Origin of the sequence: Streptomyces sp. 142MFCol3.1, assembly GCF_000424945.1 — a bacterium.
In the GTDB taxonomy this organism is placed as follows: domain Bacteria; phylum Actinomycetota; class Actinomycetes; order Streptomycetales; family Streptomycetaceae; genus Streptomyces; species Streptomyces siamensis.
In genome coordinates, this window is sequence record NZ_AUKV01000043.1 from 1 (window position 1) to 56,460 (window position 56,460).

Sequence of the window (56,460 nt, forward strand, 5' to 3'; positions counted from 1 at the left end):
GAGGGCATGTCCCACCACGCGGGAGGTACCGGGGGTGCGGGAACCGCGACCGGGCACTCCGGTCACCACGCCGGCTGACGCCCCGGGCCCGGGAGGGACGGGGCGGGGACGCCGCCGGCCCGGTCCCGGGCACGAGCCGGAACGGCCCGCGGCGCGGCGGCGTCCGGAAGGACGTGGATGGCCGGTGGCGGAAAGAACGCGGAAGCCGGTGGCGGAAAGAACGCGGAAGCCGGTGGCGGAAAGAACGCGGAAGCCGGTGGCAGGAGGGACGCGGAAAGCCGGTGGCAGGAGGAACGCGGAAAGCCGGTGGCGGGAGATCCGCCACCGGCCTTCTTCGCGCTTCATGTCGGGTCGGTCACCGCTGCGAGCGGCTCACCTGCAACGCTGACCCCGGTTGATGCAGTTGACCATTTTGTTCATCACGTTCTCGTCGAAGACGTTGATGAAGTCGTCGTGGTCGGTGGCGGGCTTGTGCAGCTGTTCCGGGAAGCCGTCCACCGCATAGGCGTTCTTGACCTGCCCGTTCTGCAGGGTCGGCGCCGGCACGTTGTACACCAGGCGCATCGTCAGCTGCGGGATCGCCTTGAAGCCGCCCGCGCAGTTGCCCTGGGCGTCGGCGAAGGCCACGTGCGTCCGGTGGTTCGCGCTGTCGATGTTCTGGCCGTCCCAGCAGCTCTGGAAGGCGAAGGTGCGCACCACGCTGCTGCCCTGGGGGCAGATCGGGTACTGCGTCGTCAGCTGCACCTTGTTCTCGAAGCCGGTGCAGCTCCAGTGGGCGTTGGCGTTCGCGAGTCCGTTGGTCGTCGTCTTCGCGTCGCCGGTGATGATGCGCAGGAACTTCGGCATCGCGACGACCTTGCTCTTCGGGTTGCCGACGAACTTGATCTGCGCCTGCTTGGCCTGCTGGATCTGGCCGACGTTGCCTTCCTTGCCACCGCCGTCGTTGTTCTGGTCGAAGTCCTGCGTGCCGTTCTGGATACGCACGACCGGCCAGTAGTACGACGACTTGTCGCCCTGGTTCGAGCAGCTGGTCTTGGCCGCGGCGAACGTGTCGTTGTTGGCGAAGGCGTCGTTCGACTGGTTGCCGACGTAGTCGTGCAGGTGGTGCGCGCCGTTGGTCACGCCGGGCGCCACGATCACGTTGTCGGTGTTGAACTTCTTGTTCGCGTTCACACCGCAGGTGCTCGAGAAGGTGCCGGAGGAGCCGCCCGCCCGGGTCCGCGCCTTCTGGGGCACGTTCGGCCGGACCTTCGTGATGTCGACGAAGTCGGCGGCGACGGGACCGTTGCCGGCCTGGCCGCCGTTGCCCTGCTGCTGCCCGCCACCCTGCTGCCCGCCACCCTGCTGCCCGCCACCCTGCTGCTGGCCGCCGGCCGGAGCGCTCGGTGAGGCGGTGGCCTGTCCGCCGCCCTGCTGCTGTCCGCCGTTGCCGGCCTGCGTCTGGTCGGCGGTGGTCGCGTTGCAGCCGGCGAGAGTGTTCAGCGAGTCCGGGGCGGTGCCGCCCACGCGCGAGATCTCCAGCTTGATCCGGTCGATGATCGCCGAACGCCGGTCCTTGAGCGGCTGGAGGATGGAGTTCTGCACGAACTGGGCGTCCCTGGCCTGCGCGTCCCGCGTGGTGGTGAGGCGCTGGTAGGCGTCGGTGATCTGCTGGTCGAGCGTGGCGAGCTCGCCGTCGACCTCAGTGCGGGCCTGGTTGGGCACGTCGGGGAGCTTCTGCCCGACATCGGGACAGCTGATCGTGGCCACCTGAGCGGCGGCGGCCTTGGTGGTGTTGGGGGAGGAATTCTCCTCGTGCGCCGAAGCGTAGTAATTCGCCCAGATCAGCCCGCCTCCGCCGAGCGCTAGAGCCGCCGATGCGGCTACGGCGCGGACGGCCAGCGGCGAACGGCGTTTTCGTGTGTTGCGTCCCATGGAACTCCTCTGACTTCCTTGCGGGGCATCGAGGCGCCCGACAGGAGTGAAGCGGCTCCATTCCATACGCATGAGGTGTGTGAGGCGTTCAGAAGCCTCAGGGAAAACTTGGAGGTTCCCGTGGCCAATTCGGCCACAATGGGCCCAGAAGCCCGCGTTTCCGTGAGAGTTGATGATGCCATTCAGGTTTGAACGGCGAATTTTTGAATCCGATTCAGTTCCGTCGATCGCATTCAGTGGGCTCCCCGGTCCAAATACGCGAGCACCGCGAGGACCCGGCGATTGTCGTCGTCGGAGACCTCCAGGCCCAGCTTCGCGAAGATGTTGGAGGTGTGCTTGGCGACAGCCCGCTCCGTGACCACGAGCTGGCCGGCGATCGCCCCGTTCGACCGTCCCTGCGCCATCAGTTCGAGCACCTCCGTCTCCCGCGGAGTGAGCCGTCCGAGCGGCTGGCCGGCGGCGGACCGCTGCGACAGCAACTGCTGGATGACCTGCGGATCCATCGCCGTACCCCCCGCCGCGACCCGGCGCACCGCGTCGACGAACTGCTCCGCGTCGAACACCCGGTCCTTCAGCAGATAGCCGATGCCGCCGGCGCCGTCGGCGAGCAACTCCCTCGCGTACAGCCGCTCCACGTGCTGCGACAGGACGAGGACCGGCAGTCCCGGCCGGTTGCGCCGGGCCTCCAGTGCGCACTGCAGGCCCTCGTCCGTGTGCGAGGGCGGCAGCCGTACGTCGACCACCGCCACGTCCGGCTCCGACTCGGCCAGCGCGCGCCTCAGTTCGGGCCCGCTCTCGACGGCCGCGGCGATCTCGAAGTCGTAGGCCTGGAGCATCCGCACCAGTCCGTCGCGCAGCAGGAACAGGTCTTCGGCTAGGACAACGCGCAAGGGATCTCCATGGTGACCATGGTGGGGCCGCCCGCGGGACTGCTGACGGCGAGGACGCCGTCGAATGTACCGAGCCGCCGCTCGATCCCCGGCAGGCCCGAACCCGCGCCGATCCGGGCGCCGCCCGTGCCGTTGTCGGTGACCGCGATGCGCAGCATGCCGTCCGTGTGGTGGAGGTCCACCCAGACACGGTCGGCGCCGGAGTGCTTGACCGCGTTGGTCAGCACCTCGCTGACCGCGAAGTACGCGGCGGACTCGACGGGCGCGTCCGCCCGCCCCGCCAGCTCCGCGTCCACCTCGCTCGCCAGCGGCAGGCGCAGCGCCAACGCCCTTATCGCGTCGGCGAGTCCGCGTTCCGCGAGCACCGGAGGATGGATGCCGCGCACCAGGTCCCGCAGCTCGGTGAGCGCGTCGGCGGACGACCTCCGCGCCTGGGCGAGCAGTTTCCTGGCCCGCGCCGGATCCTTGTCGATCAGTGCCTCGATCGTGCCCAGGTCCATGCCCATGGCGACCAGGCGTGCCTGCGCCCCGTCGTGCAGGTCCCGTTCGATGCGTCGCAGTTCGGCCGCCGACGAGTCGACGGCGTCGCGCCGTGTCTCCGTCAGTACCCTGACCCGCTCGGCGAGTTCGCCCTGTCCCAAGGCCAGTACGGACCGGGTGAGCCGGAAGTGCAGACGCAGCAGCGACGGGGAGAGGTGGTGGCCGGCGGTCAGGAGTCCGGCGGCGAGCGCGCCGGCCGCCAGGGCGGTGCTCTGTCCCGAGACCGGCACGAAGCCGTACCACCAGCCGACGTGGGTGCCGTCCGTGAAGACCCGCCACAGCCCGAGCGCGAGCGCGAACCCCTCCAGCGGGTACAGGAGCAGTGCCCCGGGCAGCAGGGCCGTGACGAACCCGACGGTCATGTCGAACAGCAGCCATCCCAGGTCCCGCCAGGTCGCCGGGTCCCCGAGCATCCCGAAGCAGCGCGTCCACGGGCCCGCGTCGGCCGGCACCGGCCGGTACACGGCCGGGATCCGTATCCCGTACCACTGTGCCGCGACCACCCGGCGGGCGTTCGCGAAGGACCGGACGCCGGTCAGCACCCAGGGCGTCGTCACGACGCCGACGCCTAGCGGTACGAGGACGAGTGACACGACGGCCAGGACGAAGAGGGCCACGGATCCGGTGAACCCCAGGGCGGCGACGGCGAGTCCCCGTGCGCTGGCCACGGCCGCCTCCCGCGCTCGCGCCCGGAGGCCGGTGCTGTGCTTCTCCATGGCCTCAGTCTCACCGACCGGACGCACCGGGTCACTGGGCCGGGCACCCCCACCGGGGGTGGTGCCGGCACCACCCCCGGGTGCGGACGGGGCGATCCGGACCCGGGTGCGGATGTGGGCGACCGGGACCCCGGCGGGTACGAGAGCGACCGGGACCCCGGTGTCGACGAGGCAGGCCGGAGGGTCCGGTGGGACGGGGGACACCGTGCCGCGCACCCTGCCCGGGGCAGGCGGAGGCCGGGCAGGCAGCCCCCGCTCAGCCCGCCAGGGCTTTCGCCTCCTGTTCGGGGGCGAGCCCCACCGCGGGCCGGTCGGGCCGCTGCGGGGCGATCCCTCCGAGCTCCTGGAGCCAGCTCCAGGTGTCGGCGACGGTGTCCAGGACGCCACGGCACCGCAGCCCCGCGCCCACCGCGCGGGAGACGTCCGCGCTGTGCAGGGCGTCGTGCAGATCGCTGCCCGCCGGCACCCACACCGGCAGCTGCGTCCACGGCTCGATCCCGGCGTCGAGCACGGCCTCGCAGGCGGTCCACCGCAGCTCCGCCGACGCCCCGGTGACGGACACGCACGCGTCGAGGAGCTCTTCCATCGTGCTGTGACCCGGCGGAGAGACGACGTTGTAGGCGCCGCCCGGCGCCGCCTGCACCGCCGAGAGTGTCCACTCGGCGAGGTCGCGGACGTCGACGTACTGGATCGGTAGGTCGCGCGGTCCGGGTGCGAGGACGGGCCCGCCCCGCGCGATCCGGCTCAGCCACCACGGCAGCCGCCCGATGTTCTCGTACGGACCGAGGATCAGCCCGGCCCGCACGAGCAGGGAGCGCTCCTCGCCGAAGGCGTCGAGCACGGCGAGCTCCGCGCCTCGCTTGTCCCGCGCGTAGTCGGTCTGTTCCGCGGCCGCGGACGCCCCTGCCACCAAGTCGGCGTCCTCCGTGTAGCCGGCGGACGGAGCCCACGCGTACACCGAGCAGCTGGACACGTACGCGTACCGCCGCACCCGTCCGGCCAGCAGCAGTGCCGTGTCCCGCACGGCCCGCGGCGCCGCCGACCAGGTGTCGACGACGACGTCCCACTCACCGTCGGCGAGCGCCGCGAGCCCGCCGGGCGCGGTGCGGTCGCCGAGCAACGAGCGCACCCCGGGCGGGGGTTCGTGCCGCCCCCGGTGGAAGACGGTCACCTCCCACCCCCGGGCGAGTGCCGCCTCGACGACGGCGCGCCCCACGAACTCCGTACCTCCGAGCATCAGCAGTCTCATGGGGACGACTCTGCACGGCCGTGCGCCCGCACGGAACAGGATTCTGCCGACAGAAGATCCGTCACCGCGGCCGGCCGCTCGGCGGCACGACCCGCATCAACGCCCGCTCGGGGGCGCGTACTTGTAACCCACGCGGCGCACGGTCTGGATCGTCTGCCGGTGCTGCGCGCCGAGCTTGCGGCGCAGCCGGGCGACGTGGACGTCGACGGTCCGTCCGTCGCCCACGTGACCGTAGCCCCACACCGTGGTGACCAGCTGATCGCGGGTGTGCACCCGGTGCGGGTGGGCGACGAGGTGCGCGAGCAGCTCGAACTCCAGGTAGGTGAGGTCGAGCGGCCGTCCGTCGACCTCGGCGGTGCGCTGCACGGTGTCGACGCGGACGAGCGGGTCGTCGCTGCCGGCGTCGGCCGTCTCCGACGGCTCGGGCCGGTCCGGCACGGCGAGGGGCAGCGCGGGGTGCTGGTCCGCCGGGACGAGGACCAGGTAGCCGATCATCGGCGGCTGTCCCGGCAGGACGGGCACGGTGTGCTGGGGAGCGGGCAGCCAGGTGGCGCCCGGCGGCAGGAACTCGGTGACGTCCGCCACCTCGTCCCGGTCGACGGCACGCAGCCGGTGCCGCCCGGGGCCGGCCGGAAGGGTGGACGGCCCGCCGCCCGCCCGGACGGAGTCGAGGGCGGGGGAGGACGCGACGGAGGAGAAGGAACGAGTGGTCGCCATGAGAGGTCAGCTCTTTCACGCGAGAAGTTCGTCGGGGAGGTCGACGACCGCGAGTTCGTGGTCGGGGCCGTCGAGGACGTACGTCGTGCGCGCTGGCCGAAGGCCGGGGTGTACGGCTTTAGAGGGCCGGCGCGTTCATCGCGCGGCAACACACCCGGTCGAAGTCGTGATGCTGACGGGACGGCCAGAAGGGCTCCAGGTCATGGCGACCCGTCGCGAGGTGCTTCTGGAAACCGGCCATGACCCCATTGAAGCAGAACCCGGCGCCGGGCAGGGCCTCCTCTTACGGGTCGGACGCCGGCTCGGCGTGATCCGGACGTCGCCCATGTCACCCCACCAGGCGTTTGTGCCAGCTCAGGGGCGTCACGGTGATCGCCCTGTCCGGGCTGCCGTCCCACTGGGCGGACAGCCCGGCGGCGGTGAGCGCGGCGACGACCTCGCGTCCGACGGCCTGCGTGGTGTCGGCCGAACCGTCGAACCCTCCGTACAGCAGGGTCAGTCCGTGCCCGGCGGCGGCACTCTGTGTGCACTGCGAGTGGAAGTAGACGAAGCCGCGGGCTCCTTCGCGGCTCTCGCGGCCGATCTCGGCGGTGCCGCAGGAGCGGCAGCAGGCCGCACGCCGGCGCGATCACATCGTGCGGGAGGGGCGCCCACCGCGACGGTGGGCGCCCCTCTCACGGAGCCGTGGCGCGGATCAGACCTGGCCGGCCTTCTCCAGCGCGGAGCAGCAGGTGTCGACGAGCAGACGCGTCACCACGTACGGGTCGACGTTGGCGTTCGGACGGCGGTCCTCGATGTAGCCCTTGCCGTCCTTCTCGACCTGCCAGGGGATGCGGACCGAGGCGCCGCGGTTCGAGACGCCGTACGAGTACTCGTTCCACGGGGCGGTCTCGTGCAGACCGGTCAGGCGGTCGTCGATGCCGGCGCCGTAGTTCTTGACGTGGTCCATCGGCTTGGAGCCCTCGCCGAGCGACTCGCACGCGGTGATGATCGCGTCGTAGCCCTCGCGCATCGCCTTCGTGGAGAAGTTGGTGTGCGCGCCCGCGCCGTTCCAGTCGCCCTTGACCGGCTTCGGGTCGAGGGTCGCGGAGACGCCGAAGTCCTCGGCGGTGCGGTAGAGCAGCCAGCGGGCGACCCACAGCTGGTCCGAGACCTCCAGCGGTGCCAGCGGGCCGACCTGGAACTCCCACTGGCCGGGCATGACCTCGGCGTTGATGCCGGAGATGCCGAGGCCCGCCTTGAGGCAGTTGTCCAGGTGCGCCTCGACGACGTCGCGGCCGAAGATCTCGTCCGCGCCGACACCGCAGTAGTAGCCGCCCTGCGCGGCCGGGAAGCCGCCCTCGGGGAAGCCGAGCGGACGCGAACCCTTGAAGAAGGTGTACTCCTGCTCGATGCCGAAGATCGGCTCCTGCGCGGCGAACCGCTCCGCGACCTCGGCCAGCGCGGCACGGGTGTTGGACTCGTGGGGCGTCATGTCGATGTTGAGGACCTCGCACATGACGAGGATGTCGTCGCCGCCGCGGATCGGGTCCGGGAAGCTGGCCACGGGCTTGAGTACGCGGTCCGAGGCGTGCCCCTCGGCCTGGTTCGTGGAGGAGCCGTCGAAGCCCCAGATCGGCAGGTCCGTACCCTTGGCGTCGTCGCCCAGTATCTTCGTCTTGGAACGGAGCTTGGCCGTCGGCTCGGTGCCGTCGATCCAGATGTACTCAGCCTTGAAGGTCACGGGCCACATCCTTCGGGGTGTGTCTCTAGGCGCACTTGCGGGTGCTGCGGCGCTGCGGCACTGGGGCGCCGCCAGGGATGCGGGCAGCCTGTCAACTGGCGATTTCCCGATCATTGCCCGCATGTGAACCCCGTGTTACCTGAGCTGTGTGTGCCCGGTGTCACTCCGCCCGCCGGTGCGGGTGCCCTTGCGGCAGTGTGTTCGCGTCCGCGACCGCCGGCCCGTCCTGTCGCGCACGCGCCGCGCACGACCGCTCGTATGCGATGGGCGCACAGACGCCCGGGGATGTGCGGACACGTGTCGGCCCTGCCGCCCCCGTCCCGGAGCGGCAGGGCCTTGGACACGTTCTCCGCGTCACCCCACCTTCTCGATGACGGCCCTGCGGATCAGGAACTTCCCGGGCTCCCGCACCTGCTCGAAGGCGGCGTTGTTCAGCAGCGCACAGCTGCCGGACACCGAGGTGACCTCGACGGTGGTGGACTTGTTGTTGTCCAGGTTGGTGACCTTCAGCTTCGTCCCCGCCGGGAACTGGTTGCTGGAGGCGGCCGGGGCGCCGCCCTCACCGGAGAGCGTGACGGTCGAGCCGTTGCAGACCTGCTGGCCGCCGCCGGCACCGCCGCCCGCGTTGTTCGCACCTCCACCCGCGTTGTTCGCGCCACCGCCGTTGTTCGCGGGTGCGGACTGCGCCGGTGCGGACTGCGCGGGCTGCGTTCCGGCCTGGGAGCCCTGAGCCGACTCCCCGACCGTGCAACCGGACGCCTTCTGCTGAACCTTGATCTGCTCGATGACGGCCTCGCGGTTGGCGATCCGCGCCTGCGACTGCGCGTCGGGTGCGGCCCGCTGGCCCTCGATGAACTTCTGGTTGTTGCCGAGCGCGGTGGCCAGGCCCTGGCAGACCGTGGAGTTCTGCGCGTTCTGCACCGGCGCCGCGTTGGACGTGGCGGCCAGGGCGAAGGCCCCGCCGCCGGCCACGGTCGCGGCACCGACGAGCAGCGCGATCTTCTTCTTCGTGCTGAGAGTTCTCCTACGCGACATGCGCGCCTCCTGGGTGAGGTGGAGCGTTACGCCGCTATGTACGAGATGCCGAACAGGGTTACTCAACAGTTACCGCGGTCACTCAAGTAACGTAGGTCACAGCCGAGTTGGTGCGTCCGGTTGGAGGGCTACCGGGACAGGGCATCCCGTACGGACTCCTCCGTGCGGCCCACCACGGCCGTACCGTCGTCCGCGGTGATGATCGGCCGCTGGATGAGCTTCGGGTGCTGCGACAGCGCCGTGATCCACCGGCCCCGCGCCTCCGCGTCCCGCGGCCAGTCCTTGAGGCCCAGCTCCTTGGCGTCGGCCTCCTGGGTGCGGGTGATGTCCCACGGCTCCAGCCCCAGCCGGTCGAGCACCTCGCGGATCTCGTCCTCGGTGGGCACGTCCTCCAGGTAGCGGCGGACGGTGTAGTCCGCACCCTCGGCGTCGAGCAGGGTGAGCGCGCTGCGGCACTTCGAACAGGCCGGATTGATCCAGATCTCCATGCCGCACACGGTACGCCAGACATCGGTTTCCACACGCGTCACGAGGTCCCCAAGAGCCTTGTGGCCAGCGGCTTTTGTCAGTGCCCGGCAGTAGAATAGAAGCAGTGTTCGAGGGTGTCGCCGGGACGTCCGGACGGCTCCCTGACCGCGACAGGAGGATGCCTGTGCCCGCTGCCGCACTGAAGCCGCTGCCCACCCAGTCCACGTCCAGGAGGGCGGTCCTGCTGGACCTGCCGTACGAGCCCGTGGAGAAGCGCCCGCTGCCGCCGGGCCGCCCCCGCCAGTGGTACGTCACGCACAACCGCCGGCTCAAGGCGATGCGTCTGGCCATCGCCCTGCTCGACTCCGGCGTCCACGTGCCGGACCAGGCCCGCAACGAGACGATACGAAGCACCGCGGAACTCATCGGCGTCCACGCGCCGTCCGACACGACGTGCCACATGGTGCGCGCGCTGATGAAGTACTCCCGCTGAGGCCCGCCGCCGGGTGCCGCCGCTCCGCGCGGCGGCACCCGGCCCCGGACGCACCCCGACGACAACTCCTTCTCCAGGGGCGCCGCGCGGGCCTTCGCGGCGATGGCGAGCCCCGTCGAGGCGCGCACCACCGCGGCCGGGGAGGCGGGGAACACGAACACCGTGTGCCGCATGCCGTGCATCCGCACCGGCGTCCGGTCCTCGTACAGCGCCCGGTCGACCTCCGCCACCGTCTTCCCGGCATCCTCCAGCCGCGTACCGACCGCCAGGTACACCGTCGCCGGATCGGTGCCGCGCAGCGCGACCGGGGAGTCGGCGGCCTCCTCGGGCCGCGCCGCCCGCGCGGTGACCGCCGGCCTCTGCCGCAGGGCGAGCCGGGCCCGCCGTTCCGCCGCACCGATGTGCCGCCGCCGTCCGCTCACACCGCCTCCAGCCGGTCCCCTGAACCCCGTGATCCCCTCTTCTCGGGCACGCGGCCGTCACCGGGGGCGAGTCACCCGTTTCGCCGTATCCCGCATGCGTGCCCGCCGCCGTCGGCATTGACTGAGGCCACCGCGTGACGCGGGATCCGCAGGACGAGGAGCACATCGGGAGACGCGATGCACGGGCACGGCGTACGAGGGCTGATCCTGGCGGCGACCGCGACGACGGCCCTGGCCGCGTTCCTCGCCGGCTGCTCGGAGGGCGGCAGCCCGTCCGGGGCCGTGTCCAAGGCCGCGTCCGCCGCGTCCGAGGCCGGGGACGCCCTGGCCTCCGCGACCGCCGAAGCCGGCCAGAAGTTCGACGACGTCAAGAACGGCGTCGACGCCAAGGGCGACGTGAAGCTCGACGGCAAGGTCACCTCCGACGCCGATGGACGGCCCACCGTCAAGCTGACCGCCACCAACTCGGCTTCCGCGACGAAGTCCTACGTCATCCAGGTCGACTTCCGGGACAAGGACGGCAACCTCCTCGGCGTGTCCGTCGTCACCGTGAACGACGTGGCGAAGGGCGCCTCCAAGGACGCCACCGCCCGCGCCAACCGCTCGCTCTCGGGTGACGTCACGGCCGGTGTCGCGCGCGCAGTGCGGTACTGACCGCCGTGGCCCGGAACGGTACCCCCGGCCCCGCCGACCGGGCGGCAGGGGGCAAGGCCGCTCGCAAGCGCGTCCCCCGTTCCTCGCACGCCGGCTGGATACCCGCCGCCGACCGTCCGGACCCCGTCGCCGTCCTCGAACGGCAGGGCCGCGACCGGCTCCAGGAGCTGTTGCCGATCCGGTACGGGCGGATGACGGTGTCCCCGTTCGCCTTCCTGCGCGGCTCCGCCGCCGTGATGGCCGCCGACCTCGCCGCACACCCGCACACCGGCCTCATGGTGCAGTTGTGCGGCGACGCCCATCTGCTCAACTTCGGCGTGTACGCCTCCCCGGAACGCGCCCTGGTCTTCGACCTCAACGACTTCGACGAGACCTTCCCCGGCCCCTTCGAGTGGGACGTCAAACGGCTCGCGGCCAGCGTCGCGGTCGCCGCCCGCGAGAACGGGCACAAGGAGGCGCAGGCCCACGCCGCGGCCATGACCGCCGCGGCCGAGTACCGCCGGGCCGTACGACGCCTGGCCGAACAGGGCGAACTCGCCGTCTGGTACGCCCGTGTCGACGCCGCGGAGCTGCTCGCGCTGGCCCCGACGGCCCGGCGGCGCAAGCGCGTCGAGTCGAGCCTCACCCGGGCCCGCCGCCGCACCAGCCTGCACGCCCTGGGCAAGCTCACCGAGATCGCCGACGGACGGCCGCGCATCGTCCAGGACCCGCCCCTGCTGGAGACGGTCGGTGCCCCCGACATGGCCGCGCTGCGCAAGATCTTCAGCGACTACCGCTCCACGCTCTCCGAGGAGCGCCGTCTGCTCCTCGACCGCTACCGCTTCGCGGACGCCGCCCGCAAGGTCGTGGGTGTCGGCAGCGTCGGCACCAGGTGTTTCATCGTGCTGCTCACCGGCCGTGACATGACCGACCCGCTGTTCCTCCAGATCAAGGAGGCCGGCCGGTCCGTCCTGGAGGATCACCTGCCCAGCGGTCCGTATGTGCACCCGGGACACCGGGTCGTCGCGGGGCAGCGACTGCTCCAGGCCGCCGGCGACATCTTCCTCGGCTGGATGAGCGGGCCGCAGGACCGGGCCTACTACTGGCGGCAGTTGCGCGACATGAAGATGTCGGCGGACGTCGCGGGCATGAGCCCGGCCGTCCTGCGGATCTACGCCGGGCTGTGCGGCACCACCCTGGCCCGCGCGCACGCGCGCTCCGGCGACCGTATCGCGATCGCCTCGTACCTCGGCGCCTCCGACATTTTCGACCGGGCCGTCGCCGACTTCGCGCTGCGCTACGCAGACCGGACCGCCGAGGACCACGCGGCCCTCGGCGCGGCCGTGGCGGCCGGGGTGGTCAGGGCGGCCCCGGGCGTCTGACGCGGGTGAGCGGCCCACCCCGCGGCGGGTCCGCCTTCCCGGTCAGCGGGCCGGGTCGGTGAGGAGGAGGTCGACGAACCGTGCCCGGTCCTCGGCATGGTCGTGGAACCACAGGCCGAGCCTGTGCTCCGCGTCGGGCACGTCGAAGCGGGTGAACCGGGCCTTCGCCGACAGGGCGTCCGTCACGGCCTCGGTCACGGCGGGCGGGATCACGGCGTCCGTGCCCGGCACCGCGAGCACCGCACGGCCCGCGTAGGCCCGCAGGACGGCGAGTGCGGGCGCCGTACGCCAGTTGTCCGGGGTGCGGATGATCGTGCTGAACGGGCTGTCGCCCTCGCCGAACGGGACCGGCCACGCCTCGGCGCTGTACACGGCCGGCGCGCACAGCCCGACGGCGGCGACGCGCTCTTCGTAGTGCCCCGCGAGATCGGCCACGGTCTGCCCGCTCATGCTGAAGCCGACGAGGATCAGCTCTCCGTCCGCGGGGACGCTCGCGTCGATGACGGAGACGGCCTGCTCGAAGCGCCGCCGAAGGCTCAACTCGTGGAGCTCGCCCGTGCTTTCGCCGTGCCCGGAGAAGTCGAGCGCGAGTGCGCGGCAGCCGCGCGCCACGAAGTCGCCGAGCAGCGGGAGCAGTCGTTCCTTGCTGCCGTTGCCCGCGCCGTGCAGCAGGACGGCGGTGGCGGCACCGCCCCCGCTCCGGTCGCCTCCGCCGCTGACACAGCTGAGTCGTTCACCGTCGTGGTGGTGCGTGAAGGAGGAGAACATCCCCCCATTTACGCATGCCGCGCCGGGCCGCCCCGGCAGTGGGCGCCGGGCCGCCCGGGGGGAGGCGGGAGCGGGCTCAGGAGGAAGCGGGCGCGGCGGTGCCGGTCCCGGCCTGCGCGGCGGTGTCGCTCTGCGCGTGCGCCGCCGTGTCGCTCCTCGCCCGTGCGGCGGCGATCGCCTCGCGCAGCGCGTCCTCCTGTTCCTGGCTCAGCGACGTCTGCACCAACTGGCCGCCGAACTCGGCGATCTGGGGGACCACCTTGTCGGCGGCGGCCTGCTTGACGAGCACGAACAGCGCGGCGGCGCCCGGCCGCAGGTTCTGGCTGAGGTCCTTCATGAAGTTGTCGTTGATGCCGGTGTCCGTGACCGCACCGCCGGCGGCACCGGCCGCCGCGCCCACCGCCGCGCCGAGCAGCGGCGCCAGGAAGAGCAGTCCGATCACGCCGCCCCACAGCGCACCTCCGGCGGCGCCCACGGCCGTGTGGCTGACGGCCTGATGGAGCTTGATCTTTCCGTCGTCGCGCCGCTCCACCACCACCGCGTCCTCCAGTTCGACGAGGTGCTGCTTGGACAGCTCGAAGAGCTTCTCCCGCACCTGGTTGGCGGTGGCCAGGTCGTTGTACGCGATGACGAACAGATTGCTCATCCGAAGGAACCCCTTATGTCGAGTTCATTCGACTTTATAGCGGTACGGGGTGGGGTGCAGTCGGGAGAAATCCGGATGCGCACGCCGGGGCCCGGTCCCTACGCTGGACACGCGTCGCGGAGCTGCCCGGCACCGCTTGCCGCCGGACAGGCATCAGTCGGCGGACACGGGGCTACTCTCTACGCACCGACGTGCGGCCGCCCACCCCCAGCGCCTCGTCGGCACACCCCACTGGCACGTCAAGACCCGCCATCCACGCATCCCAAGGAGTCCCGCCATGGGCACCTTGATCGTCTCGGCGACCCTGGTCCTGGTCGTCATGGGCTTCTCCGACCACGTCCTCTGGCTCGCGGCGGTGGCCCTGCTCTTCCTGTACGTCCGCTACGGCCGCACGGGGGAGAGCACGTCCGCCGCGTCCTCGAACGGGGCCCCTGCCAGGGGTTCCGCGGGCCGCACGGACACGAGTTACCGCGCCTACCGCGACCGCCGTGACCGTCAGGCCAGGTGGGAGCGCCGCTACCGTCGCGAGCGTCCTCTGGAGGCACGCCGCCAGGAGCGCCAGAAGTAGGCCCGCCCGGGCAGTCCACCGATCCCGCCCCGCGCGGATCCGTACCTTCACAGACCTGGGGCGCCCCAGACGGGAAACCAGCGCCCCAGGTCCTGCTCGATCCGCAGGTCGTCGGCGAGCACCGCCTTGACCTGCAGCTCCAGCGCGTTGTCGCGCCGTCGGCCCGTACCGGCCAGCGGCGCGAACGGGTAGAAGGTCCCGCGCTTGTAGAGGTAGACGAGTCCGAGCCGTCGCTGCCCGCTGTCCTCGAAGGCGGCGACCGAGCACAGCAGCTGCGGGCCGAAGCCGGTGCCCTCCAGGGCGCTGTTGACCGCGTGCAGATCGCTCACCAGCGCGGGCAGGTCGTCGGGCTGCCGCCGGGAGACCAGCCACGAGTACCCGTACTCGTCGCGGACGAGCTCGACGGGCGGTCCGGTGCGCCCGGCATCGGCGTCGAGCAGCGCCTGCACCTCGCGGTACGCCTCGGCGAAGGCCGCGCCCTCGACGCTCGCGAAGCACACCGCACCCGTTCCCGTCGGGGTGAACCCGGCGGCGGCCTGAAGGGTCACGGCCGCCGACGGCAGCCCGAAGAGCTGGTCGAGATCGGGCGCCACGGGCTTGGTGCGACCCAGCAGGATGTCCAGGAACCCCATGCAGATGGCCTTTCCGGGAGTCTCAGGCGGTCGTACCGGGCGCCGCGGGCTCGCCCAGCTCGGCGGAGATGCGGGCCAGTTGCTCCAGGCGCTGTTCCAGACTCGGGTGCGTGGAGAACAGCTTGGCGAAACCGGGCTCGGCGCCGAGCGCGGGCGTGAAGTAGAAAGCGTTGAAGGCCTGCGCGGTACGCAGGTCCTTCGTGGGGATCCGGCCGATGTCCCCGGTGACCTTGGTCAGCGCGGACGCCAGTGCCGAGGGCCGTCCGGTGAGCAGGGCCGCGGCGCGGTCGGCGGCCAGCTCGCGGTAGCGCGACAGGGCCCTGATGAGCAGGAAACTGATCGCGTACACGGCCGCGGAGACGGCCATCACCATCGCGAAGATCGCGACCGTGTTCTGGTCCCTGCGCCCCCGCCCGAACAGTTCGGAGTAGAAGGCGAACCGCACGATCAGCCCGGCGATCACGCCGAGGAACGACGCCACGGTGATCACCGCCACGTCCTTGTGCGCCACATGCGACAACTCGTGCGCCAGGACGCCTTCGAGCTCGTCGGGTTCGAGCCTGCGCAGCAGTCCGCCGGTCACGCACAGTACGGCGTGGTCGGCGTTGCGTCCGGTGGCGAAGGCGTTGGGCATGTCCAGGTCGGACACCGCGACCAGCGGTTTCGGCATGTCGGCCACCGCGCACAGCCGGTCGACGACGCCGTGCAGCTGGGGGTACTGCTCCGGCTCCACGATCCGCCCGTGCATCGCGTACAGCGCGATCCGGTCCGAGAACCAGTACTGGGCGCCCAGCAGCCCGGCCGCGAAGACGACAACCAGCACCCAGGACTTCAGCAACACGATCAGCGCGGCGACGAACGCCACGTACAGCAATCCGAGCAGGAACAACGTGACCGTCATCCGGACGGTCAGCCGCCGATCACTCCGGAACCGGCTCTGCATCGCGCATCACCCCGCAGTCAGGCACTCGTCCCGCTTCCCATTGTGCGCCCGCACCCGCCCATGAACATGGCCCGAACGACCCCATGGAGTGCAAAGGAATCCGGACCCCGGAGGGCGTCAGGCGGACGACGGCGAAGCGCCGGGCCAGAGCCCTGATGGGCGGCGGGACGGCGCGCCCGAGCCGGCCCCCGAAGCCCGGGGCCGGAAAGGCCGAAGGCCGGCCTCTCCCGTGCTGGGAGAGCCGGCCTTCGGCCCACAGACGGCCCAGGGGAACGGAAACCCGCTCTGACCTGGGGCGATATCACACGTCGAAGTAGAGCTCGAACTCGTGCGGGTGCGGGCGCAGCTGCAGCGGGGCGATCTCGTTCGAGCGCTTGAAGTCGATCCACGTCTCGATCAGGTCGGACGTGAAGACGTCGCCCTGGAGGAGGAACTCGTGGTCGGCCTCGAGGGAGTCGAGGACGGCCGGGAGCGAGGTCGGGACCTGGGCGACGTTCGCGTGCTCCTCGGGAGCCAGCTCGTACAGGTCCTTGTCGATCGGCTCGGCAGGCTCGATCTTGTTCTTGATGCCGTCGAGGCCCGCGAGGAGAAGGGCCGAGAACGCGAGGTACGGGTTGCCGGAGGAGTCGGGCGCGCGGAACTCGACGCGCTTGGCCTTCGGGTTGGAACCCGTGATCGGGATACGCATGGCAGCCGAGCGGTTGCGCTGCGAGTACACCAGGTTGATCGGGGCCTCGAAGCCCGGCACCAGACGGTGGTACGAGTTCACCGTCGGGTTGGTGAAGGCGAGGAGGGAGGGGGCGTGCTTCAGGATGCCGCCGATGTAGAAGCGGGCGGTGTCCGAGAGGCCCGCGTAGCCCGCCTCGTCGTAGAACAGCGGGTCGCCGTTGCTCCACAGCGACTGGTGGACGTGCATGCCCGAGCCGTTGTCGCCGAAGATCGGCTTCGGCATGAAGGTCGCGGTCTTGCCGTTGCGCCAGGCGACGTTCTTCACGATGTACTTGAAGAGCATCAGGTCGTCGGCGGCGGCGAGCAGCGTGTTGAACTTGTAGTTGATCTCGGCCTGGCCGGCGGTGCCCACCTCGTGGTGCTGGCGCTCGACCTGGAGACCCTGCTTGTCCAGCTCCAGGGAGATCTCCGCACGCAGGTCGGCGAAGTGGTCGACCGGCGGGGTCGGGAAGTAGCCGCCCTTGTAGCGGACCTTGTAACCGCGGTTGTCCTCCAGCGCACCGGTGTTCCAGGCGCCGGCCTCGGAGTCGATGTGGTAGAAGGACTCGTTCGCGGTGGTCGCGAAGCGCACGCTGTCGAAGACGTAGAACTCGGCCTCGGGACCGAAGTACGCGGTGTCGGCGATACCGGTCGACGCGAGGTAGGCCTCGGCCTTCTTCGCCACGTTGCGCGGGTCACGGGAGTACTGCTCGCCCGTGATCGGGTCGTGGATGAAGAAGTTGATGTTGACCGTCTTGTCGCGGCGGAAGGGGTCGACGCGCGCGGTGGACAGGTCGGCGCGGAGCGCCATGTCGGACTCGTGGATGGCCTGGAAGCCGCGGATCGAGGAGCCGTCGAACGCAAGCTCCTCGGCCGGGTCGAAGGCCTCCGCCGGCACCGTGAAGTGCTGCATCACGCCCGGCAGGTCGCAGAAGCGGACGTCGACGAACTTGACGTCCTCGTCCGCGATGAACTTCTTGGCCTCGTCGGCGTTCTGGAACATCCAGCTCCTCCTACTCCCGCCCACTGTGGACCGGGGTGGTAGTTCGTTCGTGCGGCCAGTGCGGTGGCACACGCTGGGGCCGACCATAGGGACGGGGGATTTCTCCAGCGTGACCCATTTGTTTCGCCCAAGTTAACCGACGCGGGCCGGTCCGGCCCCTCCTGTCCGGATGCCAGAACGGGCGCAGTACCTTTGACGGGTGGACAACAGGCAAGCAATCGGATCGTGGCTCTCCGGCCCCCGCGCGGCCGCGGAGGAAGCCGGGGCCGACTTCGGATACCGGGGACAGCAGCTCGGTCTCCCGGAGCACGGGCCGGGCTCCATCGCCCGCCCGGGCCGCCGCCTCGGCGCCCTGGCAGTGGACTGGGGGCTGTGCCTCTTGATCGCATACGGACTGCTCACCGACGGCTATGACCAGGCTACCGGCAACTGGGCCTTGCTCGTCTTCTTCGCACTCAGCGTGCTCACCGTCGGTACGGTCGGCTTCACCCCGGGCAAGCGCCTGTTCGGCCTGCGGGTCGTACCCGAGGGCGGCGGCCGGCTGAACCCGCTGCGCGCGCTGCTGCGCAGCGCGCTCGTCTGCGTGGCCGTTCCGGCCCTGATCTGGGATCGCGACGGCCGGGGTCTGCACGACCGCCTCGCGCGCACGATCGAGGTCCGCGTCTGACGACGGCCCCCGCCGCAGCACCGCTCCGGCGACGGGCGGCCCGTACCCCGTAAGGCGAAGGGGCGGGGGCGGCCCCTCGCTCACGACGAAGGGCGAGAAGGGCCCGGCGCGCGCGGCGAGGGCCCTGAGGACTTCCGTCTCGTAGGGCGGGCTCCGCTCACCGAAGGGCCCGGCACGAGTCACCGCGTACGACGAAAGGGGCGCCCGGAGTGATCCGGGCGCCCCTTTCTCGTAGGAGGGGTGTCAGCGGGCCTTCGGTCCGCCGCGCGGCATCCGCATGCCCTTGGGCATCGGCCCCTTGGGCAGCGGCATGTTGCTCATCAGGTCGCCCATGGCGCGCAGCCGGTCGTTGGTCGCGGTGACCTGCGGGCCGGAGAGCACGCGGGGCAGCTTCAGCATCGTCGTGCGGAGCTTCTTGAGCTGCACCTGGCCCTCGCCGTCACCGACGAGGAGGTCGTGCACCGGGACGTCCGCGACGATCCGCGCCATCTTCCTCTTCTCGGCGGCCAGCAGGCTCTTGACCCGGTTCGGGTTGCCCTCGGCGACCAGCACGATGCCGGCCTTGCCGACCGCGCGGTGCACCACGTCCTGGCTGCGGTTCATCGCCACCGCCGGGGTGGTGGTCCAGCCCCGGCCGATGTTGTCCAGCACGGCCGCCGCGGCTCCCGGCTGTCCCTCCATCTGCCCGAAGGCGGCCCGCTCGGCCCTGCGTCCGAAGACGATCGCCGTCGCGAGGAAGGCCAGCAGGAGGCCGAGAATGCCGAGATAGACCGGGTGGCCGATCAAGAAGCCGATCGCGAGGAAGACACCGAGGGTGACGATTCCGACAGCCGCGAGCACAAGACCGATCTTCTTGTCGGCCTTGCGGGTCATTTTGTAGGTCAGGGCGATCTGCTTGAGTCGCCCGGGGTTCGCAGCGTCCGCTGCGGGTTCCTTCCTCGCCATGCCACGAAGTCTACGTGGCCCGGCGAGCGCCGACGACGGCAGTACCGGGGCCGCGGTTCCGGGGCCCCGGCGGCCCCTAGCGGCGGGTGGCCACGGACTCCAGCACGAGCTGTGCCTCGACCCGGTCCTTGGCGCGGCGGCGGTCCTCCAGGACGGAGGTCCAGGCGTTGCGGCGGGCCGTTCGCTGGCCGCCGCTCATGAGGATCGACTCGACGGCACGGAGTGCATCTGTGAACGACGGAATGGCGGTGGCGCGTACCGGCGCGGCCTGCATGATGGGGGTCCCCCCTCGGGATCGGCTGCTTTCGTGAAAAGCAAGTACGTGGCGTAAGACCAGGGTCACTGATTGGTGTTACCAGGGCGTGACCGACCGGTCAAACACCAATGAAGCCTTGATGTGAAGGGCGCGCATCCTGACGCGGCCCAAATGGTGGCCCCATCTGCGGGGACGGTCGGGAGGGCTGTGAACGGTCCGCGGCGAGGGGGACGTTGCTTGTGCGCGGATTCACACGGAAGCGGTGGCACTCAGTGCCACCGCTCGTGTTTTCGATCACGCCGTCCGGCGTGTCAGACCGCCTGTGAGGCGACGTAGGCGCCGCGCTTCTCGACGGCCATCTGGTACAGCCGGCCGGCCCGGTAGGAGGAGCGGACCAGCGGGCCCGACATGACGCCGGAGAAGCCGATCTCCTCGGCCTCCTCCTTCAGCTCCACGAACTCCTGCGGCTTGACCCAGCGCTCCACGGGGTGGTGGCGCACGGACGGGCGCAGGTACTGCGTGATCGTGATGAGCTCGCAACCTGCCTCGTGCAGCTGCTGGAGCGCCTCGCTGACCTCCTCGCGGGTCTCGCCCATGCCGAGGATCAGGTTCGACTTCGTGACCAGACCGTGGTCACGGGCCTCGGTGATGACCTTGAGCGAGCGCTCGTAGCGGAAGCCGGGGCGGATGCGCTTGAAGATCCGGGGGACCGTCTCGACGTTGTGCGCGAAGACCTCGGGGCGCGAGGAGAAGACCTCGGCGAGCTGCTCGGGCTCGGCGTTGAAGTCGGGGGCGAGCAGCTCGACCTTGGTGCGGCCGGCCTCGCGGTCCGCCGTCTGGGCGTGGATCTGGCGGACCGTCTCGGCGTACAGCCAGGCGCCGCCGTCCTCCAGGTCGTCGCGGGCGACGCCGGTGATGGTCGCGTAGTTCAGGTCCATCGTGACGACGGACTCGCCGACGCGGCGCGGTTCGTCGCGGTCGAGCGCCTCGGGCTTGCCGGTGTCGATCTGGCAGAAGTCGCAGCGCCTGGTGCACTGGTCGCCGCCGATGAGGAAGGTGGCCTCGCGGTCTTCCCAGCACTCGTAGATGTTGGGACAGCCCGCCTCCTGGCAGACCGTGTGCAGTCCCTCGCTCTTCACGAGGCTCTGCATCTTCGTGTACTCGGGGCCCATTTTCGCCCGGGTCTTGATCCACTCGGGCTTGCGCTCGATGGGGGTCTGGCTGTTGCGGACCTCCAGGCGCAGCATCTTGCGTCCGTCGGGTGCGACTGCGGACACATCGGCTCCCTGCTGATTGCTCTGAGTAGGCTTCGTACTCTGCGTGGTCTTCGAATCTTCGGCGTACACCAGCGTACGCCCGTGCGTGTTGCGGTTCTTCGTCTGGGCAACCTTCGGGACCGGGGGTGCATTCCCGTGCCCGTGGGACTGCCCTAGGCCGACGCGCGTTCCACCACCCGCGGCTTGAGGTCGGCGTTCTCCAGGATGTCCCTGAGGTGCTTCTCGGCCACCGGAAGGACGTCGGCGATGGTCACGTCGCGGCCCAGTTCGTTCGCGAGCGAGGTGACGCCGGCGTCCCGGATGCCGCAGGGGATGATGCGGTCGAACCAGACGTTGTCGGGGTTCACGTTGAGGGCGAAGCCGTGCATGGTGACGCCCTTGGCGACGCGGATGCCGATCGCGGCGATCTTGCGGTCCTCGCGGCGCTGGCCGGCGTTGGACGGCGCGTACTCCGGGCCGTTCAGCCGGGGGTCGAACTCCTCGTCCTGGAGCCGGGGGTCGAAGTCGAGGGAGAGGCCGCCGAGCGAGGGGCGCTGCTCCACCGGGTCGCCGAGCATCCAGACGCCGCTGCGGCCCTCGACACGGGTGGTCTGCAGACCGAACTCCGCACACGTACGGATAAGAGCCTCTTCCAGGCGGCGTACATGTGCTACGACGTCCACCGGGCGGGGCAGCTTCTGGATCGGGTAGCCGACCAGCTGGCCGGGGCCGTGCCAGGTGATCTTGCCGCCGCGGTCCACGTCGATCACGGGCGTGCCGTCCAGGGGCCGCTCGTCGTCCGCCGTGCGCCGTCCCGCCGTGTAGACCGGCGGGTGCTCCAGGAGCAGGCAGGTGTCGGGGATCTCCTCCAGGAAACGGGCGGCGTGCACGCGGCGCTGCTCGTCCCACGCCTCCTGGTAGTCGACCGCCTCGGCACCGAATCCCATGCGGACGAACCGCAACTCACTCACGGCAAGCGCCTCCCTAGAAGCTTCGTCGGGCACACCGCGGTGCCCTTGTGCGGCACGCGGAAGAACCTTTCGTCAGGTCTGTGGCGCACCCACGCCACTGTACGTCCGGCCGCCGGCCGTCAGCCGAGTGGCCAATCCTCACACGATCGGATGAATGAACCTCGAAGTGTGCGATGGGGTGCTTACGCTCCGCTACATTCGCGCCGTTCACGAGGCCATAAGGGCTGCTCACAGGCAATCCGGGCAACTCGCAGTGACCCGGAAGGCAGGAGACCGCACCGCAGATGACGGAACGACCCGCGCAGCGCACCCCCAACCGACAGCTCGCCGCGCTCATCGCAGAAGCGGGGTTCTCCAACGCAGGTCTCGCCCGTCGCGTGGACCAGCTCGGCCTCGAACACGGACTCGATCTGAGATACGACAAGACATCCGTCACCCGGTGGCTGCGCGGGCAGCAGCCCCGGGGCACCACGCCCGCGCTCATCGCCGAGGTGTTCACCCGCCGCCTCGGCCGCCGGCTCACCGCGCAGGACCTCGGGCTCGACGCCTGCGCCCCGGTCTACGCGGGGCTGGAGTTCGCCGCGACCCCGGAGGAGGCCGTGGACATCGTCAGCGGCCTGTGGCGCAAGGACTCCGGCAGTCACGCCGAGCTCCGCAAGATCGCCTTCACCCCGGCGGGACTCGTCGTCCCCAGCCGGGACTGGCTGATCGGGCGGGCCGACGACCGGGTCGGCCGAGGCGAGACCGGGCCCGGCCGTGTCCCCGGGCAGGGGCGACCGGCGGTCCCGCGGCAGCGCAGCCAGACCGAGCGCGGCCCGGGGCAGAAGGTCACCGGGGGCGACATCGCGGCGCTCCGCTCGGTCGGCGAGCTCTTCCGCGCCCTCGACAACGCCTACGGCGGCGGCCACGCCCGCCAGGCACTGGTCCGCTATCTGGAGCACGAGGCCGAGCCGATGCTGCGCGGCACGTACGGCGAGCAGACCGGGCGGCGGCTGTTCGCCGCCGCCGCCGACCTGACCCGGCTCGCCGGCTGGACCTCGTACGACATCGCCGCGCACGGGCTCGCACAGCGGTACTTCGTCCAGGCACTGCGCCTGTCGCAGGCCGCCGGGGACCGCGCCTACGGCTCCTACGTGCTGGTCACGATGAGCCGCCAGGCCGTCTATCTCGGCCACGGCCGGGAGGCCGTGCAACTGGCGCGGGTGGCCCAGCAGGGCGTCGGATCGGCGGCGCCGTCCGTGGTGCAGGCACTGTTGCACGCGGCCGAGGCGCGCGGACACGGCGTGCTGGGCGAGGTGCGTGCCTGCACCGCCGCCCTCGTGCGGGCCGAGCGCGCGCTGGAGGCGTCCCGGACGGGCGAGGAGGTCCCGCACTGGGCACGGTTCTTCGACGAGGCGCAGCTGTCCGACGAGTTCGGGCACTGTCACCGCGACCTCCAGCAGTACCGGGCCGCCGCGCAGCACGCCGAGCGCTCGCTGCAACTGAGGGCGCCCGGCTATGCGCGCAGCCGGCTGTTCTGCCGCGTGGTGCTCGCTTCCGCGCGGCTCGGCCTCGGAGAGCTCGACCAGGCCTGCCAGCTCGGGGCGGAGGCGGCCGGGCAGGCGGCCGAGATGCGGTCGGTGAGGGCCGTCGAGTACGTACGGGACTTCGAGCGGCGCCTGGAGCCCTACAAGGACGCGACGCCCGTACGCGGTTACCGGGACAGGGTGGCGGCGCTGGGCTGACGCCGGGGACGGCTCAGGCCGCGGTCTCCAGGGGTTCCGCCAGCGGGGCCGGCCGGGCGCCCAGGTCCGATAGCAGGGCATGGGCGGCCCGGCGGGCCGAGTGCAGCGCACCCTGCACGGTGCTGGTGTCCCGGTGGTCGCCGCAGACGTACAGGCCGGCGAGGAGCCGCACCGGGCGGTGCGGATCGTGCGGCGACGGCATCGCCGGGACCGCCTCGGGGTCGTGATGGACCGCGAGGAGTTCCCAGCGGGTCGTCGACGTCCCGTAGAGACGGGCCAGTTGCCCGCGGACCGCCGCGTCCAGATGCGCCGCGGCCGGTGGAGTGCCGAGCACCGTCGAGGAGATGAGGGCGCGGCCCTCGGGCGCGCGCGTCGGGTCGATCCGGCTGACGACCGCGGTGTGCGCCACGGGGCCGCTGCGGTCGGCGTCCAGCAGCAGGGCGTCCTCCGTGAGCGGCGGCTCGTCGGTGGTGTGGTGAAGGACCGTCACCGGGTGGAAGGCGGGCAGGCGCAGGCCGGGCAGCAGCTCGGCCGCGGCACGGGCACCGGTCGCCAGCAGGACGGCCCGGCAGCCGATCCGGCCGTGCTCCCTCGTCGTGACGGTGGTCGTGGAGACCGAGGTGACCTCCACGCCGGTGCGGACCGTGCCCGGTGGCAGCGCCGCGGCAAGGAGCTCCGGGAGCGCGTCCGCGCCGCCCTCGGGCAGACACAGCCGGCCGGTCGCGAAGGAGTGCAGGGCGAGGTCCGCGCAGCGGTTCGAGGTCTTCAGGTCCGGGTCGCACAGCAGCGCGGCGAGCAAGGGGCGCAGGAAGCCGGCGACCGAGCGGGCCGGCAGCCCGTGGGAGACGAGCGCCCGGGCGGCCGGCACGTCCGGGCGGCCGAGCAGGCGCTCCGGTGGGGTGGCGGCGATCCGGGCCAGGGCGTTGGCCAGACGGGACTGGTCGAGCGGGCCGCCGAGGGGGCCGGGGCGCGTGGCGGCGCGTTGCGGGCGGGCCAGCGAGAGCCGGGGGGCGCTCGCGAGGGCGCGCGCGGTGGTGAGTGCGCCCCTTGCGCTTCGGGGCACGACGGGAGCCGACGGGGGGACGGCCGCACGGTGGTGGTGACCGTCGCTGTGCAGCAGGACGCCCGGGGAGAACGGGCGCAGGACGAGACCGTCCAGGCCCGGGGTGCGGCGCAGTTCGGGGTACGAGGTGGACAGCGGCCGACCCAGCCGGTCCAGCCGGAAGCCGTCGACCTTCTCCGTGGCCATGCGCCCGCCCACGTGCGGCGCGGCCTCCAGGACGGTGGTCGACAGTCCCGCCCTGGTCAGATGCAGCGCGGCCGCCAGGCCGGCTGCCCCGGCTCCCACGACGACGACGTCGACGTCCCGTGCGCGTGGTGCGTCTTCTGCGTATGCAGCGTATTCCGCGATCTCCGCGATCTGTGCGGTGTGGCGTGCGGGCTCTAGCACGTGCCCCTCCCCGAGGTTGCGCGGCCGGTGGGGACGTCATGCCCCCAACAGGCGTCTGGAATACCCGAGTTCGGATCGAGGGTAGGTGCGCCCGCGGACGGCGGAAGACGCGCGGCGGCCGTGCACGGGCGCATGGGGGGTGCATGTGACTCTCCGGTACGGCCGCTCGGACGGTCCCGGCCGCCATGGACCGCTCAGTCGAGCGCCGCCCGCAGCGCCCCCTCGATCGACGGGAACGCGAACGAGAAGCCCGATTCCATGAGGCGGCCCGGCAGGACGCGCTGGCTGCCGAGGATGTCGCCGGCCATGTCGCCGAGGGCGAGACGCAGCAGCGGGGCCGGGGTGGTGAGCAGGGTGGGGCGGTGCAGGACACGGCCCATCGCCTCGGTGATCTCACGGTTGGTGAGCGGGTCCGGAGCCGTCAGGTTCACCGGACCGGCGAGCCAGTCCGTGTCGATGATGTGCCGGATCGCCGCCACCTCGTCGTGCAGGGAGATGAAGCTCCAGTACTGGCGGCCGTCGCCCATCCGGCCGCCGACCCCAGCCTTGAAGAGCGGGAACAGCTTCGCCCACGCGCCGCCCTTGCTGGAGACCACCAGGCCGGTGCGGGCGAAGACCGTACGGACGCCGGCGTCCTGGGCGGGGCCGGCCGCGTCCTCCCAGTCCACGCACAGCGAGGACAGGAAACCGGTCCCGGGCGGCGCCGACTCGTCCACCGCCCGGCCGTCCGTGTCGCCGTAGTACCCGATCGCACTGCCGTTCACGAACACCGCGGGCGGCTCGTCGAGGGAGGCCACCGCCTCGGCCAGCGTCGCCGTGCCGAGGACCCGGCTCTCCCGGATCGTGCGCCGGTACGCCTCCGTCCAGCGCTGCGCGGCGATGCCCGCCCCCGCCAGATTGACCACCGCGGCACAGCCGGCGAGGCCCGCCGTGTCGATCCGCTCCCGTTCGGGGTCCCACTCGACCTCGTCCTCCGTACGGGGCGCCCGGCGCACCAGACGCACCACCACGTGTCCGTCCGCGGCCAGCGAGCGCGCCAGCGCCGAACCGATCAGGCCGGACGCACCGGCGACGGCAACACGCGAACCGGGGGGAAGAGTCGAGTCGCTCATGAGTCCATCCTGCCCGCGAAGCCCGGGAAATCGCAGGACGAGGCCGGGCGGCTGAGCCGTACAGTGATCAGCATGCCAGCACCGCTCATACGCACCGCCACGCTCGACGACGAGGACGAGCTCGGGCGCCTCGACCGGGTCACCTGGTCCACGCTGCACGCCGTCGCACCGCGCCCGCAGCCCCCGTACGAGCCCTTCTACAGCGAGCGCTTCGGACCGCGTGACCATCTCGTCGCCGAGATCGGCGGCCGCGTGGCGGGCTACATCCGCCTGGGCTTCCCGACCCCGCTCGCCTGCAACGCGCACGTGCGGCAGATCCAGGGGCTCGTCGTCGCCGACGAGGCGCGCGGCACGGGCGTCGGACGCGCCCTGCTGCGGGCCGCGCAGGACGAGGCCCGCCGGCAGGGCGCCCGGCGGATCACGCTTCGGGTCCTCGGGCACAACGCCCCGGCACGGGGGCTGTACGAGTCGGAGGGCTTCGTCGTGGAGGGCGTCCTGCCCGAGGAGTTCCTGCTCGACGGCACGTACGTGGACGACGTGTTCATGGGACGCTCGCTCTGACCCTCTGACCCCTGCGGCACTCCGACCCCGAGCCCCCTGAGCCGTGGCGCGCGGACCGCCGGGTTCCAGGCCATGACGGGGCGCCGGGTTCTCCGGCGTGACGGCTCGCCGGGGCCGCCGGTGCCACGCCGTGACGAGGCCGCCCGGCGCTACGACGTGACGAGGCCGCCCGGCGCTACGACGTGACGAGGTCGCCGGTGTCCACCGGTCTCGTCGCGTCCGCCGCCCGCTGCGCGTCGCCCGCCACCTCGTCCGCCGTCAGCACGTAACCGGTCTCGCTGTCCGAGGTCGAGCGGGCGAAGACCACGCCGTAGACCCTGCCGTCGGTGGTCAGCAGGGGGCCGCCGGAATTGCCGGGGCGGACGGTGGAGCGGACCGAGTAGATCTCACGGGTGACGGTGTCCGAGTTGTAGATGTTCTGGCCCGTCGCGTCGATGCGGCCCGCGACCGTGGCCGCCTGGAGGTCGAGGCCGCCGTCCTGCGGATAGCCCGCGACGACCGCCGAGTCGCCGCGCGAGGCGGTGTCGTCGAAGCGGAGCACGGGCGCGCGCAGCCCCGGGACGTAGAGGACGGCGACGTCCCTCTGCGGATCGAAGAGCACGACGGTGGCCTCGTACGCCTCGCCGACGCCGCCCACCCGCACGGTCGGCTGGTCGATGCCGGCCACGACATGGGCGTTCGTCATCACGTGCTCGGACGTGTACACGAAGCCGCTGCCCTCGCGTCCCTGGACGCCGGAGCTGCCCTCCACCTTGACCGTGCTGAGTTTCGCGGCGTTCGTCGCGGCCGCCGTGACACTGTCCCCGGAGGGCTTGGCGACGCCGGTCGTCGGCTCGCTCTCGAACGGGTTGAAGACCTGGGGGAAGCCGGCCTCGGTGAGCGCGGAGGTCGCGCGCGAGAACCAGTCCGGTGTGGTGTCCGGCATGGTGTCCTGGACGGCGCCCAGCAGCGCCGAGTTGCGGATCGACTGCGTCACCACGGTCGACGAGGACGCGCCCAGCACGCTGGCGGCCACCCAGGCCACCAGCAGCACCGCCACCGTGTTGGCCGCGGCCCCGCCGATGCCGTCCGCCACCCGCAGCGGTCCCCGGTCGAGCTCGCGGCGCAGCTTGAGCGCCAGCCTGCCCGCCATCTCGTGGCCCACCACCGCCGGCACCAGCACCGTCAGCACGGCCGTCACCGTCGCCGCCGGGGTCCCGGCCGTGACCAGGTCCATGATCCACGGCAGCACCCACACACCGATCACGGCACCGCCCACGAATCCCGCCAGGGACACACAGCCGGCGACCAGGCCGCGACGGTAGCCGGACGCCGCGTAGACCAGGATCACCAGCATCAGCAGGAGGTCGAGCACGTCCACGGAGCCGCCTTTCTCTCGGGCCCCTTAGTACGCGTGGGGCGGGCCCAGTGATCAGGCACGCGCGCGTGGCGCCGGGGAAAGGGTCACACACGCGTGGACCTGTAAAAACGACTCGGACCGGAGCAATGGTTCCACCGGGTGGCACAGCACACATCGCGGACGGTGCGGATCGGGGCCAGGGTGTCTTCATGCGTGTCTTCCGGAAGACGCGGGGGGCACGGGGGCGAGGCGCGGGGCGACCGTCGCTCGCGGTGCTCCGTCGGCTCCGGGCGGGCGGGCTCGGCGCGCTGCGGACACGCCGGTCCCGCGGCGGCCCGGGACGCCCACGGCGCGGGCGGTTCCTGCCGTCGAGTGCGCGGGCGTCGCGCGCGCCCGGCTTCCCGGCCCGCCTGCCGCGAACCGTGCGCGTGCTGCTCGGCTGTGTGCCCGGCCTCGCCGCCGTCCTCGCGCTGGTGATGTGCGCGGCCACGGTGGACCGCACGCAGACCGGGCCCGCCCCGCCGTCCGCCGCCCGGCCCGTGGCGGTCCACCCCGGCCCCCGGCCGCCGATCGTGCCGCGCTCGAAGTGGCTGGACGCCGCGAGCACGCACGCCCAGCCGGCGCCGCGCTACGACGACCGGGTCGTCGCGGTCTTCGTCCACCACACCGACTCGCCGAACGGCTACGACTGCGCCGACGCGCCCCGCATCATCCGCGACCTCTACGCGGGCCAGACAGGCCCCAAGGACTGGGACGACATCGGCTACAACTTCCTCGTCGACCGCTGCGGCACCATCTACGAGGGCCGCGCGGGCGGCGTCGACCGGCCCGTCACCGGGGCGCACACACAGGGCTTCAACCACCGCACCGCCGGGGTCGCGGCCATCGGCACCTTCACATCCGGGACACCGGTGCCGCCGGCGATGACGGACGCCATCGCCCGCCTCGTCGCCTGGAAGCTCGGGATCTCCGACACCGACCCGCGCGCCACCGTGCGGCTGCGCTCCAGCAACAGTCTGAGCCGGTTCTCCGCGGGCACCTCCGCCGCACTGCCCACCGTCGCCGGCCACAACGCCGCGTTCATGACCACCTGCCCCGGGGCGGCGCTGACGGCCCGGCTCCCCGCGATCAGGGACGAGGCCGCCCGCCTCCAGGGACGCTGAGGCCCCTCGCGCGTGCCCCGCGGGCGGCGCCCGCACAGCCACGGCCGCACCGCAGGCGGCTCACAGACTCCGCAGAGCCGGGCCTCCTGCCGTCGTCGCAGGCACTGACCGGAGGTGGGGATCATGACGAACGCCGGGGCGGGGACCCTGCGAGGGCCGGCCGGGCGAGGACGGCACGCAGTCCGTGGACGGTGGCCTGCTCGGTGGCGACGGTCGTCCTGTGACCGGCGGCGGTCACGGCGTCCGCCCTGGACCAGGCGAACGCGACACCGCTGCACCACGCCGTACGGGCCGAACAGCCCCAGGCCTGCCTCCCCGCGGAGACCGGCCGCCGACGCGCGGTGGCATGAGGGAGGCGGACACCCGGTGACGGGCGGGCCGCTGGACGGCCGTGACGGGCGGGGGACGGGGACACCGGGACGGCGGGCCGACCGCTGAGGCCGCGTCAGTCCCTGAAGCGGTCCCACAGCTTGGGGTAGCGCTCCGCGATGACCGCCTCGTTCTCGAAGTCGAGCGGTGTGCCCTCGGGTTCCGCGGCGGCGGGCGGGATGCCGAGGTCGGGCGCGACGGCGCCCGTGAGCTGCTCGTAGGCCTCGTCGGCCGAGTAGCCCAGCTCCTCGCCGTCGCCGTCGATCTCCTCGTCGAAGTCGTCCAGGAGGTCGGCGAGGGAGTCAGGGTCGTGCACCGCGCCCTCGAAGACCTCCCGGCCCTGGCCGATCAGCCAGCACCGGAAGAAGTCGAAGGCGTCGTCGCTGGCGCCGTCGAGCAGCACCCACGCGGCACCCCACAGGTCCCAGCGGTACGCGCGGTTGTAGCGGGACTCGAAGTGCCGGGCGAAGTCCAGGACCAGGTCGGGGTCCAACTGCACGAGCCGCTCGACGAGCAGGTCGGCCTGCTCCTCGGGGTCGCCCTCGGCGGCCGCACGGGTGGTGTCCACCAGCTCCCAGAACTCCGTCTCGTCCATCACGGGTCCAGCATCGGGCCTGGACGGGAGGGACGCACGCGGAGTGGAGCAGATTGTTATGCGTGCACATGCCGAAGGTAAAACCGCCGGGTTCATACGCATTTCAAGCGCATTTCAGGAGTGCTCCGCGGTGGGGGAGGGCCCGTCGGGGTCAACTCGCCCGTACAGAGCCGCGAGCCGGGCCGCGTCCCTCGCGAAGCGGTCCCGCAGCGCGGGCGGGGAGAGCACCTCCACGTCCGGCCCGAGCCCCATGAGCTGTGTGTGGGCGACCTCCTCGGACTCGACGGGAAGCGTGACGGTCAGCCGGCCCTCTTCGTCGGGGGCGGCGCCGCACTCCTCCAGCGCCTCCTTCGCCGAGGCGACTCCGACGGCGTACGGCAGTCGTCGTACACCGTCCGGGGACAGCCGCACGACGACTTCGGACCGCAGGATGGACCGGGCGAACTGCTCGGCCCGCTCGTCCCAGAACGCGCGCAGATCGAAGTCGTCCTCCCGCCGGAACCGCTCGTCGGCGGCGTCGACGCTGCTGAACCGGTCGATGCGGTACACCCGGAACGACCCCGCGTCGGGCACCCGCGCGCACACGTACCAGACACCCGCCTTGAGGACGAGGCCGTACGGCTCCAGGGCGCGCCGCACCTCCGCCTCGCCGCGCCGGTACCGCGCCACGACGAGCCGGTCGTCCCAGACCGCCTCCGCCACCGCGGGCAGCAGCTCGGGCGTCTCGGGCTCGCTGAACCAGGCCGGCGCGTCCAGATGGAACCGCTGCGCCGCCGTGCGCGGGGCGTCCCGCAGGGACGGCAGCAGCGCCGCGGACACCTTCAGCCTGGCCGCCGACGCGGTGTCCTCCAGCCCCATCTCGCGCAGCGCTCCCGGCACCCCGCTCAGGAACAGTGCCTCCGCCTCGCTCCGCGCCAGTCCCGTCAGCCGGGTGCGGTAACCGCCGACCAGGCGGTAGCCCCCGGCGCGCCCGCGGTCCGCGTACACCGGGACGCCCGCCTCCGAGAGCGCCTGCGCGTCGCGCGTGACCGTCCGCTCGGACACCTCCAGCTCCCGCGCCAGCTCGGCGGCGGTCATCGACGCCCGCGACTGGAGCAACAGCACCATCCTGATCAGCCGGGCAGCACGCATGGGTTCATCATGCCGGGCAGCACCGACAACGGACCGACGGGACAGGAGCCGGAAAACGCGCGGGGGCACGGCGACCGCCGTGCCCCCGCACCGGATCGCCGTGCCCCGCACCGGGTGACCCCGGAACTCTTCGGGTGCTACAGGCCGTAGCGCTCCCGGGCCTCCTTCACGGCCGACGCCTTGACCTCGCCGCGCCGCGCGAGCTGCGCCAGCGCCGCGACGACGATCGACTGGGCGTCCACCCCGAAGTGGCGGCGGGCCGCCTCACGCGTGTCGGACAGACCGAAGCCGTCGGCACCGAGCGAGGAGTAGTCCTGCTCGACCCACTGCGCGATCTGGTCCGGGACCTGGCGCATGTAGTCGGAGACCGCGAGGACCGGGCCCTCGGCACCCTGGAGCGCCTGGCGCACGAAGGGCATCCGCTCCTCGCCGCGCAGCAGCGCCGCGTCGGCCTCCAGCGCGTCGCGCCGCAGCTCGGTCCAGGAGGTCGCGGACCACACGTCGGCGGCCACGCCCCACTCCTCGGCGAGCAGTCTCTGGGCGTCGAGCGCCCAGTGGATCGCCGTGCCGGAGCTCAGCAGCTGGATGCGCGGGGCGTTCGCGACGGGCGACAGGCCCGCCGACTCGGCCGTGTTGAAGCGGTACAGGCCCTTGACGATGCCCTCGTCGATGCCGAGGCCGGACGGCTTGGCCGGCTGCGGGATCGGCTCGTTGTAGACCGTCAGGTAGTAGAAGACGTTCGGGTCCTCGCCCGGGGCGGCCTCGCCGTACATCCGGCGCAGACCGTCCTTGACGATCGTCGCGACCTCGTAGGCGAACGCCGGGTCGTACGTCAGCGCGGCGGGGTTGGTGGCCGCGATGACGGGGGAGTGACCGTCGGCGTGCTGGAGGCCCTCGCCCGTCAGCGTCGTCCGGCCGGCCGTGGCGCCGACCAGGAAGCCGCGGCCGAGCTGGTCGCCGAGCTGCCACATCTGGTCGGCCGTGCGCTGCCAGCCGAACATCGAGTAGAAGATGTAGAAGGGGATCATCGCCTCGCCGTGCGTGGCGTACGCGGTGGACGCGGCGATGAAGTCCGCCATGGAGCCGGCCTCGGTGATCCCCTCGTTGAGGATCTGGCCGTCCTTGGCCTCCTTGTAGTACATCAGCTGGTCGCGGTCGACCGGCTCGTACGTCTGGCCCTTGGGCGAGTAGATGCCGAGGGACGGGAAGAGGCTCTCCATGCCGAAGGTGCGCGCCTCGTCCGGGACGATCGGCACCCAGCGCCTGCCGGTCTCCTTGTCGCGGACCAGGTCCTTGACCAGGCGGACGAACGCCATGGTGGTGGCGACGTTCTGCGAGCCGGAGCCCTTGTCGAAGGAGGTGAACGCCTTGTCGGCCGGCGCGGGCAGCGGGGCGAGTGCGTGCGTGCGGCGGGCCGGGGCCGGGCCGCCGAGGGCCGCGCGGCGCTCCTGGAGGTAGCGGACCTCGGGGGAGTCGGCGCCCGGGTGGCCGTAGGGCACCGTGCCGTCGGTGAACAGGCTGTCGGAGATGGGCAGTTCGAGCAGGTCACGCATCTGCTTGAACTCGTCCGTCGTCAGCTTCTTCATCTGGTGGTTGGCGTTCTTGGACGCGAAGCCCTCGCCGAGCGTGAAGCCCTTGACCGTCTGGGCGAGGATCACGGTCGGCGCGCCCTTGTGGGCCAGGGCCGCCTTGTACGCGGCGTAGACCTTGCGCGACTCGTGACCGCCGCGCGAGCGGTGGAAGCACTCCAGGATCTTGTCGTCGCCGATCAGCTTCGCCATCTCGGCGAGCGCCGGGTCCTTGCCGAAGAAGTCCTCGCGGATGTAGGCGGCGCCGCGGGTCTGGTACGTCTGCACCTGCGCGTCGGGTACCTCGCGCAGCCGGCGGACGAGCGCGCCGGTGGTGTCCAGCTGGAACAGCTCGTCCCAGGCCGTGCCCCACAGCGTCTTCACGACGTTCCAGCCGGCGCCGCGGAACTGGGCCTCCAGCTCCTGCACGATCTTGAAGTTGGCGCGGACCGGGCCGTCGAGGCGCTGGAGGTTGCAGTTGATGACGAAGGTGAGGTTGTCGAGGCCCTCACGCGAGGCCAGCGCGAGTGCCGCCGTCGACTCGGGCTCGTCCATCTCGCCGTCACCGAGGAACGCCCAGACGTGGGACTGGGAGACGTCCTTGATGCCGCGGCTGGTGAGATAGCGGTTGAAGCGCGCCTGGTAGATGGCCGACAGCGGGCCGAGGCCCATGGAGACCGTCGGGAACTCCCACAGCCAGGGCAGGCGGCGCGGGTGCGGGTACGACGGCAGACCGTTGCCCCCGGCCTCCTGGCGGAAGTTGTCGAGGTGCTGCTCGGTCAGCCGGCCGTCGAGGAAGGCGCGGGCGTAGATGCCGGGGGAGGCGTGGCCCTGGATGTAGAGCTGGTCGCCGGACCCGTCGGCCTCCTTGCCCTTGAAGAAGTGGTTGAAGCCCGTCTCGTAGAGCCAGGCGGCGGAGGCGAAGGTGGCGATGTGGCCGCCGACGCCGAGCTTGCTGCCGCGGGTCACCATCGCGGCCGCGTTCCAGCGGTTCCACGCGGTGATCCGGCGCTCCATCTCCTCGTCGCCGTCCACGACGGGCTCGGCGGCGGTGGGGATGGTGTTGACGTAGTCGGTCTCGAGCAGCTTGGGCAGCGCCAGGCCGTTGCCCTCGGCACGCTCCAGAGTGCGGCGCATCAGGTATGCGGCACGGTGCGGCCCGGCTGCCTTGGCGACGGCGTCCAGGGAGGCCTGCCATTCGGCGGTCTCCTCCGGGTCGCGGTCGGGGAGCTGGTCGAGCTCGCTGGGCTGGATCGCGGTGGGGTCGGTCATTGCGCCGCCTTCCGGATGCGGAGGGGGGTTCCCTCGTCGGTAAGGGGTTTTCGGGGGGTGCCCTTGGTCTTTGGCAGGACAGGGCGGCGGGCTCTTGTGGGAGCCCGACGTGACTGTAACTCCCTGATCGATGATCGATCAAAGGGTTGAAGGGGAAAACCTTTTCAGACCGAGAAAGTCGGCACGGGGTGCCTTCGCGCCAGGCACGGGGTGCCTTGAAATCGAAGGTTTTCGCAGGTGGAACGACGTCTGAGCACGCGGGCGCTCCGCTGTTCAGGGCCTCGGCGCGCAGCCCAGCACGTGCGCCTTCACCAGGTCGGCGATCAGCGGGTCACGGCGCCGGAAGGCGTCCACGAGAGCCTCGTGCTCCTCCGCGTACGACTGCTGGACCGTCCCCAGCCAGCGGATGGACAGGGCCGTGAAGACCTCGATGCCCAGGCCCTCCCAGGTGTGCAGAAGGACGGAGTTGCCCGCGGCGCGCACCAGTTCGCGGTGGAAGGCCACCGTGTGACGGACCTGCCCGGCGCTGTCCGACAGCCGGTCGGCCTCGTAAAGCGCCGTGACGTGCGGCTCCAGCGCCGAGCAGTCCTCGGCGAGCCGCTCGGCCGCCAGCTCCGCCGCGATGGCCTCCAGACCCGCCCGCACCGGGTAGCTCTCCTCCAGGTCGGCGGCGGTCAGGTTCCGCACCCGGACGCCCTTGTTCGGCGCCGACTCGATCAGCCGCAGCGACTCCAGCTCACGCAGCGCCTCCCGCACCGGCGTCTGGCTGACCTCCAGCTCCGTCGCGATCCGCCGCTCCACGATCCGCTCGCCCGGCTTCCAGCGCCCGCTCACGATCCCCTCCACGATGTGCTCGCGGATCTGTTCGCGCAGCGAGTGGACGACGGGCGCGGTCATGAGGGCTCCTTCGGAGGCTCTGAATCCAATATTGCGGCCCGAAGGGCCTCGTTGAGGGGCGGTGGCAGTGCGGCGGGCGGGCTCCGGTGCCGTTCGACGTTTAGACAATAAGGCCGCACCGCTGCCGGTGAGGGGCGCTCGGGGGCGCTTTCGTGCAGGTGAGACGAGACTTACACGCTGTCAGAGCGTCCACGCCTGTAAAGACCCGTACCGGCTGGTGCCCGGACCCGTCACGTCCGTGTCACCCCGAGAACCCACGGGGCCCCGTCCGCAGTGGCGAGGAGCAGAGGGGTCGCCGCCGTCGGCACCCCCGCCAGGTCAGGGGGATGTCATGAAGGGTCGGGTACGCGCACTTCGCTGGGCGGTCGTGGCCGCGGCGGCAGTGGCGCTCGTGGGCACGGCGACCGGCTGCCGGCCGATGGACACGGGCGCCGCCGCCCCGTCCGGCGGTACCCGCTCACCGGGCTCCCCATCCGCCGCGGGGGCCGCCGGACAGCCCGCGGGACCCGGCGGCGCCTGCGTGTTCGTCAAGCCCGACGGCGCGCAGAAGTTCGGCCACACCGGCTGGGGCTTCCGCGTCACCGGGACCGACCGCTGGGAGTACGGCGCGGTCGAGAACCCGGGCAACGCCCTGTACACCCCGCCCGGCGGCGACATCGGAGCCTGGCACGCGCAGGGCTCCTACACCCGGATGCTCAGCGACATGTCCCGCGACGCCCACTACCCCGGTACGCCCTCGCACCCCTACAGCCGGTACCGCTGCACCGGCTCGCCGGCCGGTGACGTCGCCGCGGCGCGCGCGATGATCCGCACGGTGGAGAGCCGGGGCTTCCTCGTCGGCGTCGACCCCGCCATGGGGGAGCTGGACTCACGGGACTGCCTGGACGCCACCTACGACGTGCTGAAGGCCTACCGGGCGCGGCATCTGACGCCCGCCTACCGGACGGAGATCCCCAACGTGTGGGTGGAGACGCTGGTGCTGTGGACCGACGAGAAGCTGACGCCCCGCTAGGCCTGTCCCGTCCGACCCCGCAGACACGCCGCCCCCGCCCGGAGTCCCGGACGGGGGCGGCGCGCTGGCGCGGGTGAGGACTACAGGCCGAGCTCGACCTCGAACTCGCCGGCCTCCAGGATCGCCTTGACCGCGGTCAGGTAACGGGCCGCGTCGGCGCCGTCCACCAGACGGTGGTCGTAGGACAGGGTCAGGTACGTCATGTCGCGGACGCCGATGACCGTGCCCTCCTCCGTCTCGATGACGGCCGGACGCTTGACCGTGGCACCGATGCCCAGGATCGCGACCTGGTTCGGAGGCACGATGATCGTGTCGAACAGCGCGCCGCGCGAGCCGGTGTTGGAGATGGTGAAGGTCGCGCCGGACAGCTCGTCCGGGGTGATCTTGTTGGCGCGGACCTTGCCCGCCAGGTCAGCCGTGGCCTTGGCGATGCCGGCGATGTTCAGGTCGCCCGCACCCTTGATGACCGGGGTCATCAGGCCCTTCTCGGAGTCCACCGCGATACCGATGTTCTCGGAGTCGAAGTAGCTGATCGTGCCCTCGGCCTCGTTGATCCGGGCGTTGATGACCGGGTGGGCCTTCAGCGCCTGGGCCGCCGCCTTCACGAAGAACGGCATCGGGGAGAGCTTGACGCCCTCGCGGGCCGCGAAGGAGTCCTTCGCCTGCGCGCGGAGCTTCATCAGGCGGGTGATGTCGACCTCGACGACCGAGGACAGCTGGGCCTGCTCGTGCAGGGCCTTCACCATGTTGTCGCCGATGACCTTGCGGATGCGAGGCATCTTGACGGTCTGGCCGCGCAGCGGCGAGACCTCCAGGGCCGGGGCCTTCTTCGCGGCCGCCGCCGCGGCGGCGGGAGCCGGAGCGGCAGCGGCGGCCTTCGCGGCCTCGGCGGCGGCGATGACGTCCTGCTTGCGGATACGACCGCCGACGCCGGTGCCCTTGACGGAGGCCAGGTCGACGCCGTTCTCGGCGGCGAGCTTGCGCACCAGCGGGGTCACGTACGCACCCTCGTCGGTGGCGGCGGCCGGAGCCGGAGCGACCGGGGCGGGGGCGACCGGCGCGGGAGCCGGGGCGGCGGGCGCGGCCGGGGCCGCGGGCTGGACCGGAGCCGGGGCGGCGGCCGGAGCCGGGGCCGCGGGAGCGGGAGCCGGAGCCGGAGCGGCCGGAGCCGGAGCCGGAGCGGCGGGGGCGGGAGCCGGGGCGGCCGGAGCCGCGGGCGCGGCGGCGGCCGGAGCGGCACCGGGCGCACCGATGACGGCGAGCTTGGCGCCGACCTCGGCGGTCTCGTCCTCACCGACCACGATCTCCAGCAGAACGCCGGCCACCGGCGCGGGGATCTCGGTGTCGACCTTGTCGGTGGAGACCTCGAGCAGCGGCTCGTCCTCCGCGACCTCCTCGCCGACCTGCTTCAGCCAGCGGGTGACGGTGCCCTCGGTGACCGACTCGCCCAGCGCGGGCAGTACGACGTCGGTGCCGGAGGCGCCGCCGGCCGGGGCAGCGGCGGGGGCGGGGGCGGGGGCGGCGGGCGCCGGAGCCGCGGGGGCCTCGGCGACCGGAGCCGGGGCGGCGGGGGCCTCGGCGGCGGCCGGGGCGGGGGCGGCGGCGGGCGCGCCCGTGCCGTCGTCGATGACGGCCAGCTCGGCGCCGACCTCGACCGTCTCGTCCTCGGCGACCTTGATGGACGCCAGCACACCGGCGGCGGGGGAGGGGATCTCGGTGTCGACCTTGTCGGTCGACACCTCCAGCAGCGGCTCGTCGGCCTCGACGCGCTCGCCCTCGGCCTTCAGCCAGCGGGTGACAGTGCCCTCGGTGACGCTCTCACCGAGCGCCGGAAGGGTTACGGAAACCGCCATGGTTTCTGTTGCTCCTTACGATGGGATCTCCCCGGTCCGAGCGGTGTCGTGAGCCCGGGGAGGGTGCGGAAGTCTGTGGTCGTCGCGCTCTGGTGCGACGCGGTGACTGAGATCGGCGCGAGCCGGATCAGTCGTGCGAGTGCAGGGGCTTGCCCGCGAGGGCCAGGTGGGCCTCGCCCATTGCCTCGTTCTGCGTCGGGTGGGCGTGGATGAGCTGCGCCACCTCGGCGGGCAGCGCCTCCCAGTTGTAGATCAGCTGGGCTTCGCCGACCTGCTCGCCCATACGGTCGCCGACCATGTGGACGCCGACCACGGCACCGTCCTTCACCTGGACGAGCTTGATCTCGCCCGCGGTGTTCAGGATCTTGCTCTTGCCGTTGCCCGCGAGGTTGTACTTCAGGGCGACGACCTTGTCCGCACCGTAGATCTCCTTGGCCTTGGCCTCGGTGATACCGACGGAGGCGACCTCCGGGTGGCAGTACGTCACCCGCGGCACGCCGTCGTAGTCGATCGGAACGGTCTTCAGACCGGCCAGACGCTCTGCCACCAGGATGCCCTCGGCGAAGCCGACGTGCGCGAGCTGGAGCGTGGGGACCAGGTCACCGACGGCGGAGATCGTCGGGACGTTCGTCCGCATGTACTCGTCGACCAGGACGTAGCCGCGGTCCATCGCGACGCCCTGCTCCTCGTAGCCGAGACCGGCCGAGACCGGGCCGCGGCCGACGGCGACGAGCAGGACCTCGGCCTCGAACTCCTTGCCGTCGGCGAGGGTGACCTTGACACCGTTCTGGGTGTACTCGGCCTTCGAGAAGAAGGTGCCCAGGTTGAACTTGATGCCGCGCTTGCGGAACGCGCGCTCAAGAAGCTTGGAGGAGTTCTCGTCCTCGACCGGGACGAGGTGCTTGAGGCCCTCGATGACCGTCACGTCGGTGCCGAAGGACTTCCACGCCGAGGCGAACTCGACGCCGATGACGCCGCCGCCGAGCACGATCGCGGACTGCGGGACGCGGTCCAGGACCAGCGCGTGGTCGGAGGAGATGATGCGGTTGCCGTCGATCTCCAGGCCGGGCAGCGACTTCGGCACGGAGCCGGTCGCCAGCAGCACGTGGCGGCCCTGGACGCGCTGGCCGTTCACGTCGACCGACGTCGGGGAGGACAGCCGGCCCTCACCCTCGATGTAGGTGACCTTGCGGGAGGCGATCAGCCCCTGAAGGCCCTTGTACAGGCCGGAGATCACGCCGTCCTTGTACTTGTGGACGGCCGCCACGTCGATGCCCTCGAAGGTGGCCTTGACGCCGAACTGCTCGCTCTCGCGGGCCTGGTCGGCGACCTCGCCGGCGTGCAGCAGGGCCTTGGTGGGGATGCACCCACGGTGCAGGCAGGTACCGCCGACCTTGTCCTTCTCGATCAGGGCGACGTCCAGGCCCAGCTGCGCTCCGCGCAGCGCCGCGGCGTAACCGCCGCTACCGCCGCCGAGGATCACTAGGTCGAAAACGGTGCTGGCGTCGTTCGCCACGTCACGTCCTCCATGCATGTGCGCCGTACGCCGGGCACCTTTGTCCCTTGCGGGTGGTTGACCGGTCGGTCGGCTGGTGTCCGGCCGCTCTTTCTTCGGCCCTGTGGTGGGGGCCCTGTCCTGCCGAGAACCCATCTTTGCACTTGTCGAGGGCGAGCGAGACGCCGGGCCGGTCTCTCGGACGTCTGATCCATCACGTCGACGGGGTACGGGTGCACCGGAACCTGCGGATTTCGTCGAGGGCGAAACCCTCGTGCGGCCCGACAGACGGCCCCGGGGCGTCGCCGCCCCGGGGCCGTGCACGGGCAGGGGCCTCAGCCCAGGTCGCCCGCCGCCGTCAGCTCGGCGAGCCGGACCAGGGTGCGCACCGCGGAACCGGTGCCGCCCTTGGGGGTGTAGCCGAAGGGACCCGCCTCGTTGAACGCCGGGCCGGCGATGTCGAGGTGCGCCCAGGTGATGCCCTCGCCGATGAACTCGCGCAGGAACAGGCCGGCGACCAGGCCACCGCCCATGCGCTCGCCCATGTTGGCGATGTCGGCGGTCGGGGAGTCCATGCCCTTGCGCAGGTGCTCGGGCAGCGGCATCGGCCAGGACTCCTCGCCGACCTCCTCGGCGGCCTCGACGATCGATCCGCGGAACGCGTCGTCGTTGGCCATCACGCCGAAGGTGCGGTTGCCGAGGGCCAGCACCATCGCGCCGGTCAGCGTCGCCACGTCGACGATCGCGTCCGGCTTGTCCTCCGACGCCTTCCACAGCGCGTCGGCGAGGACCAGCCGGCCCTCGGCGTCGGTGTTGAGGACCTCGACGGTCTTGCCGCTGTACATGCGCAGCACGTCACCGGGGCGGGTGGCGGAACCGGAGGGCATGTTCTCGGCCAGCGCGAGCCAGCCCGTGACGTTGACCTCCAGGCCCAGACGCGCGGCGGCGACCACGGCGGCGAAGACCGCCGCGGCACCGCTCATGTCGCACTTCATCGTCTCGTTGTGGCCGGCCGGCTTGAGGGAGATGCCGCCCGAGTCGTAGGTGATGCCCTTGCCGACGAAGGCCAGGGACTTCGTCGCCTTGGGGGAGGTGTACGACAGCTTCACCAGGCGGGGAGCGGCGGCCGAGCCCGCGCCGACGCCGAGGATGCCGCCGTAGCCGCCCTTCGCCAGAGCCTTCTCGTCGAGCACCTGGACCTTGATGCCGTGCTCCTTGCCGGCCGCGGTGGCGACCGCGGCGAAGGCCTCCGGAGTGAGGTCGTTCGGCGGGGTGTTGATGAGGTCGCGGGCGCGGTTCAGCTCCTCGGTGACGGCGGTGGCGCGCGCGACGGCCGCCTTGTACGCCGCGTCGCGGGGCTTGCCGCCGAGCAGGGCGACCTCGGCCAGCGGGGCCTTGCCGTTCTTGGCGGCGCTGCCGCCCCGGCCCGTCTCCTTGTACGCGTCGAAGGCGTAGGCGCCCAGGCGGGCACCCTCGGCGACGGCACCGACGTCGGCGGCGTCCGCCACCGGCAGGGCGAACGCGGCCTTCTTGGCCCCGGCGAGGGCGCGGGCGGCGACACCGGCGGCGCGGCGCAGCGCCTCGGCGGAGAACGACTCGTCCTTCTCCGGGACCGCTCCCAGGCCGACGGCCACCACGACGGGGGCCTTGAATCCGGAGGGTGCGGGCAGCTTGGTCACCTCGCCCTCGGCACCGGTGGCGCCGAGGGTCTCCAGGATCGCGGCGAGCCCGGCGTCGTACGCCTTGTCCACGGCCTCGGCGCCCGGTGCGACGACCGGGCCCTTGGGGCCCTTCGCGACACCGACGACGATCGCGTCGGCCCGCAGACCGGACGCTGCGGCGGTGCTGAGAGTGAGAGCAGTCACGGTGGTGAAATCTCGCTTCCGTTGAAGTTGCTGTGGCCGAGTGGGGTTGGGTCGACCGGGCCCGACGACTGACCCTAGAACCGGCCTGAGGGGCGGTCCTTGCCGGGGCCCTCGACAGGGACGGGCAAGTTCCCGGGACGAGCCTACGCTCGGGGCCGGGTTTCGCTCATTCCTGCGGACGTTCACCGTCTGGTGGCGCTGCGGCCGGTTCTCGTCCCTCACTCCTGGTGTCCTGAGCCACACTCATCGTGTTCTCGTGAGCCCAACGCTCACGTCTTCGCATCATTTCCACGGATTCTCCTCGGTCTCGACCAAACGGCTGAAAGAGGATCTTTCGAGGGGGAGGGACAACACATGGCGCAGAGTGCGCCCCGAAGGAGAAACGCGGCCGCCGTCGTGGCGGCCACCGGACTGCTCGCGCTGGGACTGGGGGCTCCCGGCGCCGCGGCGGCCACCGCACCGCGCATCGACCTCGAGGTCCTGGTCGTCGACAACGGCGGCGGCCAGGTCGGAGCCATCGCGGCCGAACTGAAGAACACCGGCATCCCGTACACCACGGTCGACCTGTCCGACTCGGGCCGCCCGACCATCGACGCGGCCTTCCTGAGCGACACCGTGAACGGCACGCCGCGGGCCAAGTACCAGGCCGTCGTCCTGCCGAACGAGGCGCCGTTCGGCCCGGGCTCCGCCGAGCAGACGGCCCTGGAGGCCTACGAGAAGACGTACGGGATCCCGCAGGTCGACGCCTACACCTGGGCGCACCCCGAGGTCGGGCTCGACTACACCGACCAGAACGGCGGCTGGTCCGGCGTGCTCGACGGCGTGCGGACCCAGGTCACCAGCGCAGGGCGGTCGGGCCCCTTCGGCTACCTCGACGGACCGCTGACCTTCGAGGACAACGACCCGGCGGTGCAGGAGAGTTACGGCTACGCCGCCCATCCGAGGGAGGGCTTCACCAGCTATCTGGACGCGCCCGGCGGCGGCAGCATGCTCGGCGAGTACGCGCACGACGGGCGCCGGGAACTCGTGCTGACCTTCGCGTACAACCAGTACCAGCAGCAGTTCAAGGTCCTCGCCCGCGGCATCGTCGAATGGCTCACCAAGGGCGTGCACCTCGGACAGAGCCGCAACTACTTCTCCGTCCACGTCGACGACGTGTTCGCGCCCGACGCCCGCTGGGACACCGGGCGGAACTGCACCCCGGGCGACATCGACTGCGTGGGCGGCGGCGAGGAGACCGCGCCCATCCGGATGACCGCGGACGACGCCGCCTACGCCGCCCAGTGGCAGCAGAGCAGCGGCTTCACGCTCGACATGGTGTTCAACGCGGGCTCCGGCGAGGAGTGGAGGACCGAGAACGGCGGGATCGACCCGCTCGCGGCGAAACTGCTCGCCGACAAGGCCAAGTACCGCTGGGTGAACCACACTTACACCCACAAGTTCCTCGGCTGCGTCCAGGACACCACGACCGTGCCGTGGACCTGCGCCAAGAACGCGAACGGCTCGATCCAGTACATGAGCCGCTCCGACATCTCGGCGGAGATCCGCAACAACTACAACTGGGCGGTCGGCAAGGGACTTCCCGTCGACCGCACCGAACTGGTCACCGGTGAGCACTCGGGCCTGAAGACACTGCCCCAGCAGCCGGCCGACAACCCGAACCTCGCCGGCGCCCTCGCCGACAACGGCATCAAGTGGACCGGGTCCGACAACTCCCGCGAGCCCGCGCAGCGCGCGGTCGGCAACGCGCTGACCGTGCCCCGCTACCCGATGAACGTGTACTACAACGTCGGCACGGCGGCCGAGATGGCCGACGAGTACAACTGGATCTACACGTCCAAGGCCGACGGCGGCAGCGGCATCTGCGAGAACAACGCCACGTCCACCTGTCTGCCGGCACCGCTCGACACCGCCACCGGCTACGCCTCGTACATCGTCCCGCAGGAGGCCCGCATCGCGCTCGGGCACGCCATCGGCAACGACCCGCGCCCGCACTACGTCCACCAGTCCAACCTGGCCGAGGGCCGGATCCTGTACCCGGTCCTGGACAAGGTCCTCGACGGCTACAAGGCGATCTACGCCGACAACTCCCCGCTGGAGAACCCCCGCCAGAGCGCCGTCGGCACCGAGCTCCAGCGCCGGGCGGCCTGGCAGACCGCGGTCGCGAACGGCCGCGTCACCGCCTACCGGATCGGCACGACCGTCACCGTCACCGCCCCGTCCGGGACGCAGATCCCGGTGACGGCTCCCGAGGGGACCAGGAAGCAGCTCCTCATCGGCACCACCGCGTTCGGGACGCCGTACGGGGGCAAGCGCTCGGCCTGGACCACGCCGGAGCTGCTGCAGTCCGCTCTCAAGCTCACCCTGCCCTCCGCGTAGGACGGCAGTCACCCGCACGACGCGCACCCCGGCCCGCAGCGGCCGGGGTGCGCTCCGAGCAGGGATCAGGGGGTCTGGGGGCGACGGTTCCCCCAGAACGAACAGGCACAGGGGGGAACACGCATGATGCGCAACGGCCGTCATGTCACCATGCTCACCGAAGGCACCTATCCACATGTCCACGGCGGCGTCAGCACCTGGTGCGACCAGCTCGTGAAGGGCATGCCCGAGGTCGACTTCCACATCGTCTCGCTCACCGGCAGTGGCCGCGAACCCGTGACCTGGGAGCTGCCGCCCAATGTCTACCGGCACACATCCGTCCCGACCTGGGGCCCGCGGCCGGGGCGGGCGCGGGCGCCACGCGGCCGGTCCCGGCGCCGTTTCACCGAGGCCTACGAGCGTCTGCTGCTCGCCGTCCTCGACCCGGACACGTCCGAGGACTTCGGCGCGGCACTGTACGAACTGGCCGAACTCGCCCGCGCGGGAGGCCTGTCGGCGGCCCTGCGCACCGAGGACGCGCTGCGCTCGCTGATGTGGATCTGGACCCTGCCGCACCTGCCGACGGCCGAGGCCCGGCCCACCGTCCACGACGCGCTGACCGCGACGGACCTGCTGGAACACGCGCTGCGCCCGCTCGGCGTCCGCATCCCCGAGGACTGTGTGGCACACGCCGTCAGCAGTGGTCTCGCCACCCTGCCCGCGCTGGCCGCGCACCACCTCGACGGCGTCCCGTTCCTGCTCACCGAGCACGGCATCTATCTGCGCGAGCGCTACCTCGGCTGTCGCGGCGACGAACAGCGCTGGCCCGTCAAGGCGTTCATGCTCGCCTTCTACCGCGAGCTGAACTCGCTGGGCTACCGGGCCGCCGACCTGATCACCCCGTGCAACCAGTACAACCGGCGCTGGGAGGAGCGCGGCGGCGCCGACTCCGACCGGATCCGCACGGTCTACAACGGCGTCGACCCGCAGGCCTTCCCGCACGCCGGACCGGAACCCGACGTCCCCACCCTCACCTGGTGCGGCCGCGTCGACCCCATCAAGGACCTGGAGACCCTGCTGCGGGCGTACGCCATGGTGCGCGCCGAGCTTCCGGAGACCCGGCTCAGGCTGTTCGGCCCGGTCCCGCCCGGCGGGGAGGCCTACCGCACCCGCCTGGAGAAGCTCGGCGCCGAGCTGGGCGCGACGGACGGGCTGACCTTCGAGGGCCGCGTCAGCGAGGTGTGGCGGGCGTACGCGGCGGGTCACGTAGTGATGCTCTCCTCCATCTCCGAGGGCTTCCCCTTCTCGATCATCGAGGCGATGTCCTGCGGCCGTACGACGGTGTCGACGGACGTCGGCGGAGTGCGCGAGGCGGTCGGCGACACGGGTCTCGTGGTCCCGCCGCGCGAACCCGAGAAGATGGCCGCTGCGGCCCTCACCCTGTTGCGCGACGACGAACGGCGTCGGGAGCTGGGCGAGTTGTCCCGCAGCCGGGTGATCGACCGGTTCACGCTGCGCCGCTCCGTGGACGCCTTCCGGACGATCTACCAGGAACTCGCCGGACAGCCAGAGGTGTACGAGCCCGCCGTCGAGACCGTCGCCGACTGGACCGTCGAACTGCGCGACCCCTGGTACCAGACTGTCGCCACGGACGGGACCGGCTGGTGAGCGAATCGCTGCGGGTGCCGCCCGGCACCCACGAGGAGATCCTGTCCCTGCCCCGGCAGCGCCGCTCGCCGAGCTGGGCAGGACCCGATCCGGTCGAGGAACTCGCCGAACGGCTGGAGGAGTTCATCGCGTCCGCCGTGCACCCGGACGAGGTGGCGGCCCTGCTCGAGTCCGACGGCATGTCGGACGGCCGGATCCGTGAGCACTACGGCGTGGAGAACTCCTTCGCCCTCGCCGAGCAGTTGTACGCGCGTGTCGACCGCCACTACCCGGAGCCGGCCGCTCCCGTCCGCGACCCGTGGGCCGTCGGCCTGCTGGGCTGTCTGCTGCGGGGTGTCGTGTTCGCCCTCCCGGCACTCGCCTGTGTCCTCGGGGCGCCCCTCCTGGCCGGCCCGAAGGACGCGTTCGGGCTCCCCGCCGGGACCGTCCCGCTGCTCGCCGGCGCATTGTGCGGCTGGACCTGGAATCAGGGACTGGCCCACCGGGCGTACTCCTGGCTGGGTCTCGGCGACCGGTCCGCCGCCCGCCGCAGTCTCCTCCTCGGCGCGCCGGCGGGTGCGCTGCTCGCCGCCCTGGTCGCCGTGGCGGTGGCGGGCACCGCCCACCCGGCCGTGGCGGTCTTCGCCACCGGGCAGTCCTGCTATCTGGGCGCGGCCACCGTCCTGCTGGTGACCGGCCGAGAACGCGCTCTGCTGATCGCCCTGCTGCCGATGACGGCGGGCGCGCTCCTGGACCTGGCGCACCCGGTGCCCGGGCCCGTCGGAACCCTTCTGCTGCTGGGCTCCCTGGCCGCCGTGATGGCGCTCGCGCTGCGCGAAGTCGCCCCCGCCGTCAAGGAGTCGGGCGGCGGCACATGGAAGGCGGGCCTCGTCGCGCTGCTGCCCTTCGGGGCGTTCGGCGCGGCGCCGCTCCGAACGCGCACCGCGGCACCCGGACTGGCCGGCTCCGTGCCGTACGCCCTGTTCGGCCTGGGCAGCGGGGTCCTCGTGCTGTACGCGGCGCTCGGGGACGTCCTCGCAGGCGGCCGCAGCGCGGTCGCGGCACCCGCCGCCGTGGCGCTCACCCTCAGCATGGGGCCCGCCGAATGGCTGCTGCACCGCTTCCGCAGCGGGAGCCTCGCGGGACTGCGCTCCAGCAGCACGCCGAGGGCATTCCGGCGCAGCACGGCACGCACGCTGGCCGTGTGCCTGGCGGGCTACCTGGCCGTGCTGCTCGGCCTCGCCCTCGCCGTCTCCGCCGTGTGGCCGCACGGGCGGGGCCTCGGCGGGGTACGCCTGGCCGCACTGCTCCTGCTGGGCGTGGTCCTCTGGACGGGGCTGCTGCTCCAGTCGCTCCGCGCAGTCGTCGGCGCGGCGTCGGTCTGCTGCGCGGCGGCGCTCGCCCGGACGGCCTGGCTCGTCACGCACCCGGGCGGCCCGCACTGGGTGGCGGCGGCCGTGTACGGCGCGGCGGCCGCGGTACAGGCCGGGCTCGTCTGCAGTCTGCTGGGAAGGGCGACCGCGCACCGATGAACATCCAGGGCACCCTGCTGGTGCCGTACTACGAGCACCCCCGCGTCCGCCCCGCCGCATGGCTGGTCACCGGGACCGGTGCCCACCCGTGGGGCGCCCTGCCGTACGGCCTGGAGCCCGCCCCGCCGTCCGCCGGCGGATGGCCGGGGCGCCTTCCGGTCCAGCCGCTCAGTGATAAGTGGGGGCGGGCGGCGGTGCGGGGACGGCGGCGGCCGTGCCGAGCCCCAGACCCGTGACCGCCGTCCCGGCCACGCGGTCGGCCAGGGACCGGCCGGCCGGCGTCAGCACGGGCAGCGCGTTGATCAGGAAGACGGCGACGGCGACGGCCCAGACCAGCACCGAGAGCACGAACGCGCCCTCGACCAGCAGGACACAGGCCAGCGCGTACACGGCGACGTCGGCCGTCGTCGTGACGGCGGCCCGCAGCGCCGCCCGGCGCGGCCGGCTCGGAGCCACCTTCAGCCCGAGCAGCGCCTTGCCGAGCGTCCGTCCGGTCAGGGCGAGCGCCGCCCACTGGTACAGGAAGGTGGCGATCACCAGCAGTCCGAAGGCCTGCTCCACGTCCCGGACCACCTTGCGCCACAGGGACAGCCCGAAGCCCTCGGAGGCGTCGAGGACGTCGCCGCGCGAGGTGAGGATGTCCCAGCCGCCCCGTGTCGCCAGGTCCGGCACGTCCGTCACGAGTGCCGAGATCCGGTGGAAGGTGAGCACGGCCAGCGCGGACGCAGCCGCGAGCACCAGTGCGAAGTCGATGAACCAGGCCATGAAACGCCGAGTCTTCGGCACAGACGTCCCCCGATCACGATCCGTGTCTGTTCGGCGGCTCAGACTAGTGGGGGGTGACGGGGCGCAGGAGCCGTTCTCCGGGGTTCGTTCCACCGTGGTGACAGTGGTGACGGAACGGCGATCCGAGCCGTGGGCCGGGCCGGCCTGGGCGTGGTGTCAGCCCAGCGACACGACGACGAGCGCGGTCGTCGCCGCCGTCTCGGCGAGCCCGCCGAACACGTCACCGGTGATGCCGCCGAAGCGGCGCGTGCAGTGCCGCAGCAGCAGTTCGGCCGTCGCGCAGGCGGCGGCCACCGCCACCGCGGCGCGCACCGGGTCGTACGTCCCCAGCAGCGTGCCCGCGCCCGCCGCCGTGGCGACGACCACCGCTGTCACGAGCAGGGCGCCGCGCACCGGCACGGTGCCCGCGACCGCCGCGCCCAGACCCTCGGGACGGGCCGGCGGCACGCCCGTGCGGGCGGCCAGCGTGAGCGCGAGCCGGGCCGCCACCGCGGAGACGACCGCCGCGAGCACGCCCCGGGCCCACGAGGCGTCGTAGGCCTGGAAGAGCGCGGCCACCTGGGCGAGCAGCACGAACAGCAGGGTGATCACGCCGAACGGGCCGATGTCCGACTGCTTCATGATCCGCAGTGCGTCCTCGGCGGGCTTGCCGCTGCCGAGCCCGTCCGCGGTGTCGGCGAGGCCGTCGAGGTGCAGGCCGCGGGTCAGCGCGGCCGGTACGGCGGCACTCGCCACGGCGGCGAGCAGCGGCCCCGCGCCCATGGCCAGCAGGGCCACGCCGAGCAGGGCGGCGCCCGCCCCGACCACCAGGCCGGCCAGAGGCGCGCACAGCATCCCGTCCCGGGCGGCGTCACGGTCCCAGCGGGTCACCTTCACGGGGAGCACGGTGAGCGTGCCGAAGGCGAAGCGGAGGCCGTCGGAGAGGGAGGACTTGGGCGCGGTCGTGGACACCGGCGCAGAGTACCCGGGCGCTCCGGCAGCGGAGGAGGCGGCCGGAGACCTCGCGCACGGCCCCGGGGCAGGCCGGGGATCGCGGCCGAAAAGCACGTCGGCCGAGGCGGTCGTCGCGAACAAGTCCCCCTCTATGCCAGTAAAGTGCGCATATGGGTCACTGGTTGTACCGGAATTTCGTCGAGCCGGGGAAGCTGCCCCTGCTGCTGGCGCTGGCCTCGTTCGTCCTGACCTTCGTGATCACCCGCGTCATCGTCCGGCTCATCCGCGCGGGCAAGGGTCCCTTTCGCAACGTCAAGGCCGGGAACCTGCACATCCATCACGTGGTGCCGGGCGTCGTGCTGACGGTGATCGGCGGCTTCGGCGCGGTGGCCAGCAGCCGGTACGGGTTCGGCGCCTGCGCCTGCGCCGTGGTGTTCGGGATCGGCGCGGGCCTGGTGCTCGACGAGTTCGCGCTCATCCTGCACCTCCACGACGTCTACTGGACGGAGGAGGGCCGCAAGAGCGTCGAGGTCGTGGTGGTCACGGCCGCCCTCGTCGGCCTTGTGCTCAGCGGCTTCTCGCCGTTCGGCGTCAACGACCTCACCGAACAGGAACTCCAGGACCGCGGCAGTGTCATCGCCACCGTCGCCCTGAACTTCCTCTTCGCCCTGCTCGCCCTCAGCAAGGGCAAGGCCCGCACCGCGATCTTCGGCGTGATCGTCCCGTTCGTCGCCCTGGTCGGGGCGATCCGGCTGGCCCGCCCCGGCTCGCCGTGGGCCAAGCGCTTCTACCGCAAACGGCCGCGCGCCCGCGCCAGATCGAGCCTGCGCGCCTACCACCACGACCGCCGCTGGCTCGGCCCCAGCCGCAGGCTTCAGGACTGGATCGGCGGCAAACCCGATCCCGATCCCGAACCCGCCCGTTCCCTGCCCGGCCGCCACTGACGTGCCTCGCAGACCCCGCACACGACCAGCACCGCGGCGATGGCCGCGAGGTGTTCCCTGCCGGCGAGGTTCTCCTTGAGCAGTACCTCGACCACCATCGCGCCGGTCACCACCGTCGCCGTCACATACGCCCTGTAGCGCCAGCCGAGGAACACGGCCAGGCCCACCACCGCCGCCGACGGCCCGGCGTCGACGACCCGGGCGTCCGCACCGGGCAGCCCCAGCGCACTCTGCGGACCCAGCGCGACGCCCACCCGCGCGTAGAGCGTCCCGGCCAGTGTGGCGAGGTACGCGACGGCCGGCGTGCGCCACCGGCCCAGACAGATCTCGGCGATCCCGAACACCAGCAGGATCTGCACGAGCGCACCCCACACCGGCAGGTCCAGCGCCGGGACGAAGAGGGACAGCGGGGTGCGCAGCAGGGCGAGCCACAGCGGGTCCTCGACCCGCACGGCACCGACGTTCTGCACGAACCGGTAGCCCCAGGACCGGTTCTGGGCGAACTGGAAGGCCGCCGTCAGGCAGACCGCCGCCATCGTCATGGGGGCCGCCCGCCACTGCCTCGCCGCGAGGGCCCGGCGCACCGTGTCGTACAGCGCCCCCCATTCCGCACGGGCCCAGCGGGCGGGCCGGTTCATCCGGCAGCCCCCGCGGCATCGCTCACATCGCCCCCCGCCGGTGCGACTCCAGGTGCCGGCGATGAAGCCACTTCGGCAGCCCCGGCGCCTCCAGGAACCCCTCGGCGCGCGCGGACGCGACACCGATGCGCAGCAGGTCCGCGCTCTTCTCGAACAGCAGGAACCTCGGCTCCCAGATGGGCCGGTACTTCGCGTTGGCGCGGTACAGCGACTCGATCTGCCACCAGCGGGAGAAGAAGCTGAGCAGCGAGCGCCACAGCCGCAGCACCGGTCCCGCGCCCAGCCGTGCGCCGCGCTCGAAGACCGACCGGAACATGGCGAAGTTGAGCGAGACCTGGCTGATCCCGATCTCCCGGGCGCGTCGCAGGAGTTCGATCACCATGAACTCCATCAGCCCGTTCTCGGACTCGCGGTCGCGTCGCATCAGATCGAGGGAGAGTCCGTGCGGGCCCCACGGCACGAAGGACAGCACCGCCCGCAACGCGCCGTCGGCGTCCGTGCATTCGAGCATCACGCACCGTCCGTCGTCCGGGTCGCCGAGCCGGCCGAGCGCCATGCTGAAACCGCGCTCGGTCGCCCCGTCCCGCCAGTCGTCGGCGCGCCGCAGGAGGTGGGCCATCTCGTCGGCGGGAATGTCCTCGTGGCGCCGGATGCGGACCTGGTAGCCGGCCCGCTTCACCCGGTTGTAGGCCTGGCGCACGGTCCGCATGGCGCGGCCTTCCAGGGTGAACTCGGCGGTCTCCACGATGGCCTCGTCGCCGAGCTCCAGCGCGTCGAGGCCGTGCCGCGAGTAGATCGTGCCCGCCTCCTCGCTCGCCCCCATCACCGCCGGGATCCAGCCGTGCGCACGGGCCTCGGCGAGCCAGGGCTCGATGGCACCGGGCCAGGCCTCGGGATCGCCGAGCGGATCACCCGAGGCCAGCGAGACGCCGCCCACCACGCGGTACGCCACCGCGGCCTTGCCGGTCGGCGACCACACCACGCTCTTCTCCCGGCGCAGCGCGAAGTAGCCCAGGGAGTCCCGGTCGCCGTTCCGGTCGAGCAGCGCGCGCAGCCGCTTCTCGTCGTCCTCGGTGATCGGGTCGACCGCGCGGCGCGAGCGGAAGGCCGCGTAGAGGACGGCGAGGAGGAGCAGCGTGCTGAGCACGTTGATGGTGACGTTGACCCAGTTGGGGATCGTGATGCCGGGGTGTTGGGAGTCGTCCGCGGCGACCGACACCAGGCGCAGCGTGCCGTAGCGCCAGCGGTCCAGGAACGTCGAACGGTACGCGTCGTGCGCCTGGTTGGTGACCGTGACCAGCAGTGTGGCGAGCAGCGACGCCACCAGCAGCCCGCCCACCGCGACGGCAGCGGCCAGCTTCGGGTTCGACCGGTCGCCCTTGGCGTAGAACTCCCGGCGGCCTACGACGAGCGAGCCCACGAAGGTCGCCGTCAGGGTGAGCGAGACCCAGTTCTGCGCGTACCGGCGGATCTCCGGGAACGCCATCGCGACGGCGAACAGCAGCAGGAACAGGCCGCCGAGCACGAGGTTGAGGATCCACGCGGCCCGCTTGCGCCGGCGCATCGTGATGGCCAGGAACATCGTGAACACGCCGGACGCGAAGCCCGCCGTCAGCAGGTACGGCGTGAAGAAGTTCTCGGTGTTGTGGCGTCGTACGTCCTGTCCGAGCGACACCCACGCGGCGCTCAGGAAGTTGATGAACGTGACGGCTCGCAGATACCAGACGGCGACGGCGGCCCGCCGTGAGGCGGGCGCAGACCGCCGGTCCCCGTCGGCCTGGCGGGCCGACGCCCGCTCCTGCACGGCGGCAATTCGGGCATCTCCCATGAAGGGTGATGATATGGGCTGAGGTCGTGCGTGCGAGGGAGTGAGGTGTCGGGTGGTTCCCCCCACTCCTGGTGGGAAGGAATCCCACAACTTTTCCCGCCCCGCCGCCCCTGCGCGTCCCTTGTCCCGCGGGCTGCCGCCCCCGGCCCCCGCCCCAGGAGCGGAAGATCAGCCCCTCCGGCGTTCGAGGAGCGGGGGCCGGGGCGGAGCCCCGGGTACGGGACGGGCAGGGGCGGCGGGGCGGAAGCAGCCCTGACGTGCAACGGCGCGAGGCCCGCCCCGGCGGGGCCATCCCGAAGGAACCCGACCCGCCGGACCCCGGCCCCGAGGTGATCGACCCGAGCGGGCCCGCCCCGACGGAACCGTCTACTCGGGGAGCTCCGCCTCCGACTCGGTGCCCGGCGCCTCCGAGGCCGGCGCGTCCGTCTCCGGCTCGGGCTCCGTCTCAGGCGCCGGCGCCTCCGGCAGCTCCGCCGACAGCGCGGCCGCCGCCTGCACCAGGGGAAGGGCCAGCAGCGCACCCGCGCCCTCGCCCACGATCACCCCGTGGTCGAGGAGCGGTACGAGAGCCATCCGGTCCAGCGCCTTCGCCTGGGCCGGCTCCCCGCTGTTCTGCCCGGCCAGCCACCAGTCCGGCGCCCGGAAGGCGACCCGCTGCGCGACGAGGGCGCACGCGGCCGACACGACCCCGTCGAGGATCACGGGCAGCTTGCGCACCGCGCTCTGCAGCAGGAATCCGGTCATCGCCGCGAGATCGGCGCCCCCGACCGTCGCGAGCAGCTGCAACTGGTCCCCGAGCACGGGCCGGGCCCGCCGCAGGGAGTCCCGCACGGCCGCGCACTTGCGCATCCACGCGAGGTCGTCGATGGCCTGACCGCCCCGCCCGGTGACGACGGACGCGTCGGTCCCGCACAGCGCGGCGACGAGCACGGCCGCGGCCGTGGTCCCGCCGACGCTGATGTCGCCGAGGACCACCAGGTCCGTACCGGAGTCCGCCTCCTCGTCGGCGACGGCGACGCCCGCGCGGAAGGCCGTCTCCGCCTCCTCCAGGGTGATCGCGTCCTCGATGTCGATCCGTCCCGAACCCCGCCGCACCCGGTGCCGCACGACCTCGCCCGGCAGTCCGTCCGGGTCGCAGTCCAGCGACATGTCGACGACGCGCAGCGGCACGCCGAGCCGCCGGGCCAGCACGGCCGCCGGTGTGGCGCCCTCCAGGACGGCCCGCACCAGCCGGTCGGCGGTGCCCGCGGGCCGCGCCGACACGTGCAGCGCGGCGATTCCGTGGTCGCCCGCGAACAGCACCACGCGCGGCTGCTCGATCGGCCGCACCGGTACCGCGGACTGTGCCGCCGCCAGCCACTCACCCAGGTCGTCGAGGCGGCCCAGTGCTCCGGGCGGCACGATCTGGCGTTCCCGGCGCGCCTCGGCGTCACGCCGCACACCGCCGTCGGGGCGCTCGATCAGATCGGTGAAGTCGTCGAGATTAAGCGAGCTCATTCGCCGAACAGTACCGGCACCGGTCGAACACGGCTGCGCCACGTCGTTGCGCCACGGAGCGCCAAGCGCTACGTACCTTTTGTATCGGATTGTCGTACACCTCGGGTGCCCGGTCCGTCCCGGTGCGCCGCCATCTCCCGCCACCTCGCCCCGCTGTCCCGCCGCCCCCGTCGTCCCGCCGCCCCAGGAGGCGCCCATGCCCCGTACGCCGCAGTCGATCGCCGAGCGCCGCGCCGTCTACGCGGCCGAACTCGCCCGGGGCACCGACCGCTTCCACGAACCACGCCGCCAGGACTGCCCGTGGTGCGGTTCCCGGCGGCTGCGCACCCGGCTGCGGACGTCGGACCTCATGCAGTGCAAGCCCGGCACGTTCGTCGTCGACGAGTGCGGGGACTGCGCCCACGCCTTCCAGAACCCCCGGCTCACGGCGGAGGGACTGGCTTTCTACCAGCGGGACTTCGAGGACGACGCCCAGGAGCGTCTCGTGCTGCGGCAGCTCGCCGTACGGGGCCGCCGGGGCCGCCACCGGCTCGCCGCCCGCGCACTGCTGCCGCACGCCGAACCGGAGAGCTGGCTCGACGTCGGCACCGGGCACGGGCACTTCCCGGCCGCGGCCAAGGAGATCCACCCGTACACGGCCTTCGACGGACTCGACCCCTCACGGCGCGTGGAGAAGGCGCGGACAGCCGGCCGGGTGGAGGAGGCGCACCGCGGCCGGCTCACCGACCGCCGCGTCGCCGAGCGGCTGCGCGCCCGCTACGACGTCGTCAGCATGTTCCACCACCTGGAGCACACCGCCGACCCGCGCGCGGAACTGCGGGCCGCCATGACGGTGCTGCGGCCCGGCGGCCACCTGCTCGTCGAAGTCCCGGACCCCGAGAGCGCGTTCGGCACGCTGCTCGGCAAGTGGTGGGTGGCGCACGGCCAGCCGCGCCACCTCCACCTGATGCCCCTGCCCAACCTGATCGACGAACTGGAGACGCTGGACTGCGAGATCGTCGCCACGGACTCCCGTGAACCCCACGCCCCCCACGACCTCTCCGGCGCCCTCGCGCTGGCCCTCGGCCACGCCCTGCCCGACCCGGACGTCCCGTGGCGTCCCTCTCCGCCGAGCCCGCTCCGGCACCGGCTGCACCGGTTGCTGACCAGGACGGCGGTCCCGGTACTCGCCGTGTCGTCCGCCGTGGACCACGCCCTGGCCCCCGTCCTGCGCCGCACCCGCTTCTCCAACGCCTACCGCGTCATCGCCCGCAGACCGGACTGAGCCGTGGTCCGCGGTCAGCCGCGCAGCGTGAGGGACTGTCCCGCCACGACCAGCAGCACGTGCTCGCACTCACCGGCGAACGCCGTGTTCAGACGGCCCAGTTCGTCGCGGTAGCGGCGTCCGGACGCGGTGGCCGGGACGATGCCTGAGCCGACCTCGTTGGAGACCGCGACCACGGTGCGGCGGGTACGGCGGACCGCGTCGACGAGTTCCTCCACGCGGGCGCGCAGCTCCCGTTCGCCGTCGTCGGCCCAGTCCGCGTCGTCCCAGGCGTTCACGGAGTCCATCGCGTCCGTCAGCCACAGCGACAGACAGTCGACGAGCAGCGGCGGGCCGTCCTCGGCGAGCAGGGGGACGAGGTCGCAGGTCTCGGTGGTGCGCCAGGAGGCGGGGCGCCGGTCGCGGTGGACGCTGACCCGGGACGCCCACTCGGCGTCCCCGTCGCGGGTGCCGCCCGTCGCGACGTACAGGACGTCGGGGAAGGACTCCAGGCGCCGCTCGGCCTCGACGGACTTGCCGGAACGCGCGCCGCCGAGGACCAGGGTGCGGCGCGGCACGTCCGGTACGTCTTCGTAGACGCCCACGTCGAGGGTGGTGCCGTCCGGTACAGCCCGGGCGCCGGCCGCCGCGAGCCGGCGCCGCAGCTCGGGCCCCGGCGGCACCTCGTGGTCGAGATGCACGGCGATCACGTCCGTCGTCGGGCCGACCGCGCCGGCCGCACGCAGCTTCGCCAGGGCGTCGGGGCGTCCCACGACGTCGGCGAGCACCATGTCGTACGCGTCCGTCTGCGCGTCGAGCCCGGCGGGTGCCGTGCCCGGCGGCAGGTACAGCAGCCGCTGTCCGTCCGGCCCGGTCACCGCGTACCCCGTGCCGGGCGCGTCCATCGCCACCGCCCGCACCCGGTGCCCGGTCAGCAGCGCCAACTCCCGCCCGTCGGGCACCCGGCCGGGCTGTGGCAGTCCGGCCGGCACCTCGACGGGGGGCCCGTCGTGCGGGTGCGAGAGCAGCACCTGCCGCACGCCGCCCAGTGAGTGCCCGGCGCGGGCGGCCGCGAACGCGGCGCCGGGTGTGAGGTCGAGAAGGAGGGTGCCGTCCACGAGCAGCGCGGTCGCCGCCCGCGCGTTCTCGCCGAGCGCGGTCGCGCAGGACGCGCAGGGACAGTCGGGGCGGGGCAGCCCCTCGGGGGCGCCGGTGCCGAGCAGAGTCAGTTCCACGACATTGATTTTTCCGTGTCCCCGCAGGTCCTGCGCGTCCGGCTAGGCTTCGGGCTGGAGCCGGATCTTGTCCGGCTTCCGCTGTGCAGTGTGCTCACATCTTGGAGGCGTACATGGCGGCATGGACGTGGCGGTTCGAGAAGTCCGACGGGACAGAGGTCCAACCCGCGGTGCAGCCCGAGGAGTTCACCACGCAGGGGGACGCCGAGTCCTGGATCGGAGAGGTGTGGAAGGACCTCGTGGAGGGTGGCGCCGACCAGGTGTTCCTCTTCGAGGACAGCACGCAGATCTACGGACCGATGAGTCTGCACGCCGATCCGGAGTAGGCCGGTCGGGGTTGCCGGGGCAGCACCCCGGCAACCCGCCCGGTCGGTGCGGCAGTCCCGTCCGCCCCAAGGCTTTTGCCCCCGCGCGGGGCGCTCGAAGGCTCTCGTCCCACACTCGCCACACTCGCCACACTCGCCAGTCCCGCACGGGCCCGCCGCACGCGCCCGAGGCCTACTGCTCGCCCAGCGTCACCTCGACCGTCTCCTCCCGGTTGCCCCGCACGAAGGTCACCTTCGTCCGGTCGCCCGGCTTCAGGCCGGCGAGCGCCTCGGCGAGCGAGGTGATCGTGGTGATCTCCTCGTCGCCGACCCCGGTGATGACGTCACCGGCCCGGATGCCCGCCCTGTCGGCCGCGCCCCCGCTCGTCACGCCGGCCACGGCGACGCCCACGGGCTGGTAGTTGTCGTTGACGACCGTGCGGCCCGTGACCCCGATCGCGGCCCGGCCCGACTCGGTGACCCTGCCGGACCTGACGATCTGGTCCGCGATCGTCTTCACCGTGGAGGCGGGGATCGCGAAGCCGATGCCGGGCGCCGCGCCC

General features: G+C 72.1%; 49 protein-coding genes and 2 pseudogenes (1 of these 51 only partly in view). 15 read left to right on the plus strand and 36 right to left on the minus strand.

The annotated features are described in order from the left end of the window. Positions 1–372 precede the first annotated feature (372 nt). From H305_RS0138545 to H305_RS0138580, 9 genes and pseudogenes are all read right to left on the minus strand, one after another. Positions 373–1,914 (minus strand): DUF1996 domain-containing protein, encoded by a 1,542-nt coding sequence (locus tag H305_RS0138545; RefSeq protein WP_028805152.1) that lies wholly within the window; start codon positions 1,912–1,914, stop codon positions 373–375. Positions 1,915–2,147: 233 nt separating this feature from the next. After that, a complete protein-coding gene (locus tag H305_RS0138550) occupies positions 2,148–2,804 on the minus strand; it encodes a LuxR C-terminal-related transcriptional regulator (RefSeq protein WP_028805153.1) in 657 nt (218 codons plus the stop codon). Next, complete coding sequence (locus H305_RS0138555; RefSeq protein WP_028805154.1) at positions 2,789–4,060, minus strand: sensor histidine kinase; 1,272 nt, start codon at positions 4,058–4,060, stop codon at positions 2,789–2,791. The genes H305_RS0138550 and H305_RS0138555 overlap by 16 nt, the downstream gene beginning before the upstream one ends. A 256-nt stretch (positions 4,061–4,316) precedes the next feature. Next, entirely contained in the window at positions 4,317–5,309 is a 993-nt protein-coding gene (locus H305_RS0138560) for an NAD-dependent epimerase/dehydratase family protein (RefSeq protein ID WP_234021389.1), read from the minus strand. Between the two features lie 96 nt (positions 5,310–5,405). Beyond that, a complete protein-coding gene (locus H305_RS0138565) occupies positions 5,406–6,026 on the minus strand; it encodes a winged helix-turn-helix domain-containing protein (RefSeq protein WP_028805156.1) in 621 nt (206 codons plus the stop codon). Between the two features lie 328 nt (positions 6,027–6,354). Further along, positions 6,355–6,642 (minus strand): annotated as a pseudogene (locus H305_RS55380) (DUF6891 domain-containing protein); the annotation flags it as partial. 78 nt (positions 6,643–6,720) lie between these two features. After that, positions 6,721–7,749: a glutamine synthetase gene (gene glnII, locus H305_RS0138570; RefSeq protein WP_028805157.1), complete on the minus strand. Its 1,029-nt coding sequence runs from the start codon at positions 7,747–7,749 to the stop codon at positions 6,721–6,723. A 354-nt stretch (positions 7,750–8,103) separates the two neighbouring features. Further along, a complete protein-coding gene (locus H305_RS0138575) occupies positions 8,104–8,784 on the minus strand; it encodes a hypothetical protein (RefSeq protein ID WP_028805158.1) in 681 nt (226 codons plus the stop codon). 128 nt (positions 8,785–8,912) lie between these two features. Further along, a complete protein-coding gene (locus H305_RS0138580) occupies positions 8,913–9,272 on the minus strand; it encodes an arsenate reductase family protein (protein WP_028805159.1) in 360 nt (119 codons plus the stop codon). A gap of 164 nt (positions 9,273–9,436) precedes the next feature. Between H305_RS0138580 and H305_RS0138585 the strand changes: the two genes are divergently transcribed. Then, entirely contained in the window at positions 9,437–9,745 is a 309-nt protein-coding gene (locus H305_RS0138585) for a hypothetical protein (RefSeq protein WP_028805160.1), read from the plus strand. 95 nt (positions 9,746–9,840) lie between these two features. Here H305_RS0138585 and H305_RS51580 read toward each other — a convergent pair. After that, positions 9,841–10,167 (minus strand): annotated as a pseudogene (locus H305_RS51580) (DNA glycosylase AlkZ-like family protein); the annotation flags it as partial. Between the two features lie 177 nt (positions 10,168–10,344). Between H305_RS51580 and H305_RS0138590 the strand changes: the two are divergent. Both H305_RS0138590 and H305_RS0138595 read left to right on the plus strand, forming a co-directional pair. Then, positions 10,345–10,821: a hypothetical protein gene (locus H305_RS0138590; protein WP_028805161.1), complete on the plus strand. Its 477-nt coding sequence runs from the start codon at positions 10,345–10,347 to the stop codon at positions 10,819–10,821. 5 nt (positions 10,822–10,826) lie between these two features. Further along, complete coding sequence (locus H305_RS0138595) at positions 10,827–12,182, plus strand: DUF2252 domain-containing protein (RefSeq protein WP_037766733.1); 1,356 nt, start codon at positions 10,827–10,829, stop codon at positions 12,180–12,182. A gap of 42 nt (positions 12,183–12,224) precedes the next feature. Here H305_RS0138595 and H305_RS0138600 read toward each other — a convergent pair whose 3' ends face one another. Together H305_RS0138600 and H305_RS0138605 are read right to left on the minus strand one after the other, a co-directional pair. Beyond that, positions 12,225–12,950, minus strand: coding sequence for an alpha/beta hydrolase (locus tag H305_RS0138600; protein WP_028805163.1), 726 nt, complete (start codon positions 12,948–12,950; stop codon positions 12,225–12,227). Between the two features lie 76 nt (positions 12,951–13,026). Continuing rightward, entirely contained in the window at positions 13,027–13,596 is a 570-nt protein-coding gene (locus H305_RS0138605; RefSeq protein WP_028805164.1) for a DUF1269 domain-containing protein, read from the minus strand. A gap of 277 nt (positions 13,597–13,873) precedes the next feature. Here H305_RS0138605 and H305_RS0138610 point away from each other — a divergent pair, with 277 nt between their 5' ends. Further along, complete coding sequence (locus H305_RS0138610) at positions 13,874–14,164, plus strand: hypothetical protein (protein WP_028805165.1); 291 nt, start codon at positions 13,874–13,876, stop codon at positions 14,162–14,164. 47 nt (positions 14,165–14,211) lie between these two features. Here H305_RS0138610 and pspAB read toward each other — a convergent pair whose 3' ends face one another. The 3 genes from pspAB to glnA form a co-directional block, all read right to left on the minus strand. Next, positions 14,212–14,796, minus strand: coding sequence for a PspA-associated protein PspAB (gene pspAB, locus H305_RS0138615; RefSeq protein WP_028805166.1), 585 nt, complete (start codon positions 14,794–14,796; stop codon positions 14,212–14,214). Between the two features lie 22 nt (positions 14,797–14,818). Then, positions 14,819–15,739 (minus strand): zinc metalloprotease HtpX, encoded by a 921-nt coding sequence (htpX, locus tag H305_RS0138620; protein ID WP_028805167.1) that lies wholly within the window; start codon positions 15,737–15,739, stop codon positions 14,819–14,821. A gap of 301 nt (positions 15,740–16,040) precedes the next feature. Beyond that, positions 16,041–17,450, minus strand: coding sequence for a type I glutamate--ammonia ligase (glnA, locus tag H305_RS0138625; protein ID WP_028805168.1), 1,410 nt, complete (start codon positions 17,448–17,450; stop codon positions 16,041–16,043). Positions 17,451–17,649: 199 nt separating this feature from the next. Here glnA and H305_RS0138630 point away from each other — a divergent pair, with 199 nt between their 5' ends. Continuing rightward, the gene (locus H305_RS0138630; RefSeq protein WP_028805169.1) at positions 17,650–18,117 is read left to right on the plus strand and encodes an RDD family protein; all 468 of its coding nucleotides are present in this window, start codon (positions 17,650–17,652) and stop codon (positions 18,115–18,117) included. 243 nt (positions 18,118–18,360) lie between these two features. Here H305_RS0138630 and H305_RS0138635 read toward each other — a convergent pair whose 3' ends face one another. The 4 genes from H305_RS0138635 to lipB all read right to left on the minus strand — a co-directional run bounded on the left by H305_RS0138635 (position 18,361) and on the right by lipB (position 21,545). Then, positions 18,361–19,062 carry a DUF4191 domain-containing protein gene (locus H305_RS0138635; RefSeq protein WP_028805170.1) on the minus strand — a complete coding sequence of 234 codons (702 nt, stop codon included), beginning with the start codon at positions 19,060–19,062 and terminating at the stop codon, positions 18,361–18,363. Positions 19,063–19,138: 76 nt separating this feature from the next. Beyond that, entirely contained in the window at positions 19,139–19,336 is a 198-nt protein-coding gene (locus tag H305_RS0138640) for a hypothetical protein (protein WP_028805171.1), read from the minus strand. 293 nt (positions 19,337–19,629) lie between these two features. Then, positions 19,630–20,595 (minus strand): lipoyl synthase, encoded by a 966-nt coding sequence (gene lipA, locus H305_RS0138645; protein WP_028805172.1) that lies wholly within the window; start codon positions 20,593–20,595, stop codon positions 19,630–19,632. 152 nt (positions 20,596–20,747) lie between these two features. After that, positions 20,748–21,545: a lipoyl(octanoyl) transferase LipB gene (gene lipB / locus H305_RS0138650; RefSeq protein WP_028805173.1), complete on the minus strand. Its 798-nt coding sequence runs from the start codon at positions 21,543–21,545 to the stop codon at positions 20,748–20,750. Positions 21,546–21,829: 284 nt separating this feature from the next. On the opposite strand from lipB, the gene H305_RS0138655 reads away from it, so the two are divergent. Then, the gene (locus H305_RS0138655) at positions 21,830–23,269 is read left to right on the plus strand and encodes a hypothetical protein (protein WP_028805174.1); all 1,440 of its coding nucleotides are present in this window, start codon (positions 21,830–21,832) and stop codon (positions 23,267–23,269) included. A 13-nt stretch (positions 23,270–23,282) separates the two neighbouring features. On the opposite strand, the gene H305_RS0138660 is transcribed toward H305_RS0138655, so the two are convergent. Both H305_RS0138660 and H305_RS0138665 read right to left on the minus strand, forming a co-directional pair. Then, entirely contained in the window at positions 23,283–24,680 is a 1,398-nt protein-coding gene (locus tag H305_RS0138660) for an NAD(P)/FAD-dependent oxidoreductase (protein ID WP_051371454.1), read from the minus strand. Between the two features lie 233 nt (positions 24,681–24,913). Further along, positions 24,914–25,831: a TIGR01777 family oxidoreductase gene (locus H305_RS0138665; protein WP_028805176.1), complete on the minus strand. Its 918-nt coding sequence runs from the start codon at positions 25,829–25,831 to the stop codon at positions 24,914–24,916. A gap of 72 nt (positions 25,832–25,903) precedes the next feature. Between H305_RS0138665 and H305_RS0138670 the strand changes: the two genes are divergently transcribed. Further along, the gene (locus H305_RS0138670; protein ID WP_199791520.1) at positions 25,904–26,392 is read left to right on the plus strand and encodes a GNAT family N-acetyltransferase; all 489 of its coding nucleotides are present in this window, start codon (positions 25,904–25,906) and stop codon (positions 26,390–26,392) included. Positions 26,393–26,567: 175 nt separating this feature from the next. On the opposite strand, the gene H305_RS0138675 is transcribed toward H305_RS0138670, so the two are convergent. Next, on the minus strand, positions 26,568–27,752 hold the full coding sequence (locus H305_RS0138675) for a MarP family serine protease (protein WP_028805178.1): 1,185 nt from the start codon (positions 27,750–27,752) through the stop codon (positions 26,568–26,570). 455 nt (positions 27,753–28,207) lie between these two features. On the opposite strand from H305_RS0138675, the gene H305_RS0138680 reads away from it, so the two are divergent. Continuing rightward, positions 28,208–28,894 carry a peptidoglycan recognition protein gene (locus H305_RS0138680; protein WP_051371456.1) on the plus strand — a complete coding sequence of 229 codons (687 nt, stop codon included), beginning with the start codon at positions 28,208–28,210 and terminating at the stop codon, positions 28,892–28,894. A gap of 445 nt (positions 28,895–29,339) precedes the next feature. Here H305_RS0138680 and H305_RS0138685 read toward each other — a convergent pair whose 3' ends face one another. The 4 genes from H305_RS0138685 to H305_RS0138700 form a co-directional block, all read right to left on the minus strand. Continuing rightward, positions 29,340–29,858 carry a DUF4240 domain-containing protein gene (locus tag H305_RS0138685; RefSeq protein WP_028805180.1) on the minus strand — a complete coding sequence of 173 codons (519 nt, stop codon included), beginning with the start codon at positions 29,856–29,858 and terminating at the stop codon, positions 29,340–29,342. Positions 29,859–29,972: 114 nt separating this feature from the next. Next, positions 29,973–30,989 carry a helix-turn-helix transcriptional regulator gene (locus H305_RS0138690; RefSeq protein ID WP_028805181.1) on the minus strand — a complete coding sequence of 339 codons (1,017 nt, stop codon included), beginning with the start codon at positions 30,987–30,989 and terminating at the stop codon, positions 29,973–29,975. Between the two features lie 137 nt (positions 30,990–31,126). Continuing rightward, a complete protein-coding gene (aceE, locus tag H305_RS0138695; RefSeq protein WP_028805182.1) occupies positions 31,127–33,829 on the minus strand; it encodes a pyruvate dehydrogenase (acetyl-transferring), homodimeric type in 2,703 nt (900 codons plus the stop codon). Between the two features lie 273 nt (positions 33,830–34,102). Beyond that, on the minus strand, positions 34,103–34,726 hold the full coding sequence (locus tag H305_RS0138700) for a GntR family transcriptional regulator (protein WP_028805183.1): 624 nt from the start codon (positions 34,724–34,726) through the stop codon (positions 34,103–34,105). A 331-nt stretch (positions 34,727–35,057) separates the two neighbouring features. Between H305_RS0138700 and H305_RS0138705 the strand changes: the two genes are divergently transcribed. Further along, the gene (locus tag H305_RS0138705; protein WP_051371446.1) at positions 35,058–35,738 is read left to right on the plus strand and encodes a hypothetical protein; all 681 of its coding nucleotides are present in this window, start codon (positions 35,058–35,060) and stop codon (positions 35,736–35,738) included. A gap of 80 nt (positions 35,739–35,818) precedes the next feature. Here H305_RS0138705 and sucB read toward each other — a convergent pair whose 3' ends face one another. The 3 genes from sucB to H305_RS0138720 form a co-directional block, all read right to left on the minus strand. Further along, positions 35,819–37,591 (minus strand): 2-oxoglutarate dehydrogenase, E2 component, dihydrolipoamide succinyltransferase, encoded by a 1,773-nt coding sequence (gene sucB / locus H305_RS0138710; protein WP_028805185.1) that lies wholly within the window; start codon positions 37,589–37,591, stop codon positions 35,819–35,821. Positions 37,592–37,718: 127 nt separating this feature from the next. Continuing rightward, positions 37,719–39,107, minus strand: coding sequence for a dihydrolipoyl dehydrogenase (gene lpdA, locus H305_RS0138715; RefSeq protein ID WP_028805186.1), 1,389 nt, complete (start codon positions 39,105–39,107; stop codon positions 37,719–37,721). 314 nt (positions 39,108–39,421) lie between these two features. Then, the gene (locus tag H305_RS0138720; protein ID WP_028805187.1) at positions 39,422–40,951 is read right to left on the minus strand and encodes a leucyl aminopeptidase; all 1,530 of its coding nucleotides are present in this window, start codon (positions 40,949–40,951) and stop codon (positions 39,422–39,424) included. Positions 40,952–41,305: 354 nt separating this feature from the next. On the opposite strand from H305_RS0138720, the gene H305_RS0138725 reads away from it, so the two are divergent. From H305_RS0138725 to H305_RS0138735, 3 genes are all read left to right on the plus strand, one after another. Further along, the gene (locus tag H305_RS0138725) at positions 41,306–43,330 is read left to right on the plus strand and encodes a hypothetical protein (protein ID WP_051371447.1); all 2,025 of its coding nucleotides are present in this window, start codon (positions 41,306–41,308) and stop codon (positions 43,328–43,330) included. A gap of 123 nt (positions 43,331–43,453) precedes the next feature. Then, complete coding sequence (gene pelF, locus H305_RS0138730) at positions 43,454–44,977, plus strand: GT4 family glycosyltransferase PelF (protein WP_028805189.1); 1,524 nt, start codon at positions 43,454–43,456, stop codon at positions 44,975–44,977. Then, positions 44,974–46,488: a hypothetical protein gene (locus H305_RS0138735; RefSeq protein WP_028805190.1), complete on the plus strand. Its 1,515-nt coding sequence runs from the start codon at positions 44,974–44,976 to the stop codon at positions 46,486–46,488. Before pelF ends, H305_RS0138735 begins: the two co-directional genes overlap by 4 nt. A gap of 168 nt (positions 46,489–46,656) precedes the next feature. On the opposite strand, the gene H305_RS48315 is transcribed toward H305_RS0138735, so the two are convergent. Then, positions 46,657–47,253 carry an RDD family protein gene (locus tag H305_RS48315; protein WP_037766743.1) on the minus strand — a complete coding sequence of 199 codons (597 nt, stop codon included), beginning with the start codon at positions 47,251–47,253 and terminating at the stop codon, positions 46,657–46,659. A 177-nt stretch (positions 47,254–47,430) separates the two neighbouring features. After that, positions 47,431–48,225 carry an adenosylcobinamide-GDP ribazoletransferase gene (locus H305_RS0138745; RefSeq protein ID WP_028805191.1) on the minus strand — a complete coding sequence of 265 codons (795 nt, stop codon included), beginning with the start codon at positions 48,223–48,225 and terminating at the stop codon, positions 47,431–47,433. Between the two features lie 152 nt (positions 48,226–48,377). Between H305_RS0138745 and H305_RS0138750 the strand changes: the two genes are divergently transcribed. Then, a complete protein-coding gene (locus tag H305_RS0138750; RefSeq protein WP_028805192.1) occupies positions 48,378–49,151 on the plus strand; it encodes a hypothetical protein in 774 nt (257 codons plus the stop codon). Here H305_RS0138750 and H305_RS53690 read toward each other — a convergent pair. The 3 genes from H305_RS53690 to cobT form a co-directional block, all read right to left on the minus strand. Next, positions 49,082–49,789 (minus strand): hypothetical protein, encoded by a 708-nt coding sequence (locus H305_RS53690; RefSeq protein WP_028805193.1) that lies wholly within the window; start codon positions 49,787–49,789, stop codon positions 49,082–49,084. The genes H305_RS0138750 and H305_RS53690 overlap by 70 nt on opposite strands. 22 nt (positions 49,790–49,811) lie before the next feature. Continuing rightward, positions 49,812–51,617 (minus strand): phosphatidylglycerol lysyltransferase domain-containing protein, encoded by a 1,806-nt coding sequence (locus H305_RS0138760; protein WP_028805194.1) that lies wholly within the window; start codon positions 51,615–51,617, stop codon positions 49,812–49,814. Positions 51,618–51,983: 366 nt separating this feature from the next. Then, a complete protein-coding gene (cobT, locus tag H305_RS0138765) occupies positions 51,984–53,114 on the minus strand; it encodes a nicotinate-nucleotide--dimethylbenzimidazole phosphoribosyltransferase (protein ID WP_028805195.1) in 1,131 nt (376 codons plus the stop codon). Positions 53,115–53,310: 196 nt separating this feature from the next. Here cobT and H305_RS0138770 point away from each other — a divergent pair, with 196 nt between their 5' ends. Further along, complete coding sequence (locus H305_RS0138770) at positions 53,311–54,378, plus strand: class I SAM-dependent methyltransferase (protein ID WP_037766746.1); 1,068 nt, start codon at positions 53,311–53,313, stop codon at positions 54,376–54,378. 14 nt (positions 54,379–54,392) lie between these two features. Here H305_RS0138770 and H305_RS0138775 read toward each other — a convergent pair whose 3' ends face one another. Continuing rightward, on the minus strand, positions 54,393–55,592 hold the full coding sequence (locus H305_RS0138775; RefSeq protein ID WP_028805197.1) for a bifunctional adenosylcobinamide kinase/adenosylcobinamide-phosphate guanylyltransferase: 1,200 nt from the start codon (positions 55,590–55,592) through the stop codon (positions 54,393–54,395). 113 nt (positions 55,593–55,705) lie between these two features. On the opposite strand from H305_RS0138775, the gene H305_RS0138780 reads away from it, so the two are divergent. Further along, positions 55,706–55,918 (plus strand): hypothetical protein, encoded by a 213-nt coding sequence (locus tag H305_RS0138780; RefSeq protein WP_028805198.1) that lies wholly within the window; start codon positions 55,706–55,708, stop codon positions 55,916–55,918. A 172-nt stretch (positions 55,919–56,090) separates the two neighbouring features. On the opposite strand, the gene H305_RS0138785 is transcribed toward H305_RS0138780, so the two are convergent. Beyond that, a protein-coding gene (locus H305_RS0138785; RefSeq protein WP_037766749.1) for a S1C family serine protease crosses the window boundary here: on the minus strand, positions 56,091–56,460 show its 3' end. It continues 731 nt past the right edge of the window; the window shows 370 of its 1,101 coding nt (coding positions 732–1,101); its start codon lies off the right edge, out of view — the gene reads right to left on this strand; its stop codon occupies positions 56,091–56,093.

Bases quoted from the DNA above. Each gene is read 5' to 3' on its own strand.
- aceE (WP_028805182.1), bottom strand. From the start codon at position 33,829: ATGACCGACCCCACCGCGATCCAGCCCAGCGAGCTCGACCAGCTCCCC.
- H305_RS0138665 (WP_028805176.1), bottom strand. From the start codon at position 25,831: ATGAGCGACTCGACTCTTCCCCCCGGTTCGCGTGTTGCCGTCGCCGGT.
- H305_RS0138705 (WP_051371446.1), top strand. From the start codon at position 35,058: ATGAAGGGTCGGGTACGCGCACTTCGCTGGGCGGTCGTGGCCGCGGCG.
- H305_RS0138635 (WP_028805170.1), bottom strand. From the start codon at position 19,062: ATGGCGAGGAAGGAACCCGCAGCGGACGCTGCGAACCCCGGGCGACTC.
- H305_RS0138780 (WP_028805198.1), top strand. From the start codon at position 55,706: ATGGCGGCATGGACGTGGCGGTTCGAGAAGTCCGACGGGACAGAGGTC.
- H305_RS0138560 (WP_234021389.1), bottom strand. From the start codon at position 5,309: ATGAGACTGCTGATGCTCGGAGGTACGGAGTTCGTGGGGCGCGCCGTC.
- H305_RS0138750 (WP_028805192.1), top strand. From the start codon at position 48,378: ATGGGTCACTGGTTGTACCGGAATTTCGTCGAGCCGGGGAAGCTGCCC.
- H305_RS0138600 (WP_028805163.1), bottom strand. From the start codon at position 12,950: ATGTTCTCCTCCTTCACGCACCACCACGACGGTGAACGACTCAGCTGT.
- H305_RS0138555 (WP_028805154.1), bottom strand. From the start codon at position 4,060: ATGGAGAAGCACAGCACCGGCCTCCGGGCGCGAGCGCGGGAGGCGGCC.
- H305_RS48315 (WP_037766743.1), bottom strand. From the start codon at position 47,253: ATGGCCTGGTTCATCGACTTCGCACTGGTGCTCGCGGCTGCGTCCGCG.
- H305_RS53690 (WP_028805193.1), bottom strand. From the start codon at position 49,789: ATGAACCGGCCCGCCCGCTGGGCCCGTGCGGAATGGGGGGCGCTGTAC.
- H305_RS0138680 (WP_051371456.1), top strand. From the start codon at position 28,208: ATGTGCGCGGCCACGGTGGACCGCACGCAGACCGGGCCCGCCCCGCCG.
- H305_RS0138640 (WP_028805171.1), bottom strand. From the start codon at position 19,336: ATGCAGGCCGCGCCGGTACGCGCCACCGCCATTCCGTCGTTCACAGAT.
- glnA (WP_028805168.1), bottom strand. From the start codon at position 17,450: ATGTTCCAGAACGCCGACGAGGCCAAGAAGTTCATCGCGGACGAGGAC.
- H305_RS0138655 (WP_028805174.1), top strand. From the start codon at position 21,830: ATGACGGAACGACCCGCGCAGCGCACCCCCAACCGACAGCTCGCCGCG.
- sucB (WP_028805185.1), bottom strand. From the start codon at position 37,591: ATGGCGGTTTCCGTAACCCTTCCGGCGCTCGGTGAGAGCGTCACCGAG.
- H305_RS0138580 (WP_028805159.1), bottom strand. From the start codon at position 9,272: ATGGAGATCTGGATCAATCCGGCCTGTTCGAAGTGCCGCAGCGCGCTC.
- H305_RS0138770 (WP_037766746.1), top strand. From the start codon at position 53,311: ATGCCCCGTACGCCGCAGTCGATCGCCGAGCGCCGCGCCGTCTACGCG.
- H305_RS0138760 (WP_028805194.1), bottom strand. From the start codon at position 51,617: ATGGGAGATGCCCGAATTGCCGCCGTGCAGGAGCGGGCGTCGGCCCGC.
- H305_RS0138575 (WP_028805158.1), bottom strand. From the start codon at position 8,784: ATGTCGCGTAGGAGAACTCTCAGCACGAAGAAGAAGATCGCGCTGCTC.
- H305_RS0138685 (WP_028805180.1), bottom strand. From the start codon at position 29,858: ATGGACGAGACGGAGTTCTGGGAGCTGGTGGACACCACCCGTGCGGCC.
- H305_RS0138610 (WP_028805165.1), top strand. From the start codon at position 13,874: ATGGGCACCTTGATCGTCTCGGCGACCCTGGTCCTGGTCGTCATGGGC.
- H305_RS0138605 (WP_028805164.1), bottom strand. From the start codon at position 13,596: ATGAGCAATCTGTTCGTCATCGCGTACAACGACCTGGCCACCGCCAAC.
- H305_RS0138545 (WP_028805152.1), bottom strand. From the start codon at position 1,914: ATGGGACGCAACACACGAAAACGCCGTTCGCCGCTGGCCGTCCGCGCC.
- H305_RS0138590 (WP_028805161.1), top strand. From the start codon at position 10,345: ATGCACGGGCACGGCGTACGAGGGCTGATCCTGGCGGCGACCGCGACG.
- H305_RS0138725 (WP_051371447.1), top strand. From the start codon at position 41,306: ATGGCGCAGAGTGCGCCCCGAAGGAGAAACGCGGCCGCCGTCGTGGCG.
- H305_RS0138700 (WP_028805183.1), bottom strand. From the start codon at position 34,726: ATGACCGCGCCCGTCGTCCACTCGCTGCGCGAACAGATCCGCGAGCAC.
- H305_RS0138690 (WP_028805181.1), bottom strand. From the start codon at position 30,989: ATGCGTGCTGCCCGGCTGATCAGGATGGTGCTGTTGCTCCAGTCGCGG.
- htpX (WP_028805167.1), bottom strand. From the start codon at position 15,739: ATGCAGAGCCGGTTCCGGAGTGATCGGCGGCTGACCGTCCGGATGACG.
- pelF (WP_028805189.1), top strand. From the start codon at position 43,454: ATGATGCGCAACGGCCGTCATGTCACCATGCTCACCGAAGGCACCTAT.
- H305_RS0138565 (WP_028805156.1), bottom strand. From the start codon at position 6,026: ATGGCGACCACTCGTTCCTTCTCCTCCGTCGCGTCCTCCCCCGCCCTC.
- H305_RS0138670 (WP_199791520.1), top strand. From the start codon at position 25,904: ATGCCAGCACCGCTCATACGCACCGCCACGCTCGACGACGAGGACGAG.
- cobT (WP_028805195.1), bottom strand. From the start codon at position 53,114: ATGAGCTCGCTTAATCTCGACGACTTCACCGATCTGATCGAGCGCCCC.
- pspAB (WP_028805166.1), bottom strand. From the start codon at position 14,796: ATGGGGTTCCTGGACATCCTGCTGGGTCGCACCAAGCCCGTGGCGCCC.